This window comes from Rhodoferax sp. TS-BS-61-7, assembly GCF_002943465.1.
Classification (GTDB): Bacteria; Pseudomonadota; Gammaproteobacteria; order Burkholderiales; family Burkholderiaceae_C; genus Allorhodoferax.
In genome coordinates this window covers 282,276-338,544 of sequence record NZ_PTQY01000005.1, presented here as the reverse complement: position 1 = coordinate 338,544, position 56,269 = coordinate 282,276, and the positions used below count along the sequence as shown (strand labels likewise).

At 63.1% G+C, this 56,269-nt stretch carries 53 protein-coding genes (1 of these 53 running past the window's edge); 27 read left to right on the top strand and 26 right to left on the bottom strand.

The genetic code is table 11. From position 1 onward, the window contains the following. Positions 1–158 carry the end of a protocatechuate 3,4-dioxygenase gene (locus tag C5F53_RS15335; protein WP_105262239.1) on the top strand. It extends 481 nt beyond the left edge of the window, so only the last 158 of its 639 coding nucleotides appear in the window; its start codon lies off the left edge, out of view; the stop codon is at positions 156–158. 21 nt (positions 159–179) lie between these two features. Here C5F53_RS15335 and C5F53_RS15330 read toward each other — a convergent pair whose 3' ends face one another. Beyond that, the gene (locus tag C5F53_RS15330) at positions 180–1,532 is read right to left on the bottom strand and encodes a vanadium-dependent haloperoxidase (RefSeq protein ID WP_105262238.1); all 1,353 of its coding nucleotides are present in this window, start codon (positions 1,530–1,532) and stop codon (positions 180–182) included. Beyond that, positions 1,529–3,148, bottom strand: a complete 1,620-nt coding sequence (locus C5F53_RS15325) for a CRTAC1 family protein (RefSeq protein ID WP_236635390.1) — start codon at positions 3,146–3,148, stop codon at positions 1,529–1,531. The genes C5F53_RS15330 and C5F53_RS15325 overlap by 4 nt, the downstream gene beginning before the upstream one ends. A 221-nt stretch (positions 3,149–3,369) precedes the next feature. Here C5F53_RS15325 and xylF point away from each other — a divergent pair, with 221 nt between their 5' ends. The 6 genes from xylF (at position 3,370) to xylA (ending at position 10,585) form a co-directional block, all read left to right on the top strand. Continuing rightward, positions 3,370–4,389, top strand: a complete 1,020-nt coding sequence (gene xylF / locus C5F53_RS15320; protein ID WP_105262287.1) for a D-xylose ABC transporter substrate-binding protein — start codon at positions 3,370–3,372, stop codon at positions 4,387–4,389. 247 nt (positions 4,390–4,636) lie between these two features. Continuing rightward, complete coding sequence (locus C5F53_RS15315) at positions 4,637–5,773, top strand: sugar ABC transporter permease (RefSeq protein WP_105262286.1); 1,137 nt, start codon at positions 4,637–4,639, stop codon at positions 5,771–5,773. After that, positions 5,770–6,549 carry an ATP-binding cassette domain-containing protein gene (locus tag C5F53_RS15310; protein ID WP_105262237.1) on the top strand — a complete coding sequence of 260 codons (780 nt, stop codon included), beginning with the start codon at positions 5,770–5,772 and terminating at the stop codon, positions 6,547–6,549. The genes C5F53_RS15315 and C5F53_RS15310 overlap by 4 nt, the downstream gene beginning before the upstream one ends. A gap of 18 nt (positions 6,550–6,567) precedes the next feature. Next, positions 6,568–7,743 carry an ROK family transcriptional regulator gene (locus C5F53_RS15305; RefSeq protein ID WP_105262236.1) on the top strand — a complete coding sequence of 392 codons (1,176 nt, stop codon included), beginning with the start codon at positions 6,568–6,570 and terminating at the stop codon, positions 7,741–7,743. 5 nt (positions 7,744–7,748) lie between these two features. Beyond that, entirely contained in the window at positions 7,749–9,197 is a 1,449-nt protein-coding gene (gene xylB / locus C5F53_RS15300) for a xylulokinase (RefSeq protein ID WP_105262235.1), read from the top strand. Positions 9,198–9,271: 74 nt separating this feature from the next. Then, positions 9,272–10,585, top strand: a complete 1,314-nt coding sequence (gene xylA / locus C5F53_RS15295; RefSeq protein ID WP_105262234.1) for a xylose isomerase — start codon at positions 9,272–9,274, stop codon at positions 10,583–10,585. Between the two features lie 228 nt (positions 10,586–10,813). Here xylA and C5F53_RS15290 read toward each other — a convergent pair whose 3' ends face one another. From C5F53_RS15290 to C5F53_RS15275, 4 genes are all read right to left on the bottom strand, one after another. Continuing rightward, positions 10,814–11,536, bottom strand: a complete 723-nt coding sequence (locus C5F53_RS15290; RefSeq protein WP_105262233.1) for a DUF4019 domain-containing protein — start codon at positions 11,534–11,536, stop codon at positions 10,814–10,816. A 43-nt stretch (positions 11,537–11,579) separates the two neighbouring features. Further along, a complete protein-coding gene (locus C5F53_RS20160; RefSeq protein ID WP_146097372.1) occupies positions 11,580–12,023 on the bottom strand; it encodes a hypothetical protein in 444 nt (147 codons plus the stop codon). A 71-nt stretch (positions 12,024–12,094) separates the two neighbouring features. Further along, entirely contained in the window at positions 12,095–12,625 is a 531-nt protein-coding gene (locus C5F53_RS15280) for a hypothetical protein (protein WP_105262231.1), read from the bottom strand. Between the two features lie 593 nt (positions 12,626–13,218). Then, positions 13,219–14,376: an MFS transporter gene (locus C5F53_RS15275; protein WP_105262230.1), complete on the bottom strand. Its 1,158-nt coding sequence runs from the start codon at positions 14,374–14,376 to the stop codon at positions 13,219–13,221. Positions 14,377–14,554: 178 nt separating this feature from the next. Between C5F53_RS15275 and C5F53_RS15270 the strand changes: the two genes are divergently transcribed. The 4 genes from C5F53_RS15270 (at position 14,555) to C5F53_RS15255 (ending at position 19,393) form a co-directional block, all read left to right on the top strand. Next, the gene (locus C5F53_RS15270; protein ID WP_105262229.1) at positions 14,555–15,895 is read left to right on the top strand and encodes a glutamine synthetase family protein; all 1,341 of its coding nucleotides are present in this window, start codon (positions 14,555–14,557) and stop codon (positions 15,893–15,895) included. Between the two features lie 14 nt (positions 15,896–15,909). Continuing rightward, complete coding sequence (locus C5F53_RS15265; RefSeq protein ID WP_105262228.1) at positions 15,910–17,277, top strand: aspartate aminotransferase family protein; 1,368 nt, start codon at positions 15,910–15,912, stop codon at positions 17,275–17,277. Next, complete coding sequence (locus C5F53_RS15260) at positions 17,274–17,936, top strand: GntR family transcriptional regulator (protein WP_105262227.1); 663 nt, start codon at positions 17,274–17,276, stop codon at positions 17,934–17,936. The genes C5F53_RS15265 and C5F53_RS15260 overlap by 4 nt, the downstream gene beginning before the upstream one ends. Before the next feature lie 83 nt (positions 17,937–18,019). Then, positions 18,020–19,393 carry a PTS transporter subunit IIC gene (locus tag C5F53_RS15255; RefSeq protein ID WP_105262226.1) on the top strand — a complete coding sequence of 458 codons (1,374 nt, stop codon included), beginning with the start codon at positions 18,020–18,022 and terminating at the stop codon, positions 19,391–19,393. Positions 19,394–19,488: 95 nt separating this feature from the next. Here the strand turns inward: C5F53_RS15255 and C5F53_RS20720 are convergent, their stop codons facing one another. Continuing rightward, positions 19,489–20,175, bottom strand: a complete 687-nt coding sequence (locus tag C5F53_RS20720) for an OmpA family protein (RefSeq protein WP_105262225.1) — start codon at positions 20,173–20,175, stop codon at positions 19,489–19,491. 239 nt (positions 20,176–20,414) lie between these two features. On the opposite strand from C5F53_RS20720, the gene C5F53_RS15245 reads away from it, so the two are divergent. After that, the gene (locus tag C5F53_RS15245; protein WP_105262224.1) at positions 20,415–20,993 is read left to right on the top strand and encodes a BON domain-containing protein; all 579 of its coding nucleotides are present in this window, start codon (positions 20,415–20,417) and stop codon (positions 20,991–20,993) included. Between the two features lie 22 nt (positions 20,994–21,015). Here C5F53_RS15245 and C5F53_RS15240 read toward each other — a convergent pair whose 3' ends face one another. From C5F53_RS15240 to C5F53_RS15230, 3 genes are read right to left on the bottom strand one after another with little or no spacing between them, the layout of a single operon-like run. Next, positions 21,016–21,741 (bottom strand): Crp/Fnr family transcriptional regulator, encoded by a 726-nt coding sequence (locus tag C5F53_RS15240; protein WP_105262223.1) that lies wholly within the window; start codon positions 21,739–21,741, stop codon positions 21,016–21,018. Positions 21,742–21,747: 6 nt separating this feature from the next. After that, positions 21,748–22,593 carry a response regulator gene (locus tag C5F53_RS15235; protein WP_105262222.1) on the bottom strand — a complete coding sequence of 282 codons (846 nt, stop codon included), beginning with the start codon at positions 22,591–22,593 and terminating at the stop codon, positions 21,748–21,750. 10 nt (positions 22,594–22,603) lie between these two features. Next, complete coding sequence (locus C5F53_RS15230; RefSeq protein WP_236635388.1) at positions 22,604–24,463, bottom strand: ATP-binding protein; 1,860 nt, start codon at positions 24,461–24,463, stop codon at positions 22,604–22,606. A gap of 358 nt (positions 24,464–24,821) precedes the next feature. On the opposite strand from C5F53_RS15230, the gene C5F53_RS15225 reads away from it, so the two are divergent. Beyond that, complete coding sequence (locus C5F53_RS15225; RefSeq protein ID WP_105262221.1) at positions 24,822–25,043, top strand: osmotically-inducible lipoprotein B; 222 nt, start codon at positions 24,822–24,824, stop codon at positions 25,041–25,043. Between the two features lie 24 nt (positions 25,044–25,067). On the opposite strand, the gene C5F53_RS20715 is transcribed toward C5F53_RS15225, so the two are convergent. The 9 genes from C5F53_RS20715 to C5F53_RS15180 all read right to left on the bottom strand — a co-directional run bounded on the left by C5F53_RS20715 (position 25,068) and on the right by C5F53_RS15180 (position 34,370). Further along, on the bottom strand, positions 25,068–26,624 hold the full coding sequence (locus C5F53_RS20715) for a methyl-accepting chemotaxis protein (protein ID WP_105262220.1): 1,557 nt from the start codon (positions 26,622–26,624) through the stop codon (positions 25,068–25,070). 83 nt (positions 26,625–26,707) lie between these two features. Continuing rightward, positions 26,708–28,144 (bottom strand): NAD(P)(+) transhydrogenase (Re/Si-specific) subunit beta, encoded by a 1,437-nt coding sequence (locus tag C5F53_RS15215; RefSeq protein WP_105262219.1) that lies wholly within the window; start codon positions 28,142–28,144, stop codon positions 26,708–26,710. Beyond that, a complete protein-coding gene (locus tag C5F53_RS15210; RefSeq protein ID WP_105262284.1) occupies positions 28,141–28,461 on the bottom strand; it encodes an NAD(P) transhydrogenase subunit alpha in 321 nt (106 codons plus the stop codon). The genes C5F53_RS15215 and C5F53_RS15210 overlap by 4 nt, the downstream gene beginning before the upstream one ends. Before the next feature lie 25 nt (positions 28,462–28,486). Continuing rightward, a complete protein-coding gene (locus C5F53_RS15205; protein WP_105262218.1) occupies positions 28,487–29,629 on the bottom strand; it encodes a Re/Si-specific NAD(P)(+) transhydrogenase subunit alpha in 1,143 nt (380 codons plus the stop codon). A gap of 81 nt (positions 29,630–29,710) precedes the next feature. Next, complete coding sequence (locus tag C5F53_RS15200; RefSeq protein ID WP_105262217.1) at positions 29,711–31,216, bottom strand: CoA-acylating methylmalonate-semialdehyde dehydrogenase; 1,506 nt, start codon at positions 31,214–31,216, stop codon at positions 29,711–29,713. 46 nt (positions 31,217–31,262) lie between these two features. Beyond that, a complete protein-coding gene (locus C5F53_RS15195; RefSeq protein ID WP_105262216.1) occupies positions 31,263–31,883 on the bottom strand; it encodes an ATP-binding cassette domain-containing protein in 621 nt (206 codons plus the stop codon). 5 nt (positions 31,884–31,888) lie between these two features. Beyond that, positions 31,889–32,620 carry an ABC transporter ATP-binding protein gene (locus tag C5F53_RS15190; RefSeq protein WP_201740866.1) on the bottom strand — a complete coding sequence of 244 codons (732 nt, stop codon included), beginning with the start codon at positions 32,618–32,620 and terminating at the stop codon, positions 31,889–31,891. Next, positions 32,617–33,360, bottom strand: a complete 744-nt coding sequence (locus C5F53_RS15185) for an ABC transporter ATP-binding protein (protein WP_105262214.1) — start codon at positions 33,358–33,360, stop codon at positions 32,617–32,619. Before C5F53_RS15185 ends, C5F53_RS15190 begins: the two co-directional genes overlap by 4 nt. Next, positions 33,357–34,370: a branched-chain amino acid ABC transporter permease gene (locus tag C5F53_RS15180; RefSeq protein WP_105262213.1), complete on the bottom strand. Its 1,014-nt coding sequence runs from the start codon at positions 34,368–34,370 to the stop codon at positions 33,357–33,359. The genes C5F53_RS15185 and C5F53_RS15180 overlap by 4 nt, the downstream gene beginning before the upstream one ends. A gap of 174 nt (positions 34,371–34,544) precedes the next feature. On the opposite strand from C5F53_RS15180, the gene C5F53_RS15175 reads away from it, so the two are divergent. The 9 genes from C5F53_RS15175 (at position 34,545) to C5F53_RS15135 (ending at position 44,199) form a co-directional block, all read left to right on the top strand. Continuing rightward, the gene (locus C5F53_RS15175; RefSeq protein ID WP_105262212.1) at positions 34,545–35,417 is read left to right on the top strand and encodes a MurR/RpiR family transcriptional regulator; all 873 of its coding nucleotides are present in this window, start codon (positions 34,545–34,547) and stop codon (positions 35,415–35,417) included. Continuing rightward, a complete protein-coding gene (gene iolC / locus C5F53_RS15170) occupies positions 35,414–37,348 on the top strand; it encodes a 5-dehydro-2-deoxygluconokinase (RefSeq protein ID WP_105262211.1) in 1,935 nt (644 codons plus the stop codon). The genes C5F53_RS15175 and iolC overlap by 4 nt, the downstream gene beginning before the upstream one ends. Before the next feature lie 17 nt (positions 37,349–37,365). After that, positions 37,366–38,268: an NAD(P)-dependent oxidoreductase gene (locus tag C5F53_RS15165; RefSeq protein WP_105262210.1), complete on the top strand. Its 903-nt coding sequence runs from the start codon at positions 37,366–37,368 to the stop codon at positions 38,266–38,268. Between the two features lie 47 nt (positions 38,269–38,315). Next, positions 38,316–39,662, top strand: coding sequence for an ABC transporter substrate-binding protein (locus C5F53_RS15160; protein ID WP_105262209.1), 1,347 nt, complete (start codon positions 38,316–38,318; stop codon positions 39,660–39,662). Positions 39,663–39,673: 11 nt separating this feature from the next. Next, positions 39,674–40,966 (top strand): ABC transporter substrate-binding protein, encoded by a 1,293-nt coding sequence (locus C5F53_RS15155; protein WP_105262208.1) that lies wholly within the window; start codon positions 39,674–39,676, stop codon positions 40,964–40,966. Beyond that, complete coding sequence (locus tag C5F53_RS15150) at positions 40,921–41,934, top strand: branched-chain amino acid ABC transporter permease (RefSeq protein WP_236635387.1); 1,014 nt, start codon at positions 40,921–40,923, stop codon at positions 41,932–41,934. The genes C5F53_RS15155 and C5F53_RS15150 overlap by 46 nt, the downstream gene beginning before the upstream one ends. Beyond that, positions 41,927–42,682 (top strand): SDR family NAD(P)-dependent oxidoreductase, encoded by a 756-nt coding sequence (locus C5F53_RS15145; protein WP_105262206.1) that lies wholly within the window; start codon positions 41,927–41,929, stop codon positions 42,680–42,682. The genes C5F53_RS15150 and C5F53_RS15145 overlap by 8 nt, the downstream gene beginning before the upstream one ends. A gap of 29 nt (positions 42,683–42,711) precedes the next feature. Further along, positions 42,712–43,515 carry an SDR family NAD(P)-dependent oxidoreductase gene (locus C5F53_RS15140; protein ID WP_236635386.1) on the top strand — a complete coding sequence of 268 codons (804 nt, stop codon included), beginning with the start codon at positions 42,712–42,714 and terminating at the stop codon, positions 43,513–43,515. Between the two features lie 78 nt (positions 43,516–43,593). Then, a complete protein-coding gene (locus C5F53_RS15135) occupies positions 43,594–44,199 on the top strand; it encodes a hypothetical protein (protein WP_105262204.1) in 606 nt (201 codons plus the stop codon). A 4-nt stretch (positions 44,200–44,203) separates the two neighbouring features. On the opposite strand, the gene C5F53_RS15130 is transcribed toward C5F53_RS15135, so the two are convergent. Beyond that, the gene (locus C5F53_RS15130; RefSeq protein ID WP_105262203.1) at positions 44,204–47,458 is read right to left on the bottom strand and encodes an error-prone DNA polymerase; all 3,255 of its coding nucleotides are present in this window, start codon (positions 47,456–47,458) and stop codon (positions 44,204–44,206) included. 103 nt (positions 47,459–47,561) lie between these two features. On the opposite strand from C5F53_RS15130, the gene C5F53_RS15125 reads away from it, so the two are divergent. After that, entirely contained in the window at positions 47,562–48,131 is a 570-nt protein-coding gene (locus tag C5F53_RS15125) for a response regulator (RefSeq protein ID WP_161499949.1), read from the top strand. Positions 48,132–48,158: 27 nt separating this feature from the next. On the opposite strand, the gene C5F53_RS15120 is transcribed toward C5F53_RS15125, so the two are convergent. Beyond that, positions 48,159–49,046: a hypothetical protein gene (locus C5F53_RS15120; RefSeq protein WP_105262201.1), complete on the bottom strand. Its 888-nt coding sequence runs from the start codon at positions 49,044–49,046 to the stop codon at positions 48,159–48,161. A gap of 145 nt (positions 49,047–49,191) precedes the next feature. On the opposite strand from C5F53_RS15120, the gene C5F53_RS15115 reads away from it, so the two are divergent. Further along, entirely contained in the window at positions 49,192–49,953 is a 762-nt protein-coding gene (locus C5F53_RS15115; protein WP_105262200.1) for an SDR family oxidoreductase, read from the top strand. Between the two features lie 15 nt (positions 49,954–49,968). On the opposite strand, the gene C5F53_RS15110 is transcribed toward C5F53_RS15115, so the two are convergent. Beyond that, positions 49,969–50,913 carry an EamA family transporter gene (locus tag C5F53_RS15110; RefSeq protein ID WP_105262199.1) on the bottom strand — a complete coding sequence of 315 codons (945 nt, stop codon included), beginning with the start codon at positions 50,911–50,913 and terminating at the stop codon, positions 49,969–49,971. A 65-nt stretch (positions 50,914–50,978) separates the two neighbouring features. Here C5F53_RS15110 and C5F53_RS15105 point away from each other — a divergent pair, with 65 nt between their 5' ends. Next, on the top strand, positions 50,979–51,449 hold the full coding sequence (locus C5F53_RS15105; protein ID WP_236635385.1) for an Lrp/AsnC family transcriptional regulator: 471 nt from the start codon (positions 50,979–50,981) through the stop codon (positions 51,447–51,449). Between the two features lie 10 nt (positions 51,450–51,459). Here C5F53_RS15105 and C5F53_RS15100 read toward each other — a convergent pair whose 3' ends face one another. Then, positions 51,460–52,554, bottom strand: a complete 1,095-nt coding sequence (locus C5F53_RS15100) for a patatin-like phospholipase family protein (RefSeq protein WP_236635384.1) — start codon at positions 52,552–52,554, stop codon at positions 51,460–51,462. Positions 52,555–52,641: 87 nt separating this feature from the next. Continuing rightward, positions 52,642–53,130 (bottom strand): acyl-CoA thioesterase, encoded by a 489-nt coding sequence (locus C5F53_RS15095; RefSeq protein WP_105262197.1) that lies wholly within the window; start codon positions 53,128–53,130, stop codon positions 52,642–52,644. Between the two features lie 46 nt (positions 53,131–53,176). On the opposite strand from C5F53_RS15095, the gene C5F53_RS15090 reads away from it, so the two are divergent. Further along, positions 53,177–53,695 (top strand): DUF1993 family protein, encoded by a 519-nt coding sequence (locus tag C5F53_RS15090; RefSeq protein WP_161499948.1) that lies wholly within the window; start codon positions 53,177–53,179, stop codon positions 53,693–53,695. Then, positions 53,695–54,189 (top strand): hypothetical protein, encoded by a 495-nt coding sequence (locus tag C5F53_RS15085; protein WP_105262196.1) that lies wholly within the window; start codon positions 53,695–53,697, stop codon positions 54,187–54,189. Before C5F53_RS15090 ends, C5F53_RS15085 begins: the two co-directional genes overlap by 1 nt. A 6-nt stretch (positions 54,190–54,195) precedes the next feature. Here the strand turns inward: C5F53_RS15085 and C5F53_RS15080 are convergent, their stop codons facing one another. After that, entirely contained in the window at positions 54,196–55,566 is a 1,371-nt protein-coding gene (locus tag C5F53_RS15080; RefSeq protein ID WP_105262195.1) for a DNA polymerase Y family protein, read from the bottom strand. Continuing rightward, positions 55,535–56,254 (bottom strand): translesion DNA synthesis-associated protein ImuA, encoded by a 720-nt coding sequence (gene imuA, locus C5F53_RS15075; protein ID WP_105262194.1) that lies wholly within the window; start codon positions 56,252–56,254, stop codon positions 55,535–55,537. The genes C5F53_RS15080 and imuA overlap by 32 nt, the downstream gene beginning before the upstream one ends. Positions 56,255–56,269: the final 15 nt, after the last annotated feature.

Genomic DNA, 56,269 nt, shown 5'->3' with positions numbered 1-56,269 from the left:
TGCTGACAACGCAACTCTATGTGGCAGGTGATCCGGGCAACGACCGCGACTCCCTGTGGCGTGGCCTCGACGCGCAGGAGCGGGCCGCCCTGACCCGTGCATTTACCCCCTCCGCCAACGGTATGCGCGCCGAATTCCCCATCGTGGTGCAGGCCTAGCTAGCAGGCTCTGCGTCAGCCTCAACGCGCGAGCTTGAGCGCCAGCACCTGCTGGGCCACACAGCGCCCCTGCACCTTGCCACCCTCAATGCCACTGCGGAAATGGATGCCCGCGTACATGCGCGAGATTGCTGCCTCATCCGCCGCCACCTTGAAGCTGGCAAAGGTACGCGGGCCCCAGCCGCGGTCGTTGTGGGTGTTGTCGGTGAAGGGTTTGTTGGCGCCAAACACCTGCTCCAGCACCCCGGCCGCCGCGCTGGACTGCACCGAGTGGCCCGAGGGGTACTCCGGGAACGGTGGCGTGTGCATCAGCGTGGGCACCCAGTTGCTGTCGATGACCAGTTGCACATAGGTAACCGGGCGCAACAGGTTCACCGTATATTTTGTTTTCCAGCCTGCAATAAAGGCGTCGGCCATGGCCATGTTCAGGCGCACCATGGTTTGGGCAGCCTGGGCCAGGTCGGCTTTTTGCAGTTTGAGCAGGTCGTTGGCAATAAACACCCAGTGGCCCGCGGGTGTGGGGGTTTTGAGTGGGTCATCCGCCCAGTACAGCGATACCTGGCGCTGCTCTTGGGTGGCCTTGTTGCTCACCTGGTAGACCTCGTTGGCCTCTTTGTAGAAGGCAGAGCCGGGGCTCTCGGAATACGGTGGCGGCAATGGCGCTGCGCAGGTGCTGCTGGTCTTGAGCACAAAGGGGCGCACGTCGCCCCAGCGCGGCAGCAGCGTTGGGGCGAAAGCAGGCGGCGTGGCGACCCACTGGCCCTCACCACTGGGCGGCACGTAGTTTTGCTGGCTGCGGCGCAGTGGGCCCCAGGCCTCGTGGCCACCGTCGGTGCGGGCCCAGGTCATGAGGGCCATGGCCATGAGCTTGCCAAAGGTCTCCGAGCGGTTGGTGATCTCGGGCGTGACCGTGTTGGGGTCAAAGTCCTGGCTGTACTTGAGCGGCAGACTGCGCTCCAGCAGGTCGATGCGGGCCTTGTTCTCGGCACTGGCGGTGGGGAACATCATGCGTGTCATGGTGGCCATGGAGGCATTGGCCACCGTGGGCCAGTGCAGCACCTCGTCGGGCTGGGCCCAGGGCAAGGATTGCAGCTCGTTGAGCTGGCCCGCCAGGCTCTGGTGCTGCGGCATGCCGGGCACCACCGACTCATACAGCGTGAGCCCCAGGTACGCAAAGGCGCGTGAGGCCACCGGCGGGCTGAAACCCGGCGTCTGCTGCGTGAGCAACAAGGCCAGGCTGAACCATTCGTTGGCCACACCGGCACTGAAAGCGCTGGCCGGGCGGGCGGCAGGCGCCGCTGGTTGGGCGGGTGCGGGCGCGCTGGTCCAGGCGCAGGCCGCAGCCAGGCACAGGGAAAACAATCGAAATTTCATGGGGCTTTCCAGTTCACAAGGCCTTGGGGGCTGAGGGTGTAGAAGGCGTCCGCCTTGGCGGGCATCCAGTCGCTCCAGCCGCCATGCGGCCACTGGACACGCAGTTGCGTGGTGGTCGCACTGCCCAAGCCAAAGTGCATCCAGCCCAGGTGGCCGCTGGCGTGGCCACCGCCTACCGTGAGCTCCTGACGGATCACGCGGGCGGTATCGCCCTCTCCCAGCCTCACTTCCACCCAGGCACCCACGGCATCACGGTTGCCTGCGGGCTGCTGCAAACGCAGCTGCAGCCAATGGCCCGCAGGCGCCGCCGTGGTCTGCCGCCACAGCTGGGCCTTGTCCCAGCGGTTCACCACCAGCACGTCCAGCAGGCCGTCGCCATTCAGGTCCACCACCAAACCACCGCGCCCACGCTTGAAGCTGGCCAGACCGGCCTGGCTGCCCGCTTCCACAAAGTTGCCATCGGCTTTTTGCAGCAGCAGGTTGTTGGGGTCCAGGGTCGCAAAGTCGGGCATGGTGGACACATTGCCCTTGACCACAAACAGGTCGGCCAGGCCGTCGTTGTTCATATCGGCAAACTGGGCGTGCCAGGCGGTGCTGGGGTGCACATCGCCGCCCACATAGGGCCGGTGCGCCGTCACACCGCGTTTGAAGGCGATGTCGGTGAAACGCGGCTGGGCGGCACCGGCTTCCAGCGTCTGCAGCTTGTTGTCGGACATGCTGGTCAAAAACACCTCGGGGTAACCGTCGCCATTGAGGTCATGGCTGGCAATGCCCATGCCCCAGATCTGCAGCGGCTTCCAGCCCTGGGCCGCGGTGTACAGCGCAGGCGGCGCACCGGCAGGCAGCTGCCACAGCTGTTCTTCACCTCCCTTGTAATACTCGCGGTCATTACTCACCCGCAGCGCGGCCGTGCCCGAGCGGTTCCAGTCTGAAAACAACATGGACAAGGCGCAGTGGCCCGGCGCCAGCGGCGTGGCCGCTTGGTAGCCGCCGCCCTCCTTGGGGCGCAGCAGCAAGCCCGGCGTGCAGCTGCCCCAGGGGAACTCGGGCTTGCTGCGGTCGGTGTAGGTGCCAATGGCCAACGTAGGCCAGGTTTGGCCCTTCTCCCAGGTGGCCGCAAAGGCGGTGTGCCAGCCATTGCCGGTGCGAATCGTCCATGCGTCGTTGGCCTTCTCGAACTTGCACTGGCCCGCACCTTTGAACACCTGCACCTCGCCCACACGCAGTACCACCAGGTCGGTCTGGCCGTCCCCGTCGATGTCCAGCGGGTAGGCGCCCACGGCATTGGTCAGCTCCAGGCCCGAGCGCTCTTCTTGCAGCTTCAAGGCGGCGCCACGCGTACTGCGGTTGCGGTAGAACTTGGCTTTGTTCACGCCCGCGGTCACGTACACCTCGGGCAGGCCGTCGGCATCGCAATCGAAGGTGGCCACGCCGCCGCCCACCATGTATTCGCCCTCGCCTTCAAAGCGGCTTTGCAGGCCGGCAATGTCGGTTTCTTCCAGAAAACGAGGGGTAGCCGAGGCCGGCGCATCGGCTGCCCAGGCCCATGGGGCCAGGCACAGCCCCACCATGGCACCGCGCACCGCGGGCCGGGAAATCCAATCCAGAGGGTGCACGTGGCAATCCTTTGTGAAAAATGAAAGAACCCGGCGATCTTATTAAGTTCGATGATTAAACTATGTCGGGTTTATCCCTATTCGCGCCGAGATCGAAGTACCGAACAATTAGTTTGTCGTCCTTACTAAATGCACCGTGTTGCATTTACGGCAGCACGATGGCTCTGAAGAGTCCTTCCAAAACCATAGGCCTGACACAGGCCAAATCACCGGAGACATTGATGAAACTGAAGACAACACTGACCGCCCTGGCCCTGAGCCTGGCTGCCGCTGGCGCGTTTGCCCAAGTCGTGGGCGTGAGCTGGTCCAACTTCCAGGAAGAACGCTGGAAGACCGACGAAGCCGCCATCAAAGCCCAACTGGCCAAAGACGGCGCCAGCTACATCAGCGCTGACGCTGGTGGCTCCCCCGAGAAACAACTCGCCGACATCGACAGCCTGATCTCCAAGGGCGCAAAGGCCCTGATCATTCTGGCCATGGACAAAGACGCCATCCTGCCCGCCGTGAACAAGGCCAACCAGCAAAAGATCCCCGTGGTGGCCTATGACCGCCTGATCGAAGCGCCCGGCGTGTTCTACATCACCTTCGACAACGTGGAAGTGGGCCGCATGCAGGCCCGCGCCATTCTGGAAGCCAAGCCCAAGGGCAACTACGTGATGATCAAGGGCTCGCCTACCGACCCCAACGCCAACTTCCTGCGCGGTGGCCAGCAAGAGATCATTGACGCTGCGGTGAAAAAAGGCGACATCAAGATCGTGGGCGAGGAATACACCGACGGCTGGAAGCCCGAAGTCGCCCAGAAGAACATGGAACAAATCATCACCAAGACCGGCGGCAAGATTGACGCCGTGGTCGCCTCCAACGACGGTACCGCCGGTGGTGTGGTCGCTGCGTTGACTGCCAAGGGCATCAAGGGCATTCCAGTCTCCGGCCAAGACGGTGACCACGCTGCGCTGAACCGCGTGGCGCTGGGCAGCCAGACCGTGTCGGTATGGAAAGACGCCCGCGACCTGGGCCGTGACGCTGCTGCTGCAGCCGTAGTGCTGGCCAAGGGCCAAAAAGTGGCTGCTGCCCAAACCTGGAACGGTGGCGAGAAGAAAGTGTCCCTGCAAGCCCAATTCTTGAAGCCTGTGCCCGTGACCGCCAAGAACCTGGACTTGGTAGTTAAGGCTGGCTGGATCAAGAAGGCCGACCTTTGCAAAGGTGTGGACGCTGCCAAAGGCCCAGCCGCTTGCAAATAAGTAAGCACCCCCTGAGCCGCTGCGCAGCGCCCCCCTCAAGGGGGGCGCACCCAGCGGCCTGGCAAAGCCAGTTCCACGGGTGCCCTGAGTGGATACCCATCGCGCCGACTACGGCACGTTAGAGAACTGAAAAGCCCTCCAACCGCGGGCTGGCATCAGCCCGCGGTTTTTTTATGTCTTGCGGAGAACGCATGTGAATCCCGTTTTGAATTCCCTGAAGCAGGCCGCCATCGACTGGCGCCTGGTGATGATGGGCGCGGTGCTGGCAGCCATTGCCATCGTGTTCAACATCCTGTCCGGCGGGCTGTTTTTGTCCCCCGAGAATTTGTACAACATTGCCCAGCAAACGGCCGTGGTCGGCGTGGTCGCCACCGTGGTGGTGCTGGTCATCGTGGCGCGCCATATCGACCTGTCCGTGGGCTCGGTCATGGGTTTTGTGGGCGTGCTGATTGCCACCCTGATGTACACCGCCGGTTGGCACTGGGTCGAGGCCTCGTTGGCTGGCCTGGCCGTGGCCATTGCCGTGTCGCTGTACCAGGGCGCGCTGACCGCCATGCTGGGTGTGCCCTCCTTCGTCGTGACCCTGGGTGGCCTGATGTCTTTCCGCGGTGCTGCCTTTTTGGTGGCCGACGGCAAGACCCAACCCGTCAACGACCAGTTCTTCCAGCGCTTGGGCGGTGGTTTTGACGGTGCCATTGGCGTCACCGCCAGCTGGGTGCTGGCCGGTTTGATTGTGCTGGCCCTGGTGGCCCAGATGTGGGCCAAGCGCCGCGCCAAGGCCTCGTATGACGTGCCCAACAACCCGCTGTGGCTGGACGCCGCCATCGTGCTGGTGCCGGTAGCCATCGTGCTGGCCTTTGTGACGGCCATGAACAACTACCAGATCATGAACAAGGACGCCCCGCAGGGCATCCCGATTCCGGTGCTGATCTGGGCCGCCGTGGCCCTGGTGCTGTCCTTCATCGTGCACCGCACCCGTTTTGGCCGCTACGTGTTTGCCATGGGTGGCAACCCCGAGGCGGCCGCACTGGTGGGTATTCCGGTGCGCAAGGTCACCCTCATGCTGTTTGCGCTGATGGGCGTGCTCATCACCATCGCCGCCATGGTGTCCATTGCCCGCCTGAACGCCGGCACCAATTCGCTGGGTAGCAGCATGGAGCTGTATGTGATTGCGGCCGCCGTGATTGGTGGCACCGCACTGGCCGGTGGCAGTGGGTCGATTCTGGGGTCGGTGCTGGGCGCACTGATCATGCAAAGCATTGACAGCGGCATGTTGCTGCTCGATGTGTCGATTGGGGTGCGCTACGTGATCATTGGCCAGGTGCTGATTGCTGCGGTGGTGTTTGATGTGGTTTACCGCCGTGTGACAGGAGACACCGTATGAGCGCAGGCAATACAAAGCAGGCGCTGGTGGAAATGCGCAACATCGGCAAGTCCTTTGGCGGCGTGCACGCGGTGGACGACGTGAGCCTCACGCTCTACCCCGGCGAAGTGGTGGCCCTGCTGGGCCACAACGGGGCGGGCAAGTCCACACTCATGAAAATGCTGGCCGGGGCCTACCCCATCGACAGTGGCGAGGTGCTAATCAACGGCGAGAAGGCCAACATCCGCACCCCCGTGGACGCGCAGCGCTGTGGCATCGAATCCATCTACCAAACGCTGGCCCTGGCCGACAACCTGGACGCGGTGGCCAACCTGTTTTTGGGCCGCGAACTGCTGACCCGCTGGAACACGCTGGACGACCACCGCATGGACGCGGACGCCCGCAAGGTGTTCCACCGCCTAAACAAAAACTTTAAAAACGTGCGCACGCCGGTGCGCCGCCTTTCGGGCGGGCAGCGCCAGGTGGTGGCGATTTCACGCGCCATTTACTTCAACGCCAAGATCCTCATCATGGACGAGCCCACGGCCGCTCTGGGCCCTGAGGAAACCGCGATGGTGGGCAACCTGGTGAAGCAGCTCAAGGCGGAAGGCGTGGGGATTTTCCTGATCACGCACGACATGCCGGACGTGTTTGGCCTCAGCGACCGGCTGGCGGTCATGAAAAATGGAAAATTGGTGGGTGCATACCGCACAAGCGATGTCACCGAGGACGAAGTTCTTGGCATGATCATCGCAGGCAAACAACCTGAAGGAAAACCGCAAACCCACAGCCTGTGAGTGCGGCCCCTCCCCCCCATGAAAACGACCGGCGACCAACAATTAGTCAAACGCATCAACCGCAGCGTGCTGCTGCGGCTGCTGCGCAGCCAAAGCGGGCTGTCCCGCGCCCAACTGGCCCAGGAGAGTGGACTGACCAAGTCCACCGTGAGCCTGCTGGTGCGCGAGCTGATTGACGAAGGTTGGCTCACCGAGACCGATGTGACCGCAGCCCAGGGCCTGGGCCGCCCGTCCACACCCCTGCAGATCGACAGCCGCAGCCGCGGCATGATTGGTGTGGAAGTGGCGGTGGAGGCGCTGCGCGTGGTGGGTGTGTCACTCACCGGCCAAGTGTTGTGCGCGCTGGAAGAACCCCTGATGGGCACCCAACCCGACGAGGTGTGCCGCCAGACGGCCCGCTTGGTGGCGCGCACCCATGCGCAGCTGGTGCAGCGCAGTGTGCAGCTGGCGGGCGTGGGCGTGGGCCTGCCCGGTGCCTTTGACGAAGCCACCGGCATGCTGCGTTTTGCGCCCAACCTGGGCTGGCGCAATGTGGACTTTGTGCCCCTGATTACCCACGCGCTGGCCCAAGCCGGTGTGCCCCCGGTGGCGGTGCATGTACAAAACGAAGCCGACACCGCTGCCCTGAGCGAATACGAATTCTCCGAGGGCGATGCCAAAGACTCGCTGATCTTTGTGACCTGCGGCGCCGGTGTGGGCGCGGGCATTGTGCTCAACGACCGCCTGTTTACCGGCATGCAGGGCATGGCCGGTGAAATTGGCCACAGCATTTTGCAGATCGACGGGCCGCTGTGCTCGTGCGGCCGCAAGGGCTGTGCCGAAACCTTTTTTGGCGCCCGCACCCTGGCCAAACTACCCGACCCGGCACAGGGCGGCCACTACCTGGGTGTGGTGCTGCAAAACCTGTGGACCACCTTCAACCCCAGCATGCTGGTGGTGGGCGGCCCCTCGTGCGACCGCTACCCCGCCATCGTGCAGGTGGCGCAGGCCACGCTGCAAAGCTACGCCGCCAGCGCCGGCATGACCGCCCCCACGGTGCGTGCCGCCCGCTACGGACTGCTGGCCTCTGCCGTAGGCGCCGCAGCCCTGGTGCTGCACCACGACCTGCGCCCCATGCATGCCAAAACCCCTGTTGCGGCGACCCGCCCTGCGGATGCCGCAGAGATTTCTTCCTCCTCCACCATCACCGCATAAGACACATGTTTATTGGCATTGACATTGGTACCTCCGAAGTAAAGGTGCTGCTTTTGGCCCCCGACCACCGCGTGCTCGGCTCGGCCGGCACCGCACTCACCGTGCAGCGCCCGCACCCTGGCCACAGCGAACAAAACCCGCACGACTGGTGGGCCGCCACGCAGTCGGCCCTGGCGCAACTGCGCGCCGCGCACCCGCAAGAATTTGCAGCCGTGCAGGCCATTGGCTTGTCGGGCCAGATGCACGGTGCCGTGCTGCTGGACGCGCAAGACCAGGTGCTGCGCCCCGCCATTTTGTGGAACGACACCCGCTGCGCCTTGGAGTGCACCGAGATGATGGCCGAGCTGCCGAGCCTGACCGATCTGGCCGGCAGCCTGGCCATGCCCGGCTTTACCGCGCCCAAGCTGCGCTGGGTGGCCAAACACGAGCCCGCCATCTTCAAACAAGTGGCCAAGGTGCTGCTGCCCAAGGACTATGTGCGCCTGAAGCTGACCGGCGAATACGTGAGTGATATGTCCGACGCCAGCGGCACGCTGTGGCTGGATGTGCAACAACGCGCCTGGTCGGACGCCCTGCTCGCGCTGACCGGCCTGACGCAGGCGCACATGCCGCGCCTGGTGGAAGGCAGCGCGCCCGGCGGTTATTTGAAAGCCGATGTGGCCCAGGCCCTGGGCCTGCCCAAGGGCATCGTGGTGGCCGGTGGCGCCGGTGACAACGCGGCCAGCGCCGTGGGCATGGGCGCGGTGGACGCAGGCCAGGGCTTCTTGTCGCTGGGTACCAGCGGCGTGTTGTTTGTTGTCACCCCTAGCTACCAGCCCAATGCCGCCAGTGCTACGCACGCGTTTTGCCACGCCGTGCCGGGCCGCTGGCACCAGATGAGCGTGATGCTGTCTGCCGCCAGCAGCCTGCAATGGGTGACCGACCTGCTGGGCGCGCCCAACGCCGGTGTGGTGGCGGGCAAGGCAGCAGACCTGTCGCTGGCCGACCGCGCCACATCGCCCTTGTTCTTGCCCTACCTGGGCGGTGAGCGCACCCCGCACAACGACGCCAATGTGCGCGGCAGCTTTCACCAACTGAGCTTTGACACCGATGCCGCCCGCCTGGGCTACGCGGTGATCGAAGGCGTGACCTTTGGCCTGAAAGATGGCCTGGCCGCGCTCAACGCCGCTGGCAGCCGCGTAACACGCCTGTCCCTGGTGGGCGGTGGTGCACGCAGTGCCTTCTGGGCGCAGCAACTGGCCAGCGCGCTGGATGCCGAAGTGGTGACGCATGGCAGCTCTGCCGTGGGTGGCGCCCTGGGTGCTGCGCGCCTGGGCTGGCTGGCCACCGGTGCCACGCAAGCCAACGTGTGCCTGAGCCCCGAGGTGGAAGCCAGCTACCGCCCCAATGCCGCCGAACAAGACCTGCTGGCGGCGCGCTATGCGCAGTTCCGCAGCCTGTACCGCCCCACCTGAAATACGCACGCCCTTCGGGGCATTGAACCCCTTATTTAATTCGACCACACAACTAAGCAACCCAAGGAAGCACCATGAGCCACTACTTTTCCACCGTCTCTCCCATCGCCTATGAAGGCCCTACTTCCGACAACCCACTGTCCTTCAAGTGGTACGACAAAGACCGCATCGTGCTGGGCAAACGCATGGAAGAGCAGCTGCGTTTTGCCGTGTGTTACTGGCACAGCTTCTGCTGGAATGGCCTGGACCCGTTTGGTGGCGACACCTTCCAGCGCCCCTGGCAGCACATGGCCGACCCCATGGCTGCGGCCAAGGCCAAGGCCGATGTGGCGTTTGAATTCTTCAGCAAGCTGGGCGCGCCCTACTACTGCTTCCACGACCGCGACATCGCCCCCGAAGGCGCCACCCCGCGTGAGAGCGTGAACAACCTGCGCGAGATGGTGGACATCTTGGGTGCCAAGCAGCAAGCCACCGGTATGAAACTGCTGTGGGGCACCGCCAACCTGTTCAGCCACCGCCGTTTCATGTCGGGTGCGGCCACCAACCCCAACCCCGAAATTTTTGCCCTGGGCGCGCTGCAAGTGAAAGAAGCCATGGACGCCACGCTGAAGCTGGGCGGCGCCAACTACGTGTTGTGGGGCGGCCGCGAAGGTTACGAGACCCTGCTCAACACCCGCATCGGCCACGAGCTGGACCAGATGGGCCGCTTCTTGAACATGGTGGTGGAGTACAAACACAAGATCGGTTTCAAGGGCACCATCCTGCTCGAACCCAAGCCACGCGAACCGTCCAAGCACCAGTACGACTTTGACAGCGCCACGGTGTATGGCTTCTTGTGCCGCTACGGCCTGGAGAAAGAAATCAAGGTCAACATCGAAGCCAACCACGCCACCCTGGCCGGCCACAGCTTCGAGCATGAAATCGCCACCGCAGTGGACTTAGGGATCTTCGGCTCCATCGACATGAACCGCGGCGACATGCAGTGCGCGTGGGACACCGACCAGTTCCCCAACAGCATTCCCGAGACCGCGCTAGCCATGTACACCATCATGCAAGGCGGCGGCTTCGTCAACGGCGGTGTGAACTTTGATTCCAAAGTGCGCCGCCAGTCCATCGACCCCGAAGACATGTTCCACGGCCACATTGGTGGCATGGACGTGACCGCCCGCGCGCTGCTGATCGCAGAAAAGATGATCACCGACGGCAAACTGGCCAAGCTGGTGGAAGACCGCTACGCAGGCTGGAAAGCCCCATTAGGCCAAAGCATGCTGGACGGCAAGATGAGCCTGGAAGCCGTGGCCGCCCACGTGGTGGACCGCAACACCGACACCATGCCAATGTCGGGCCGCCAAGAGCATCTGGAGAACTTGCTGAATAGCTACATCTGAGTTAACTCGCTAAGCTGCTGAAAGACGAAGGCCCCGCAGGTGAATGCCTGCGGGGCCTTTTTGTTTCGACCGTATGACTAGCCAGTGGTGGTTCGATAAGTGCTTTGGGCCAGGCACGGTTCTTTCAGATGTCTTCTTTCACCGCGTAGCTGAGGCGTCTACAGACTGAAACCAGTCATACGTCGAGCTCTATAGCGGTCTTTCAATTTGGGTTTTACATAGCAGGAACTAACAGCGAAAGTGCGCTCGAACTTTCTCAAAGTCGCCAGGTTTTAGTTTCGCCATTGTGGCCTTGTCAACGACATTGACCTCCTCTCGTACTTGCAGAAACTGTCCGTCGGGCTGTTCATGCCAGACAACATAGCCGCAGTGAAGTGCGAGATTGGTGAATTCGCTGGAATAGTCAACCGCAACGTAGAGCCCTGGCCCAGCTTGCGGTGTGTCTTTGTACCAAGTGACTGAGCGCAAGTGCCTAGACTGAACCGGGCCAGACTTGGCGTTGAAATCTTCCAAAAGTCCTTGGAATGTACTTTGCTGAACGTACTGCTTCTGCCGCGGCGAGAGAAATGCATAAGCGTCATCGACTCTATTGGAATCGCGCGCCGCAAAATAGGCCCTTGTCGCAGCGAGTACAAAAGCCTGTTGCTCAGGAGAGGGCCTCCACGTAGGATCTGCGTTCGTAGAAGCAATATGCTGCTGGGTAGACTGGCTCACATCCTCCGCAGCAAGCTGCGGCTCAAGTCCATATGCGGCAAGGACTGGAAGGAAGATCAAGCCAACGATGACGATTCGAATGGTGCGGAGAGCGTGCATGCGATGCGAATGAATGTGTAGATGGACTGAGTCGCAGGTTACTTTACATCGAGTATCAATTTCCGCCGCAGAGCCGAGTCGTCTAATGACTGATTGCACACATTCGGTCGCTTCGAAGCGGTCGTAAATGTCTGACATGAGTTGTAATGTCCCCGCAGGCCATTATTCGCTCGATTGGGGGTTAGGCCATTTGGTCATCAATGAGCTCCAGCAAGTCTGCTGCACTCTTGGCGCGTGCTTCGTTCCCTTCGGTCAGTGATGCGACGTGGTGGCGGATTGAGTGAATGAACGCGTTGAGTGTTTCTTGGACTGAGGCTCCCAGGTAGTTCTCGTAACCTTCTGCCGGGACGAATGAGCCTCCAAGATCAATTAGTGATTCCATCACTGCTCGCTGAGCCCATGGGTTTCCATGAATAAGGATATGTTCAATCTCAGGAAGAACGCCCAATATGACTGGATAGAACGTTCCGGCGTGGTTGTTGCCCATTGCCCAAAGAAAAGCATCGTAGGCTTCAGCCGCCGTCGATTCATCTTTCGCCTGGCGAAGAGCATCGAGTGCGGCCTCTACGCCATCTGATTCATTTGATTCCGGCTGCGGAAATTGACTGAGGTTAAGTGGTCTCATAGCAACTACAGACTGATAGCAGACTTCACCTGCGCTCCGAAGCAGCCATACAGCGGCAAAGCTCACTATTGTTAGTTGCGGACATTCACCGCACTCAACAATGTCTCTTTGGGAAATGCTCCTTCTACGATGAACGATTGAATCAGCGCAATGGCCGAATCGTGCAGCTTTTGCCACTGCGGCAAGTCCGCTCGATTGAAAATTAGGTCAATCTCAAAGCCATTGGGCCAAGTGAGTTGTGCCACACAACCACCGCTTAGGACCACCGGCGATGTGACCAACTTCTTACCGCTGCAAAATATGTATGCGGGCATACCGTCAGCGAAGCGCGCTGAGCCAGTTATTTGACGGTACGCCGCCTCTCGTGGATTTTCACCATACTCCTGAAAGTTTGAAATTGCTTCAATCTTTCTCGGCGTCCCATACCGTGTGACTATTACAGCCTCGAGCTCAGCCGCACTTATTGGAACTGGCTTTTTTTTGTGGTCGCGAATACGGATTTCCAGTAAATCACCCAAAAATCCGCCCGTTTCCCGGCTTCGTCCGGTTTTGTCCCATTCTTTGAAGAGGGCGTCTATTTCATCCATGGTGAATGCAGACATGGACGGCCACCTTACGTTGAGTCGCGTTTCAAATTCGTTGGGTTCGGGGTCCCAATGTGACTGGTCAAAGTGTTTGACATATGGCTTGGGAAACTCAAAAGTGATGCCAGCTTTAATGGTCCGAATGCTAGTTGCGTTCACTACAGTGCAGTCGGAAGGGCATGGATGAAAGACATATCCTGGCCCTGTCTTCACTGGTCGCTGAACTATGAAAACCAAAAGAGCTAGAGCAACTATCAACAAAGCGACAACTACAAAGTTTTTAGACAGGCGTCGTAGTAGGTTTTTCTTCATTGTGAGCGTGTTAGGCGCCCCTGAAATGTTTAATACTGGATAGCGCTTCGCCAGGATTTTGGAGGCGGCGGCGGAGCTTGCATATCCCCCATTCGGGTGATTTCTTTGATGTCGGCTTCCGCCGCATGCCGGCTGTTGATCGTACCTGCCTAGCAAACCGGTTCTGAATGTCTGTAGTCGAGCAATGGATTGGGTACCGTCAAAGACCGCTCTGTGTCGCTTGCCATCACTGGGTCGCAAGCAACACGCCATTTATGCATCAAATGTTCCTCTAGGACCCATGGGATATGCGCAAACAGCTATCTTTTTAATAGCAAAATTACCATCACCCCGGCCACCACCGCAGTAAACCCCATCAATGCGGCACTGCCCGTCGCCGTCATAGCGCCCCCCGCCACCACGGGCCCCACCACTGCGCTGAGCGAGTAGGCGATGGACAGCGAGCTCACGTTCCAGGCCATGTCGGGCGTGGGGGTTTTGGTAGCGGCAATGAGCGCCAGGGTGAGGAAGGCGGTGATCAACCCGCCCAGCACAAACATGGTGGCGTAGGCCACGGGCACGCCTGGCAGCAGGGCCAGCACCGCAGCGGCCAGCACCGTGCCAGCGGCGGCCAGAGCACCGGCCGTGCGCATGCCCCAGTGGTCGGCCATCCAGCCCACCGGGTACTGCAAGAGCAGGCCACCCAGGCCAAAGCTGGTCAGCAGGTGCGCAATGTTTTGCGCGTCAAAACCGCGGTCGCCCGCGAAGACGGCGAACAGGCCGACCACGGCAGACTCCAGCATGCCGCCGCACAGGGCAATCAACAGCCCCTGGCGAAAGATGCGGTGCGGCCACGCCGCAGCACCCGACTGGCGCCAGCCGCCCGACGCGAGCGCGGCGGCATCGTGCGGCGGTCTGCGAGCGAATGCCAAGGGCAGCAGCGCAGACACCGTGAAGCCGATGCCCACCCACAGAATGGTGTGGCCCTGCACGCCCACCAGCGCGGCAATGGCCGGGGCCACCACGGGTGCTGCCGCAATCAGCGTTTCATGAAAACCCACCAGGCGCCCGCGTGCGTGGGCGGGGGCAATGCGATACAGCCAAGGCTCCAGCCCCACCCAGCGCAGGCCCATGCCCAGGCCGGCCAGCAGGCCACACAACAAATACAAAGGCCAGCCCACATAGGCGATGCCCAGCAGCGCCACCACGGAACAGGCCAAGCCCGCCACCACCACGCGGCGCGCCCCCCAGCGGTGGCACAACCACGGCGCCAGCGCCAGCCCCGGCATTTGCCCCAGCCAGAGCGAGGCGGCAAAAAAACCCAGCTGCGCCGCACTCAAGCCCTGCAGCGCCAGCCACACCGGCACCATGACGTAGACGATGCCGAACTGCCCGATTTGCGAGAGGGTGGACACCGCGTTCAGGGCGGTGATGGTGCGCCAGTCGTAGGCGTGGTTGGGTGGGGTGGAGCTGGACATGGCACAAAACAGGAAGCGGGGGTGGGAGTCTATCCGGCCGCCCAACCCGCGCCTGGCCTCCAATTATTCGATCACAAATAAGCCATTAATTAGAAATTTATGGAGTATTCATACATTTGTGATCACAAATAGAAGGCCGCGCACTAGAATTTGGCCATCTCCACCACCGGCCCTCCCCATGTCCACCCCCAGCTCCATAGAAGCTTTTTTGACCCAACACCGCATCCACGAAGTCGAATGTGTGATCCCCGACATGACGGGTATTGCGCGCGGCAAGATCCTGCCGCGTGACCTGTTTTTGGCGGCGGGGGAAATGCGCATTCCCAAAAGCGTGTTGCTCAACACGGTGAATGGCCAGCAGCCGGACAACGGCCCCTATGTGGGTGACACCGACCCCGACATGGTGTGCATTCCCGATGTGAGCACCGTGCGTGTGGTGCCCTGGGCGGCCGAGCCGGTGGCGGTGGTGATTCACGATTGCCAGGAGTGGGATGGCAGCCCGGTGCAGATTTCGCCACGCGGTGTGTTGCGCCGGGTGCTCAAGCTGTATGAAGAACGCGGCTGGACACCCGTGGTGGCGCCCGAGATGGAGTTCTACTTGGTGGCCCGCCAGCAAAACCCGCACGAGCCGCTGCAGCCCCCGCTGGGCCGCACCGGCAAACCCGAGGCCGGACGGCAGAGTTACTCCATCGACGCGGTCAATGACTTCGACCCCTTCTTTATGGAGCTGTCCAGCTTTTGCCAGCAGCACAACCTGGGCGTGGAGACGCTGATCCACGAAGCGGGCCCCGGCCAAATGGAGATCAACTTCAGCCACGGCAATGCGCTGGACCTGGCGGACCGCGTGTTCCTCTTCAAACGCACGGTGCGCGAGACGGCGCTGCGCCACGGCATTTTTGCCACCTTCATGGCCAAGCCCATGGAGCAGGAGCCCGGCAGCGCCATGCACATCCACCAGAGCATTCTGGATGCCGATGGCAACAACATCTTCAGCCTGCCCGATGGCTCGGCCAGCCCGTTGTTCAGCCAGTGCATTGCGGGGCTGCAGGCCTACATTCCGCAGCTGATGCCGATGTTTGCACCGTATGTGAACTCATACCGGCGCTTGTCTCCCTTTATGTCGGCGCCCATCAACGTGCGCTGGGGACATGACAACCGCACCTGCGGCATTCGTATCCCCCAGTCCAACCCCGCCAACCGCCGGGTGGAGAACCGGGTGCCCGGCGTGGACGTGAACCCCTACCTCGCCATGGCCGCCACGCTTGCCTGTTGTTACCTGGGCATGACCGAGGGCCTGACACCCAGCGCCCCCACCACCGACAGCGCCTGGAATGTGAACCACGAACTGCCCCGCCACCTGGAAGACGCCATTGCCTCCATGCGCAGCTGCACGGCCATGCGCGAGGTGCTGGGCTCGGGGTTTGTGGACGCCTTCTGCGCCGTGAAAGAGCTGGAGTACGCCACCTACAACCGCGTGATCAGCTCCTGGGAGCGCGAACACCTGTTGTTGCTGGTGTAAGCCGGGGCCGTGCCATGACCCAGACTTTTCGCAACCTCGACCCCCAACGCCTGGCGACCGTGCGCGAGCGCGAGCGCGCCGCTTACGCCGCAGCCAACCCCACGTCCCACGCCCTGTCTGCGCGGGCCGCCAAACACCTGATGTTTGGTGTGCCCCTGCACTGGATGAGCGACTGGTCCACGCCTTTCCCCCTGCACATCGCCCACGCCCAGGGCGCACGCCTGACCGACGCCGACGGCCACACCTACGTGGACTATTGCCTGGGCGACACCGGCGCCATGTTTGGCCACAGCCCGCCCGCCGTGGCCCGCGCCCTTGCGGCGCAGGCGGCACAAGGCATTACCACCATGCTGCCCGGTGAAGACGGCGTGTGGGTGGCGGAGGAGCTGGCCCGCCGCTTCGGGCTGCCGGTGTGGCAGTTTGCGTTGTCGGCGTCTGACGCGAACCGCTTCGCCATCCGCTGGGCGCGCGCACTCACAGGGCGCACGCAGGTGCTGATTTTTAATGGCTGTTACCACGGCACGGTGGACGATGTGTTTGTGGACCTGGTGGACGGCCAGCCCCGCACGCGCGACAGCCTGCTGGGCCAGGTGGTGGACATCACCCGCACCACACGCAGTGTGGAATTCAACGACCTGGCCGCGCTGGAAGCCGTGTTGGCCGATGGCCAGGTGGCCTGCCTGCTGGCCGAGCCGGCCATGACCAACATCGGCATGGTGCTGCCCGAGCCCGGCTTTTGGGAAGCGGCGCAGGCCCTGTGCCGCCGCTACGGCACCCTGCTGCTGATGGACGAGACGCACACCATCAGCTCCGGCCCCGGCGGCTACGCGCGCGCGCATGGGCTGCAGCCCGACCTGCTGGTGCTGGGCAAGCCCGTGGCAGGTGGTGTGCCGTGTGCGGTGTATGGCTTCAGCGCCGAGGCCGCCGCCCGCGCCGAGGCCGCCAAGCGCAAGGCCCCGCCCGGCCACAGCGGCATAGGCACCACCCTCACCGCCAACCTGCTGACCATGGCCGCCATGCGCGCCAACTTGGCGGAGGTGATGACAGACGCGGCCTACTCCCACATGTTCACGCTGGCCACCCGGCTGGCCGACGGGCTGCGCGCCGTGATCGCGCGGCACAGCCTGGGCTGGTGTGTCACACAAATCGGCGCACGCACCGAGTTCCAGTTCACCCCCGTGCCTCCGCGCAACGGCAGCGAGGCCGATCGCATCTTGAACCCGGCGCTGGAGCAGAACATCCACCTCTACCTGCTGAACCGGGGCCTGGTGATCACGCCGTTTCACAACATGATGCTGGTGTGCCCCGACACCACGGCCGACGATGTGGACCGCTTGGTCGCTGCCATGGGCGGCTTTGTGCAGGACACCATCGCACGATGACGACACCGACCACCAGCACCGACCAGGACCGCGTCTACACCACGCTGCGGCAGTGGATCACCGTGGGGCGTTTTCTACCCGGCGAACGGCTCAAAATCCGCACCGTGGCGGCGGACATGGGGGTGGGCCAGATGCCGGTGCGCGCAGCCCTGCAGCGCCTGGCCGCCGAGGGCGCCCTGGTCAATGTGCCCAACGCCGGGGTCACGGTGCCCCGCCTCTCGCTGCCCGAGTTTGACGACCTGCTACAGATGCGCATGCTGTTGGAAGGCGAAGCCGCCGAGCGCGGCAGCCTGCGGCTGGACGCCACGCAGATCACCACCCTGCAGGGCTGGAGCGCCGACATGGCCGCGGCACTACACGCCTTTGATGCCAAACGTTACCTGGACATCAACGAAGACTTTCACGTGCTGCTCTACAAGGCTGCGGGCTCGCCCCTGCTCTTCCAGCTGATTGACACCCTTTGGCTGCGCGCCGGACCCATTTCCAACCGCCTGTTCGACACCCCCGCCGCCAACGCTGTGCTGAACGACGCGCACGACGACCTGGTGCAGGCCCTGGTGCAACGCGACAGTGCGGCTGCGCGCCGCGCGGTGGAGCGCGACATCTTTGTGGCGGGCCAATTCCTGCGGGCCGCCTGTGGGGATAAGAAACGCAAGTGAACCGGCTGGCTCCGCCTCGCTAAGATGGGAGACGCCACCGCGCCTGTGCCGGTGGCGCTTTTTTTTGACCACCACGGAACACCATGGGCACCCTGCAAGATTTCCTCACCGCGTTTTTCAGCTACAAGGCCTACGTGATGTTGCCCATCATCATGTTCGCCATCGCCCTGGTGGCCCGGGTGCCGCTGCGCCAAGCGGTGCTGAGCACCGTGGCGCTGGCGGCCGGTTTTGCCGGGGTGTTCATCGCCTTCAACTTCTTTGTCGCCAACATCAGCCCGGCGGTGCAGCAGCTGTCCGCGGCACGTGGGCTGGACTTTCCGGTGCTGGACGTGGGCTGGCTGCCGCTGGCGGCCATCACCTGGGCGTCGCCATTGGCCGCCATTTCCATTCCGCTGGTGCTGGTGCTCAATCTGGTGATGCTGGCCACGGGCCTTACACGCGCCATCTACATCGACATCTGGAACTACTGGCACTTTGCCCTGATGGGCGCGCTGGCCATGACGGTGTTTGACAGCTGGTGGGCCGGCATTTCGGCCACACTGTTGCTGGCCGTTTACTGCTTCAAGATGACCGAATGGAACGCGCCCGACGTGGAGCGCGAAATGGGACTCAAGGGCATTGCGGTGTCGCCCGTGTCGGTCAACGGCATCCTGCCCTATGTGGTGTGTATGGACTGGCTGATGGACCGCATTCCCGGCCTCAAGCGCGTGGTTTACAACCCCGAGCACGACTACGCCAAGGCGCAGGATGGCGAAGGCAACGGCCTGCTGGCCCTGGTGGGTGAACCCATGATGATTGGCCTGGCCATGGGCCTGCTGCTGGCCTGGGCCGCTGGCTATGGCCTGAAGGAAACGCTGGAAATGGGCGTGCACATTGCCGCGGTGATGTTTTTGCTGCCCAAGAGTGCGGGGGTGATTGGCGAAGCCATGATCCCCATCACCAACGCCCTGCGCAGCCGGGTGGAACAGCGTTTTCCGCAACGCAAGAACCTGGTGGTGGCCATGGACACGGGGTTTTTGATGCACCACAAGTCGGTCATCATCACCGGCCTGCTGCTGATGGCGCTGGCCATTGGCATTGCGCTGGTGCTGCCCGGCAACAGGGTGCTGCCGCTGGGCGATCTGTCCAACCTCATCTCCGTCATGTCGCTCACGGTGCTGGTGTTTCGCGGCAATGTGTTCCGAGCCGTGCTGGCGGGCATTCCGGTGGTCATCACCTTCTTGCTCATCGCCTCCAACATGGCGCCGCTGTACACCGAGCTGGCCCAACACGCCCCCTCGTTTAATGCCGAGGGCCTGGGCCAGATCACCTCCTTCACCGACGGCGGCAACCAGCCGCGGTATGTGTTGTACGCGCTGTACCAGGGCAAGCTGTGGGCGGTGGTCGCGCTGTTGGCGGTGCTGGGCGGCATGCTGGTGGCCAAGCGGCGTTACACCGCGGCCACCCAGCATTTATAAGAAATAGGGCTCTAGCCCAATGGGAATATGCGCAAGCAGTTACTAAATCAGTAGCATGCAGTGCGCATTTCAGCCCCCGTCAGGAGCAGTTCGGTTTACTGCGCAGCGGCCGATTTGGTGCCCTTCATCTCCACGTCCACGCGGCGGTCGGGCTGCAAGCAGGCAATGAGCTTGGCACTCTTGGGGCCCACGCAATCGCCCGATTGGGTCACCGGCTGCGACTCTCCCATGCCGCTGGCGCTGATGTTGCCTGCGGGTACGTTCTGTGTGACGAGGTAACTCTTCACTTCATTGGCGCGGCGTTCCGACAGCTTCTGGTTGTACGCCGCACTGCCGATACGATCTGCATACCCGGTCACCGCCACCGTGTCGTACTGCACACCCTTGAGCTGCTGAGCCAAGCCATCCAGCATGGTTTTGCCTTCGGGCTTGAGCACAGATTTGTCAAACGCAAACAATGCGTCTGCCGAGAAACTCATCTTCTGCGCAACCGGTACCACCATGGGCAGCGGTGCAGCCAGGGGGGTCACGGTGGCTGGGGCCATTTCCACGGCCGGGACCACGGTGGCTACGCGCTGAATGACCGGGTCACACGGCGCAACCGCCAGTGCCGGCGTCCACTCGCTGGTGCGCCAGCACAGGCCGGAGGTGGAGCTGGTAATGATTTTTCCAGAGCCGTCCACCCAGTAGCCCTGGTTGGGATAGCTCTGTGCCATGGCGGCCAATGGCAGCAGGGTGGCCACGGCCAGTGCGGAGAAGATCAGTTTTTTGGTGGTTTGCATGGTGTGTATTCCTTGATGTGTGACTGAAAAAGTGACGCGATGGCTTTCTCTGCTCCACGTCAACAGCTGGAGAATAGGCAGTCCCCTGCAGCAGGTCTGTACGCTGGGCAACACAGCTGTGCAAAGGGCCGTGCCCACACCAGACCGAAGCGTGCGTCAGCGAACAGACCTGTGGGAGCAACCGGAAGACAGTCACCTCCACAGCCACACACCCGTGGTTGCCCACAGGAGACATTCACATGAACACCCGTATCGGAACCCTTGTCGTCAGCACGGCCCTGGCTGGCGCCACTCTTCTCACCCTTGTGGGCTGTGACAATGGCCTGCAGGCCATCGCCGCCCCCGTAGCGGGTACCAGCGTCGGTACCGAAATCGACGACACGGTGATCACTAGCAGCGTCAAATCCGCCCTGCTGGCCGATGCCGATATCCGCAGCTTTGACTTCAAGGTGGAAACACGCAAAGGCGAAGTGTTGCTGAGCGGTTTTGTCGACAACCAGGCCCAGCTGGATCGGGCCACGGCAACCGCCCAGACCGTCTCAGGGGTGAAGAAGGTGCAGAACAATGTGAGCTTGCGCGCCACACCGACCACGGTGGGTAACAAGATCGATGCCAGCCTGATCACCGGCAAGGTCAAGGCCGCGCTGCTGGCCGACACGCGGATCAAGAGCTTTGACATTGCCGTGGTCACCCGCAAGGACGAAGTGCAGCTCAGCGGCTTTGTGAACAACCAGGACCAGATTGACCGGGCCATAGAAGTGGCCCGCTCGGTGGAGGGTGTGCGCACCGTCACCAACGAAATGCGCATCAAGCAATAAGCCCGATACGCCGGCGCCAGCCCTAGGTCGGGCGGTGGCGCACGTCGCTGAGCAGGCGGGTCAGTTCCTTCTTGACCACGCCATAACATTCGCAGGCGCGGGCTTCCAGGCCCTTGCGGTCCAGCACGCCAATGTGGCCACGCCGGTAGCGGATGTAGCCGGCATCCTGCAAATGGCCTGCGGCTTCGGTCACACTCTCGCGGCGCACCCCCAGCATGCTGGCCACCAGTTCCTGGGTCATCACCAGTTCACGCAACGGTACCCGGTCCATGGTCAGCAACAGCCAGCGGCACAGCTGCTGCTCCACGGCATGGTGGCGGTTGCACACGGCAGACTGTGCCATCTGCGTCATCAGGGCCTGGGTATAGCGCAGCAGCAATTGCTGCAGGGCGCCAGCCCGGTTGAACTCCCGCATCAACAGGCCACGCTCCAGCCGGTAGGCGTGGCCCGCGGTCTGCACCACGGCCGAACTGGACGTGGTGTCCCCCCCCATGTAGAGTGATACACCGAGCACCCCCTCGTTACCCACCCCTGCGGTTTCCGCCGAGGCACCAGACTCGGTGACGTAATGCAGCGACACGATGGACGTGGTGGGAAAGTAGACGTGGCGCAACTGGGTACCGGGCTCATACAACATCTGCCCCAGTGGCAGGGGCACCAGCTCCAGGTCGGCAGCAAACGCGGCGAGGTCGGCCGGCGGCAGCGCGGCCAGAAGAAAATTGTTTTCAGGGCTATACAGTGCGGGCATGGCGGGCTACTCCACGCGGGGCGCTGCAGGCCCCACAACACCTTCCACCCCAATGCCGCGGTAGCCCAGAAAGCGGCTGTTCGGGCTGAACATGGGCTCTCCGCTCACCCGAAACTGCTGTTGTGAGCCATCCGCGTTGACCCGGTGCAGCAGGAAATCCAGAAACGGCTCGCGCGCCGCAATGGTGGCCCGCAAGGCATCGCGTTCCGCCGCGTTCCAGCCCCCCGTCAGGGCGCTGCGTTGTCCGCCGCCGCTGTCTGCGACCGGCACGCCCAGCATCTCCAGGACCGGGCCGGACACCTTGGTGAAACCACCGGCTTCGTCCTGCTCCCAGTACCAGTCCGACGCCAGCTCCGTCAGGCTGCGGTAGCGCGCCTCGCTCTCGCGCAGTTCGGCGGTGCGTTCCTGCACGGTCTGCTCCAGCACTTTGTTGAACCCAGCCAGCTTTTTGTAAAGCAGGCGCACTTCCAGCATGTTGTGGATGCGGGTTTTCACCTCCACCAGGTCAAAGGGCTTGCTGATGAAATCCTTGGCACCAGCCTGCAGCGCACGCAGCTTGTGCCCGGGCTGGGCCGTGAGCACGATGACCGACAGGTAGTCGTCGCCCGCATGTTCTGTGAGTGCCTCCATGACCCCAAACCCGTCCAACACCGGCATGTGCAGGTCCAGCAGGATCAGGTCGTACCGGTGCTGCAGGTGCAGGGCCAGCACGTCCTGTGGGCGCGTGGTGGCCGACACGGCGGTGTACCCGGCCACACGCAGCAGTTGCTGCAGCAACTGCACATTGGACTCCTGGTCGTCCACGATCAGGATGCTGGCATCAAGGATGTCCAGGGCGGAGGCAGCGTGCATGGGGTGTCCTTCAGTCATGGGGCGTAGCGTTGTGCTGGGCTGCGAGTTCCAGCGTCTGGTCCAGCGCCTCCATGAACTCGGCAATCTTGATGGGCTTGGTGAGGTAGCGGAAGAAGCCGGCCTCCGTGCCTTTTTCAATATCACGCGGCATGGCATTGGCACTGAGTGCCAACACCGGGATGTGCTGGGTGGACGGGTCTTCCTGCAGGATCTTGAGCGCCTGTGTGCCACTGATGCCCGGCAGGTTGATGTCCATCAAAATCACATCCGGCAGGTGGGTGCGCGCCAGCGCCACACCCCGCGTGCCGTCCCGCGCACTCAGCAGGCGCATGTCCGGGCGGCGCGCAATCAGCTGCGCCACCAGTTCCATATTGGCCTGGTTGTCCTCTACATACAGCAAGGTGCGCACCGGCGCGCCGTCATGCACCCGGGCCACGGGCTGGTCCGGCGCCGCCTCGTAGTCAAAGACCAGCTGGGGCGGTTCGGCGGTATTCAGTTCGACCCAGAACACGCTGCCCACCCCCAGGATGCTGCGTGCACCGATGGCACCGCCCATTAACTCCACCAGCCGCTTGCTGACCACCAGCCCGATGCCGGTGCCCTCTTCCACGCTGGCTTCCTGGCCCAGGCGGTTGAAGGGCTGGAACAGCTGCGCCATCTTGGCGGTGGACAAACCTTCCCCGGTATCCCGCACACTGATGCGCATGTGGCCGTGGGTGTCAACATCGCTGGTGACCTCCACCGATCCGTTCAGGCGGTTGTATTTGATGGCATTGGTCAACAGGTTGACCACCACCTGTTTGATGCGGGTGCGGTCCGCCTCCACAAAACAAGGCGCATGGAACTGCGGAAAGATCATGTTGATGCCCCGCTTGTGCGCCTGGGGTTCGATCATGGTTTGGCAGTCCCGCAGCACGTCGGGCAGCGAGATAGGTTCCATGGACATGGACAGCTTGCCCGATTCGATCAGGGCCAGATCCAGGATTTCATTGATCAGCTCCAGCAAATACCAGCCGGCGCGCAGGATCTGGTCAATGTTGGCCTGCTGCGCGGGCGTGGGCGCCGGTGTTTCCGACTCCATCAACTGGGCAAACCCCAGGATCGCATTGAGCGGGGAACGCAGTTCATGGCTCATGCTGGACAGGAAGTCGGACTTGGCCAGATTGGCCTTGTCCGCCGTTTTGCGGGCCGCCTCCAGCTCGATGTTTTTGTCCTGCAACACCTGGTCCAACCGGGCCCGCTCGGCTTCTATGCGCATGCGTGCGGTGTTGTCGGTGCCTATCAGCAGATAGCCGATGATGCTGTTGCCATCGTCGCGCAGTGCCGTCACCGACACCACCGCCGGGAAACGGCTGCCGTCCTTGCGGATGTAGGTCAGCTCGTAAATGTCCTCAATGCCACGCGAAGCCTTGAACACCAGGGCCTCGAAGCCGGGCGTGATGTCGGTTTCCAGCTCCACGCTCAGGCCCTTGGCCCGCGCAACAACTTCCTGCGGATCGGAAATCTCGGCCGGTGTGATTTTGTTGATCACTTCGGCGGCGGTGTAGCCCAGCATGCGCTCGGCACCGACATTAAAAATCTGGATCACCCCACGGGCATCCGTGGCAATGCTGGAGAAATTGGCGCTGTTGAAAATGGCGCTCTGCAATGCCCCGGCCTGATTCAGCGCGTCGGCACGTTGCACGTAGTGGGCATTGCGCTGCGCCAAATTGCGGCTGCGGCCAAAGGCATACAGCGCCAGCCCGGAAGCCAACAAGCCCCAGCACAGCAGTGCCGCTGGCAGAAAGGGCAACCAGACGAACGCCAGCGCTCCCGCCATCAGGGTCAGCACCGCAGCCAGCTGGGCAACGGTCGTTGGGGAGGTTTTCAAGGGAACCTTACCGTGGCGTGGGCCACTGTGGGGGAGACGACGGGCAAGGCTTTGCAGGAACGCGGAACCTCTTATACGCGCATCTGCTGCATGGCGCCCGTGCAGGGTACGCCTTTGCCCAACCCGGCTTATGTGCGCCAGCCCACATACAAAGAGAATAAACAGAAAAAGTGTCCCTATGGCCCATGAAATATGCGCAAGCAGCTACACATTTCATAGCAAAATGAATTATCAGACTTGCGTGTGCCGGCGCACAGATAGCGAAAGACTGCAGGAAAACAATGGTCACTCAGCCGTGAAGACACCCCCCGTGTGCTTCACACCTTGTGTTCCACCTTTCGCTTTGGAGTCATTCACCATGAACTTATCCCAACGTATTTCCGGCGCCCTCCCCACCACCATGCTCGCCTTCGCCCTGTCCCTTGGGGGCTGCGCCGGCATGACCCAGCAAGAAAAAGGCACGGCCACAGGTGCCGTGATTGGGGGCGTGGTTGGCAACGTCCTGTGCGGTGGCGTGTTGTGCACGGGCGCTGGCGCCGCGGTAGGTGGTGTCATCGGCCATGAAGCCACCAAGCGCTAAACCCGCCTCAGCCGCACTGCACGCTTAGGTTGGCATCACCTGGAACACCCGCACCGTGGTGGACAGGCGGGCCGACAGGTGTTGCAGCGTCTCGGTCGTCGCCGCGGACTCTTCGGTCAGCGCAGCGTTCTGCTGGGTCAGGTCGCTCATCTGGGTGACGCTCTCGTTCACCTTGGCAATGCCATCGCTCTGCTCGCCCGACGCCTGCGCAATGCTGGAGATGATGTCGGACACGGCCCGGATGCTGCTCACAATCTCCTGCATCGTGGCGCCGGTCGCGTTGACGTACTGCGAGCCCATGGCCACACGCGCCACCGAGTCCCCAATCAGCGCCTTGATCTCCTTGGCGGCAGCGGCGCTGCGCTGGGCTAACACCCGCACTTCGGTGGCCACCACCGCAAACCCACGGCCCTGCTCACCCGCACGCGCGGCTTCCACGGCCGCATTCAGCGCCAGGATGTTGGTCTGAAACGCAATGCTGTCGATCACGCTGGTGATGTCCACAATCTTGCTGGAGCTTTGGTCCACCAGGTTCATGGTGGCAATGGCCTGCTCCACCACGCTGCCACCTTTGACAGCCACCTCGGTCGCCTTCTGGGCCAACTGGTTGGCGGTCAGCGCGTTCAGGGCGTTGTCTTTGGCGGTGCTGGTGAAACGCATCAACATGGACGAGGTTTCTTCCAGCGCGCTGGCTTGGCTTTCGGTGCGGTTCGACAGGTCCAGATTGCCCGATGCCAGGCTGCTGGCATGGGTGGCAATGGCGTCCGAACCCTCGCGCACCTCGCCCACGATGTGCGAAAGGCTTTCGTTCATCTGCCGCAGCGCCCCCATGAGCTTGCCGATTTCGTTGGTGGAGGTGACTTCGATGTCGCTGGACAAATCCCCGGCCGCCACACGCTCGGCAATCTGCACCGAGCGTTTGAGTGAACGGGTGATGGTGCGCCCCAGCGTGATGGACACCACCACGCCCACGACCGCTGCGATGGCCACAAACACCAGCAGCAGCTTGGAGGCCGAGTCCACCAGCGACTGGATGCCGTAGGTGCGCGTGATGTTGCTGGAGGCCGAATACTCCAGCAACCTGGACAGTGCCTGGGCCAGCGGCTTGTCGCCGTCGTAGCCAATGTCATCCACATCCTCGATCTTGTCGCCCTTCTTCTTGGCGGCGGCCACCTGGGTCAGGGTGCTCTTGTATTTCTCGATACTGGCCGTCACGGCCTGCAGCAGCTGGTCTTCTTCGGGGCTGACTTCTTCCAACGCCCGGTAGCTGACCACCAGCTTTTCAATGGCCTCCACGTTGGTGGCGAACTCCTGGTCGTAGTTCTCGCCGCGGATGATCACGTTTTTGAAGTTGCGGATCGCATCGCCCAGGTGCACATAACTCTTGTTGACCGCGTCCTTCTTCGCCATGGCCACCAGCTGGTAGGTCTCCCACTGGGTTTTGAAGCGGACCATCACCGCGGCAGAAAACGCGCCGATGGACACGATGGCGATGGTGAGCACCGACAACCCCACCACCAGTTTGGTGCGCAGCTTGACGTTGTTGAACCAGGCACGGATAGCGATGCGTTTTGTCTTCATATTTTTTATCCATTCTTCTGTTCACGTTCCAATCGACGTCCGCTTACCAAAGCCAACACACCGCGCAGGCGGGCTGGCCCTGATTACTCAATAGCCTTACCCATGTCCTCCACCACCTTCTTGGCGTCGCCAAACACCATCATGGTTTTGTCCATGTAGAAGAGTTCGTTGTCCAGCCCGGCATAACCTGCCGCCATGGAGCGCTTGTTCACGATGATGGTTTTGGCCTTGTAGGCCTCCAGAATCGGCATGCCGTAAATCGGGCTGCCTTTGGTATGCGCGGCAGGGTTCACCACATCGTTGGCGCCCAGGATGATGGCCACATCGGCTTGGCCAAACTCGCCATTGATGTCTTCCATCTCGAACACCTGGTCGTAAGGTACTTCGGCCTCGGCCAGCAGCACGTTCATGTGGCCCGGCATGCGCCCGGCCACGGGGTGGATGGCGTATTTGACGGTGATGCCCTTCTCGGTCAGCTTGGCGGCCAGCTCTTTCACCGCATGCTGGGCGCGCGCCACGGCTAGGCCGTAGCCCGGCACGATCACCACGGTCTCGGCATTGCCCAGCACAAAGGCGGCGTCATCGGCACTGCCGGTTTTGACGGACCTTTGCACGGCTGTGCCGATAGCAGCGGCAGTGGCGTCACCCCCAAAGCCACCGAGGATCACGTTGAAGAACGAGCGGTTCATGGCCTTGCACATGATGTAGCTCAGGATGGCGCCACTGGAGCCCACCAGTGAGCCGGCAATGATCAGCATGCTGTTGTTCAGACTGAAACCAATGCCCGCCGCCGCCCAGCCCGAGTAGCTGTTGAGCATGGACACCACCACCGGCATGTCAGCCCCGCCAATGGGGATGATGATGAGCACGCCCATCGCAAACCCCAGGGCCAAGACCAGGCCAAAGTCCATGGCGCTTTGCGAGTGCCAGAAGCCGAAGATGAAGAAGACCGAGGCCAGGCCCAGCACCAGGTTCAGCTTGTGCTGGCCGGCGAACTGCACGGGTGCGCCCTGGAACAGGCGGAACTTGTACTTGCCAGACAGCTTGCCAAACGCGATGACCGAGCCGCTGAAGGTGATGGCGCCAATGAAAGCCCCCAGCGCCAGTTCGATGCGGTTGCCACCCGGAATCTCCGCGCCCTTGGCCGCAATGCTGAAGGCCCAGGGCTCAGCCACGGCGGCCACGGCGATGAAGACGGCGGCCAGACCGATCATGCTGTGCATAAAGGCCACCAGCTCGGGCATCTTGGTCATCTCCACACGCTGGGCCATCAGCGTGCCGGCCGTGCCGCCCACCAGCAAGGCGCCCAGCACCCAGCCCATGCCGGTGAAGCCGTCCTGACCCAACTGGCCGGCCAGCTTGAAGATCAGCGCCGCGGTGGTGAGCACGGCCACGGCCATGCCGACCATGCCAAACAGGTTGCCACGGATAGAGGTGGTGGGATGCGACAGGCCCTTGAGCGCCTGGATGAAGCAGACACTGGCGAACAGATACAGCAGGGTGACGAGGTTCAAGCTCATTCTTTGGCTCCTGCGGGGGCGGATTTTTTGTCCTTCTTTCTAAACATCTCCAGCATGCGCCGCGTGACCATGAAGCCACCGAAGACGTTAACCGCTGCCAGCGCCACGGCCAGCACGCCCATGGACTTGCCCAAGGTCGTTTCGGTCAAGGCGGCCGCCAGCATGGCGCCCACGATGACGATGGCAGAGATCGCATTGGTCACCGCCATCAGCGGGGTGTGCAGCGCGGGGGTGACGGTCCACACCACGTGGTAACCCACATAGATGGCCAGCACAAAGATGATGAGGTTGAGGATGGTGGGGGATACCAGTTCCATGGTGTTCTTCTTGTTGTAGAGGTTGTTATTTGCGACGAACTTCACCACCGTGCGCAACCAGGCAGGCGGCCACGATGTCGTCTTCCAGGTCCACATGCAGGGCGCCTTCCTTGTTGATCACCAGCTTCAGGAAGTCCAGCACATTGCGGGCGTACAGCGACGACGCATCCGCCGCCACCAGGGCCGGCAGGTTGGTTTCACCGATGAGGGTGACACCGTGTTTAACCACCGTCTTGTCTGCCTCCGACAGCGGACAGTTGCCGCCGCCCGAGCCATGCGGGCCTATCGCGCCCTTGCCTGCGGCAATGTCCACGATGACCGAGCCGGGCTTCATGGACTGGACCATGTCCTCGGTGATCAAGGTGGGCGCGGGGCGGCCGGGGATGAGCGCCGTGCTGATGACGATGTCTGCCTGGGCCACACGCTTGGCCACCTCGACTTTCTGGCGTTCCAGCCAGCTTGCCGGCATGGGTTTCGCATAACCACCTACACCCACAGCGGCGTCTCGCTCTTCATCGGTCTCGTAGGGCACGTCAATGAACTTGCCGCCCAAGGATTCGACCTGTTCCTTCACGCTGGGGCGCACATCCGACGCCTCGATGACGGCGCCCAAGCGCTTGGCCGTGGCAATGGCTTGCAGGCCCGCCACACCGACTCCGAGGATGACCACGCGTGCGGCCTTCACCGTACCGGCCGCCGTCATCAGCATGGGGAAGAAGCGCTGGTAGGTGTCAGCCGCCAACATCACCGCCTTGTAGCCGGCGATGTTGGCCTGGCTGGACAACACATCCATGCTTTGCGCCCGCGTGGTGCGCGGCGCGGCTTCCAAAGCGTAGGCAGTGAGCCCGGCCGTGGCCAAGCGCTGCAGGCCTTCGGTATCAAACGGATTGAGCATGCCCACCAGGGTGGTACCCGGCTTCATCTGGGTGGCCTCAGCGTCTGACGGGGTGCGCACTTTGAGGACCAGCTCGCTCCCCAACGCACCCGCCGCATCGGTGATGCCAGCGCCGGCCGCCACATAGCCCTCATCCGTCACGCTGGCCGCCACCCCCGCACCCGATTGCACACGCACCACGTGCCCCTGGGCTACGAGTTTTTTCACCGTCTCCGGGGTCACCGCGACCCGGGTCTCGCCCACCGCAGTCTCGGTGGGTACGCCTATTTGCATTTGGTATTCCTTGAACAATAAAAAGCCCCGCCGATGGGCGACGGGTGTCCCACCTCCGTACCAGGCCGCATCGACAACGGCTTAACGGTTGCTGGGGAAACTGAAGGCAACCCCCTCGCGCACCCCGGCCGACGGCCAACGTTGCGAGATGGTTTTGCGCTTGGTGTAGAAACGCACCGCGTCCGGGCCATAAGCACCCAGGTCACCAAACAGCGAACGTTTCCAGCCGCCAAACGAGTGGTAGGCCACGGGCACGGGCAGGGGCACGTTCACACCTACCATTCCGACCAGGATGTTGTCGGTGAAGTAACGCGCCGCTTCACCGTCGCGGGTGAAGATGCAGGTACCGTTGCCATATTCGTGGGCGTCGATCAAGTCCATCGCTTCTTGCAAGGTTTTGACGCGCACCACACCCAGCACCGGGCCAAAAATTTCTTCCTGGTAAATCACCATACCGGGCTTGACGTTGTCGAACAGGCAGGGGCCCAGAAAGTAACCCTCTTCATAGCCCTGCACCACGGCGTTGCGGCCATCCACCACCAGGGTGGTGCCCTCTTGCACGCCCTGGTCCACATAGGCCTTCACCTTGTCCCGGTGTGCTTTGGTCACCAACGGCCCCATGTCACTGCGGGCATGGGTGCCAGGGCCCACGCGCATCTTGGCGATCTCCACCTTCAGGCCGGCCACCACCGCATCGGCCGTGGCATCGCCCACCGCCACCACGAGTGGGATGGCCATGCAGCGTTCGCCACACGAACCGTAGGCCGCGCCCATGAGCGCGGTCACGGCATTGGTTATGTCCGCATCGGGCATGACCACGGCGTGGTTTTTGGCGCCGCCCAGGGCTTGCACGCGTTTGCCGTTGGCACAGCCGGTGGCGTAGATGCTCTCGGCAATCGGGGTAGAGCCCACAAAACTCACCGCATGTACCCGCTTGTCGGCCAACAAGGCGTCCACCGCCTCCTTGTCGCCATGGACCACATTGAGCACCCCGGGTGGCAGACCGGCCTGCAAAGCCAGCTGGGCCACCAGCAGGGCACTGCTGGGGTCGCGCTCCGAAGGTTTGAGGATGAAGGTGTTGCCACACACCACGGCCATGGGCCACATCCACAAAGGCACCATCACGGGAAAGTTGAACGGTGTGATGCCGGCCGTCACACCCAGCGGCTGGAACTCGCTCCACGAGTCAATGCCGGGGCCGGCATTTTTGCTGTGTTCACCCTTGAGCAGCTCGGGTGCGTAGCTGGCGTACTCCACATTCTCTATGCCGCGCTGCAACTCGCCCATGGCGTCTGCCAGCACCTTGCCGTGTTCGGCGGTCACCAGCGCACAGATGCCGGCTGCATTTTCTTCGAGCAGGTTTTTGAGTTTGCTCATCACCCGCGCGCGCTTGAGCGGCGGCGTGGCGCGCCATGCCGGGTAGGCCGACTGTGCGCTGGCAATGGCCTGCTCCACGGTGGCGGTGTCGGCCAGCAGCAAGGTTTTTTGCACCTGGCCGGTGGCGGGGTTGTAGACCGGCTGGGTGCGGCTGCCGCCGTCCACGAGGTCGCCGTGGATCAGGTGCTGGATAACGGGAAGGGTTGACATCAGTGGGGATTCGCTGGTGGTGAGGTGGAGGGGAAGACGTGGTGCTCTAACGCTGGGGCGCCAGGGCGCCCAGGTAGGTGCGCACACGCTCGTCGTTGGTCAACGTGGTGAAGTCCGGCGCCTGGGTGACCACACCTTTTTGCACAAACACAAAGCTGTCGCATTGCTCGCGCAGGATGTCGATGTGGAAGGGCTCGTTGGGGTGCATGCACAGGAACACGAGCTTTCCGCTTTGCTTGAGGCGCGTGAAAAAATCCAGCATGAAGCCGATGTAGCCGTCCTGGGTGTTGAACTGGGGTTCGTCAAACAGGTGGATCAGCGGCGATTTTTCGGTCGCGTTCGAGAGTAGAAAGTCGGGCTTCTTCTTCTGGAACGACCGCACCTGGTACGACTGGTGGTAGTGCACCGCCATGCGGTCACGCTGCAGGGTTTTCACCTCGTGGATGTCCTGCCCGTTGACGATGACGCGGCCGCTGGTGGGCAGGTTGCTGCCGGTGATCAGCTCAAACAGCGTGGTCTTGCCGGAGCCATTGGGCCCCATGACGCCGACCACGCAGGGCTTGGCAATTTCGAAGTTCGCATTCAGCGAAAAGGTGGTGGTCTTCTTGAAAACGCCGCGCTGGTATTGCTTGGCCAGGTTTTCCACACGCAAGATTGGTTGGTTCATGCTGACTAGACTCCCAAAAGCTGTTGGCGCAACGCAGGGTCGTTGCGTACATCGGCCGCAGGGCCTTCGTGAATGACTTTGCCCAGGTTCATGACGTACACGCGGTCGGCCACGGCCAGCGCGCTCTGCACGTTTTGCTCCACCACCAGCACCGCAATGCCCTCGGCCTTGAGCCGGGTGATGGTTTTCATCACGTCTTGCACCACCTTGGGCGCCAGGCCCTGGCTGGGTTCGTCAAACAGCACCAGACCGGGCGAGCCCAGCAGCGCACGCGAGATGGCCACCATCTGCATCTCGCCACCCGAGAGGTTTTCGCACTCGCGCTCCATCAAGTACTCCATGGCGCTGAAGATCTCGAAACACTCTTTCTCGTTCCACTTGCGAAAACGGGTCTGCTTTCGCGCAATAGCCAGGTTGCGGGCCACCGTCAGCGTGGGGAAAATGCGCCGGTCGTCCGGCACCCAGCCCAGGCCGGCCTTGGCAATCTCGTGTGTGGGCGTGCGTATGATGTCTTTGCCATCGAATGCAATGGCGCCCTTGCGCGGTGGTGTGAGCCCCAGGATGGAACGCAGCGTGGTGGTCTTGCCGGCACCGTTGGGGCCCAGCAGGGCCACCACTTCGCCGGGGCCTACCTGCAGCGACACATCGAACAAAACCTGGGTCTCGCCATAGAAGGTGTCGATGTGGTCAATGGACAACATCGATGCCGCCGCAGCGGGTTTTAATACGGCGCTCATGCCAGTGCTCCCAGGTTGGAGCGGCGAACCCACTCGTTTTGACGCAGCGCATCGGGTGTGCCCTGGGCGATCACCTGGCCCCAATGGATGACGGAGATCTGGTCCGCCAGGCTGAAAAGAAAGTTCATGTCGTGTTCGATGATCACAATGGTCAATTGGCGTTTGAGGGTTTTCACCAGCTCGGCCAGACGGGCCGTGCCCTCGGCACCCAGGCCGGCGGTGGGTTCGTCCAGAAACAGCATGCGGGGTTCGGCCGCCAGGGCCACACCAATCTCCAGCGCACGGCGCTCGCCATACGAGAGGCTGCTGGCCAACACACGTTCCTTGCCCTTCAGGCCCACGCGCTCCAGCACGGCCGCGGCCAGGTCTTGCGCGGTACGGTCTGCACCCAGGTCGCGCCAGGGGTTGAAGCCTTGTTTGCGCACATGGGGGGTTGCCATCAGCACGTTGTCCAGCGCGGTGTAGCTGTCAAACAGGTTCATGATCTGGAACGAGCGGGAGATGCCCTTGCAGGCGATCTCGCGGGGGGACAAACCGGTGATGTCTTCCCCCGCAAACGTGACGCTGCCGCGGTCAGGTTTGTAGCGGCCCGTGAGCACGTTGAAACAGGTGGTTTTGCCGGCGCCGTTGGGGCCCATGATGCCGTTGAGGTGGCCCTCTTCGAACCCCAGCGTGATGTCTTGCAACACCACCTGGGCACCAAAACGTTTGGACAGGCCGGTCGCTTCGAATAACTTCACAGGGCACCTCCTGTCGCAGCGGCGGAGGTGGCCACCGTCTTGCGGGGGCGGTTGCGCCAGGCTTGCCAGGCACCGGCAATGCCTTCCGGCTTGAACAGCACCATGACCATGAAAACCAGGCCGTACCAGAGCAGCCAGGTCTCGGTGTAGGCACCCAACAAATCACGTGCCAGGATAAAGAAGGTGGCACCAATCAGTGCCCCCCAGAAGCTCACCAGACCACCGCCAATCAACACCATCATCACCACAAACCCCGAGGTTTGCAGGCTCATCACATTGGGGTAGGCCGACTGCTGTGCCATGGCAAACATGGCACCAGCCAGACCTGCCACGGCGGTAGAAATGGTGAACGCCAACCACTTGTAGAGCCACACGTTGTAGCCCACAAACGAGGCGCGGGTTTCGTTCTGCTTGATGGCGCTGAAGATGCGCCCCAGCGGCGAATGGATGAGGCGCCACAGACCCACCAGCACCAGTGCAAACAGGATGAGGCAGAAGAAAAACAGCGCGTTGTTGCTGGCCAGGTCGAAGGAGACGAAACCCAGGTCGGCGGGCAGGCGCTTGATGCTCAAGAGGCCGTCTTCCCCACCGGTCACGCTGCTCCATTTGTTGGCGATGAACCAGAACACCTGGCCAAACGCAATGGTGAGCAGGGAGTAATAAATTCCGCGCCGGTGCGAGATGAACAGGGCTACCAGTCCGCCCAGCACGGCGGTCACCACCACGGCACCCACCAGGTCGAACCACAGGTTGGGCCAGATCTTGTGCTGCAACAAGCCAAACGCATAGGCACCGATGCCAAAAAAAGCCCCATGGCCAAACGACGGCAGCCCGGTGAAGCCCAGCAACAGGTTGTAGCCCATGGCAAACAACACCCAGATCATGATTTCAAGCGCCAGGTATTGGTATAGGCCCGCCTGGGTAATCCAGAGCGGGGTGGATAAGAAGACTGCCACTGCTAACAGCATGGGCAGGGGGAACAGTGGCGCACGGCCTGAAGCAAGTTGCATGGGGAAGGTGTCTCTGTTTTAGGTTTGAAATAAATGTTCCGAAAAGATCTGGACAAAACAGAATATACGTTCTATTATTCAAACATGCAAGAACATTTGTTCTAAATTTAAGAACTAAATGCAGAGCTTGAAGAGACAACCCCTACACATTCCCTGAATGGCAACGAGCAGCTTATGGACCCAGTAACGACCTACGACGAATTGAAGGACCTGATTGGCCGGATCTACCCGGACATGTCCAAACAATTGCAGCGCATTGCACGTTTTGCCCTGGAGCAACCCAACGACCTGGCACTGGGTACCGTGGCCACCGTGGCCGAGGCCACCGAAGTGCAGCCCTCGGCCATGATCCGTTTTGCCAACGCGCTGGGCTACAAGGGCTTCTCGGAAATGCAGCAGGTGTTCCGCGGCCATTTGCTGGAACGCTCTGACAGCTACCGTGAACGCATCGACCAGATGCGCAGCAAAAAAAACCGGGGTGCCCGTGCCCCCGCTGGGGTGCTGCACGAACTGGTGAGTGAATCGGTCGCCGAGTTGGGGCAATTGGAAGAAACCATCCTGCAGTCAGACCTCAAGGCCGCGGTCAAACTCCTCTCCAATGCGCCGCGCATTTTTGTGCTGGCACAGCGCCGCGCGTTTCCGGTGGCGGGTTACCTGGCCTATGCACTGGGCCAGCTGGAGCTGCGTACCCACCTGCTGGACGGCAGCGGTGGCATGTTGCGTGAAAGCCTGCGCGCCATGTCCAAAGGCGACGTACTACTGGCCTCCAGCTTTCGCAACTATTCGCCCGATGTGATTGACATGGCCGCCAAGGCCCGCGCCCTGGGCGTGCAGGTGATCGCCATCACCGATGGACCACTCTCCCCGCTCAAACCGTCTGCCCACGTCTGCCTGGAGCTGGCAGACGACTCGTCCAAACCTTTCCGCTCGCTGGTGGCGCCGCTGTGCCTGGCCCAGGCCTTGGTCGTCAGCGTGGGACATCAGCTTGCCGAAAAACCAACCACACCACCGGGGCGCAGTACGCCTCGCAAAAAGGGAACCCTATGAGTCGAAAACTGGATGTGATCTGCATGGGCCGCGCCGCGGTTGATCTGTATGGAGAACAGATTGGAGGCCGCCTGGAAGACATGCACACCTTCACCAAATACATGGGAGGTTCGCCGGCCAACACCGCCGTGGGAACCGCGCGTCTGGGCCTGAAGTCATCCATGCTGACCCGGGTAGGTGATGAGCACAACGGCCGCTTTGTACGTGAAACGCTGCAGGCCGAGGGCGTGGATGTGAGCCATGTCACCACCGACCCCAAGCGCCTGACCGCGCTGGTGTTTTTGGGCATCCAGGACCGCGACACCTTCCCGCTGATCTTCTACCGCGACAACTGTGCCGACATGGCCATCAGTGAAAGCGACTTCGATGCGGCTTACATCGCCTCTAGCAAGGCCCTGCTGCTGTCCGGCACCCATCTGTCGCAGCCCTATACCTACACCAGCTGCCGCAAGGCGATTGCCCTGGCCAAGGAAGCCGGCACCCGCGTGGTACTGGACATTGACTACCGCCCCGTGTTGTGGGGACTGACCAGCCCCGGTCTGGGCGAACAGCGGTTTGTGCCATCGGCCGAAGTCAGTGCCCATGTGCAAACCGTCATCAGCGCCTGCGACCTGGTGGTGGGCACCGAGGAAGAAATCCACATCGCCGGTGGCAGTACCGACACCCTGGTGGCCCTGCGCCGCCTGCGCGAACTCAGCGACGCCACCTTGGTGGTCAAGCGCGGCCCCATGGGATGTGTGGTGTTTGAAGGTGCAATTCCCGACAGCTTGGACAAGGGCCTCAAAGGTCCGGGCTTTCCGGTCGATGTGTACAACGTGTTGGGTGCGGGTGACGCTTTCATGGCGGGTTTCCTGCGCGGCTGGATTCGCGACGAGCCGCTGACCCGCTGCTGCGCCTATGCCAATGCCTGTGGTGCGCTGGTGGTGTCCCGCCACGGTTGCGCGCCGGCCATGGCCAGCTGGGAAGAGTTGCAGTTTTTCCTGGACCACGGCTCCAACACCCGCCGTCTGCGCGAAGACCTGCAGCTGGAGCACCTGCACCGCGTCAGCACCCGCACGCGCCGCTGGGACAACGATCTGGTCATTCTCGCGTTTGACCACCGCATGCAGCTCGAAGAGCTGGCCGACCGCCATGGCGCGAACCACGCGCGCATCCCCGCACTCAAGCTGCTGATTGCCGAAGGCGCACGCCAGGGCGCTGGCAAGCGCGCGGGCGTGGGCATCATCGTCGACGGCCGTTTTGGCGAAGACGTGTTCCCCCCCATGACCGGCACCGGCTGGTGGGTCGCACGCCCCGTGGAACTGCCGGGCTCGCGCCCTCTGCAGTTCGAGGCTGGCTCACACCTGGCCTCGGCCATGCGCGCCTGGCCCGGCGAGCATGTGGCCAAGTGCCTGGTCTACTACCACCCGCACGATGCAGTGCCCCTGCGCGAAGCCCAGCTCGCGCGTCTGGCCGAGCTACAAAAAGCCAGCGTGGACACCTTCCATGAATTTCTGGTCGAGGTGATTCCGCCGCGCGAGATGGCTTCGGACGAGACCACCCTGCCCGAGGCGATGGAACAGATCTACCGCGCCGGCATTTACCCCGACTGGTGGAAGCTGCCACCTGCGGCCTCGGCCGCCGAGTGGGAAGCCATTGCCCGGGTGATTGCACGCCATGACCCGCACTGCCGCGGCGTGCTCGTGCTGGGCCTGGAAGCCAGCGAAGACAAGCTGGAACGCAGCTTCCAGGTGGCAGCACCCCACCCCATCTGCCGCGGCTTTGCCGTGGGCCGCTCCATCTTCGCCGACGCCGCCAACAGCTGGTTCGCCGACCAGATGGGTGACGCCGATGTCGTCAAGGACATTGCGGCGCGTTATGCCCGCCTGATCACGCTGTGGGACGCAGCCCGGGCCACCCAGCCCGTGGAAGCCACCGCAGCCACCATTTGAATGACCCAAGGAAAACCATGACACAGAAAATCGGATTTATCGGCATCGGCATGATGGGCCACGGCATGACCAAGAACCTGCTGGCCAAAGGCTTCCCGCTGACCTTCAAGGTCAACCGCAACCGCGACAACCTGGCCGACCTGATCGCCGCAGGCGCCAAAGAGGCCAGCACCAATGCCGAGTGCGCGCAGGCGTCGGACATTCTGTTCATTTGCGTGACCGGCTCGCCGCAGGTGGAGCAAATTGTCTATGGCCCCCAGGGCCTGATGGAGTGCGGCCGCACCGGCCTGATCGTGGTGGATACCTCCACGGCAGAACCCTCGTCCAGCACCCGCATCCGCAACGACCTGGCCACCAAAGGCATCAAGCTGGTGGACGCCCCGCTGGCCCGCACCCCCAAGGAAGCCGAAGAAGGCCGCCTGAACACCATGGTGGGCGCTGACGCCGAAGACTTCAAGGTGCTGGAGCCTGTGCTCAAGGCCTTCTGCGAAAACATTTTCCACGTGGGCCCGCCCGGACACGGCCATGTGCTCAAGCTGGTCAACAACATGATGGCCATGACCTTTGCCGCCGCGATTGCCGAAGCCTTTGCCGTGGCCGCCAAAAGCGGGCTGGACCTGAACCGCCTGTATGACGTGATCACCGCCGGCGGCGTGAACTGCGGCATCTTCCAGATGATGGCCACCAAGACCCTGAAAGAAGGCGACGTGACCGGCTTCAAGTTCGGCATCTCCAACGCCCAAAAAGACTTGCGTTACTACACCCACCTGGCGGAAATGCTGCCTGTGGCCAGCCTGATGGGTGAGGCCACCCACCAGAGCCTGATCCAGGCCAGCAACGCCGGTTTTGGCGACAAGCTGATCGCCTCCCTTTTCGAAGCCCAAGAAAAATTAAACGACGTGAAGATCGTTCCCCGTTAAGCGTTCTCGTACCTGTTCTATTTCCCAAAACCACCGAGGAGACAACCATGAGCGAATCTGACAACACCACCACCAAAACCCAACCCGAGAGTGTTTCGGCATCGCGCCGTTCGCTGCTCAAACACACCAGCCTGGCCGTGGCAGGCGTGGGCCTGTATGGCGCGGCACCTTTCATGGGCCCCTGGAAACACAACACCGTGTGGGCCCAGGCCGCACAAAAGAAACCGCTGACCATTGGCCTGACCATGGACGCCTCGGGTCTGTACGCCGCCTCCGGTGGCATGGAGCGCCTGGGCGCCATGATGGCCATCAAGGAGTTCAACGACAAGGGCGGTGTGCTGGGCCGCCGCATCGAGGCGATTCACATCGACACCGAAACCACACCGGCCACCGGTTCGCGTGTGGCCGAGCGCATGATCACCCGCAACGAGGCAGCCTTCCTGATCGGTGCGGTGCACTCCGGCGTGTCCAACGCCATCTCGCAAGTCGCCCAGAAGTACGGCACGATCTTTTTGAACACCAACTCCAGCTCGCCCACCGAGGCCGGCAAGGACTGCCACCGCACCAAATTTGTCTGGGACGGCAATGGCACCAACTTCTCCAATGCCACGGTGCGCAACGCCATCAAAAACAATGGCAAAAACTGGGTGCTGCTGACCAACGACTACGTGTGGGGCCACACTACCTCCAAGGCCACGCGCGCCATTGTGGAAGCCAACGGCGGCAAGATTGTGGAAGAACTGCTGGTGCCACAAAACACCCGTGATTTCTCGGCCTACCTGCTCAAGCTGCAACAGCTCAAGCCCAACGTGGTGGCCACGGCCGTGGGCGGCGATGACATCAAGGCGCTGCGCCAGCAAGTGGTGCAGCTCAAGATGAACCAGACCATGGCCTGGATCAACAACCAGCAAGACTGGCCAGATGTCTACGGCCTGGGACCCGAGCAGATCTTCGGCGTGTTTGGCACCACCTGGTACTGGCGCCTGCAACTGCCCGGCGTGAAAGAGTTCGTCGCGGCTTACCAGAAACAGTACCCCGGCATGGCCATTCGCGTGCCCGGCAACGTGTACCACAACGGCTACATGGCCACACGTGAACTGCTGCGCTGCGTGGAAGAAGCCGGCACGACCAACAACATCGCCGTGATCAAGAAGCTCGAAGGCCGCAAGATGGCTGCCGCTGACCGCCTGCAGCACTTTGATGCGTGGATCGACCCGGTCACCCACCAGTGCCAGCAGACCATCTACATGGCGACCTACAACGACCAGCCGGCCGAGAAGGACGACATCTACAAGATCCTGACCCAGTCCGACCCCAAGGACGTGCAAGACAAGGATTCGCAAGGCGCGTGCAAGCTGGAGAGCTACGAAGCTACGCCCACCTACGAAGTCTGAGCACCACGACCATGACATCCCCCACCACCTCCGTGCAGCGGCGGCGGCTGATCCAGGGCGCCGGTGCCACCGCACTGGGCTTTCTGGGCCCCTGGAATGTGCACCGCGCCTGGGCGCAGACCGGTGCCAAAAAGCCTTTGCTGATCGGCTTGTCCACAGACGACACGGGACCGTATGCGTCCAGTGGGCAAGACGAGCAGCGCGGCATTCTGATGGCGATCAGCGAGGTGAATGCACGGGGTGGGGTGTTGGGCCGGCGTATTGAAACCGTGCATGCGGACACCGGGGGGGATGCGGTGCAGGCAGCAGAGGTGGCGAAAACCATGCTCGCCAAAAATGAGGTCGCGTTCTTGCTCGGTGGTGTGCATTCAGGCGCAGCCAACGCCATTTCCCAGGTGGCGCAAAAGTACGGTTGCATCTACTTCAACACCAACTCCAGCTCACCGACCGAGGCCGGCAAGGACTGCCACCGCACCAAGTTTGTCTGGGACGGCAACGGCACCAACTTTTCCACCTCGGTGGTCAAAGGGGCCATGACAGGTTTCGGCCACGACTGGCTGCTGCTGACCAGTGACTACCAGTGGGGGCACAACACGGCACGCGGTATCCGCACACTGGTGGAGGGCAACGGTGGGCGGATTGTGGAAGAACTGTTGGTGCCACAGAACACCCGCGACTTCTCCAGCCTGCTGCAAAAAATTCAGCACATCAAACCCGGCGTGATTGCCACGGCGGTGGGGGGCGAGGACCTGAAGGCCCTGCGCGACCAGGTGCGCAAGGCTGGCATGGACCGCAGCTTTGGCTGGATCAACAACCAGCAAGACTGGCCCGATGTGTACGGCCTGGGGCGCGAAGCCATGTTTGGCATTTTTGGCACCACCTGGTACTGGGGCATGCGACTGCCCGGTATCAAGGAGTTTGTGGAGCGTTACCAGCGCACCAACCCGAACTACCGCATCAAGGTGCCGGGCAATGTGTTTTACAACGGCTACATGGCCACCCATGAGCTGTTCAACGCGATTGAACGCGTGGGCAGCACCCACAACCTCAAGGTCATCAAGGAGCTGGAAAACCTGCGCATTCCTGCAATCAGACGCATGCAGCATGAAGACGCCTACATGAACCCGCTGACCCACCAGCTGCAACAGAATATTTACATCGCCTCTTACAACTCGTTCCCCCGGGGGAGCGACGACATTTTTCACATCCTCGCGCGCCTGCGGCCCGATGAAGTGGAAGACAGCAGCAGCGTGCAGCAATGCAAGCTGGAGTCGTACGCCGCCACCCCGAGCTACGAGCCCTGACCCGCCCTTTCATCGCTTACCACTACCAAGACATCCTTATGGACTTTCTTCTTTCACTACTGCCCCATCTGGCCAACGGCATTTCGCTGGGCCTGCTTTTTGCGCTGATTGCCCTGGGCTTCATGCTGATCGTGGGGGTGATGGAAACCATCAACCTCGCGCACGGTTCGTTGTTTGCGTTGGGCATGTATTTCGCCCTCTTCATCGTGGCGCCGCAGCTCGGCATGTTTCCCGAGTTGCAAGCCTGGTACATGGCACTGAGCATAGAAACGCGTTATGTGCTGGCACTGCTGTTGGCCCCCATTTTTGTCGGCCTGTTTGGCATGCTGCTGGAGCTGTGTATGCGCCGCACCTATGGGCGCGACCCGCTGTATGGCCTGCTGCTGACCTTTGGTGCCGCACTGGTGATTGAAGAAGGCATCCGCCTGTTGTGGGGCTCTTCCGAGAAACAGCTGCTGCTGCCGCCCGCCATCTCGGGGGCCTTTATGGTGGGTGACATCCTGTATTCCAACTACCGGCTGTTTGCCAGCGGTTTTGCCATCGTGATGATTCTGCTGCTGTGGGTGTTTTTGCAGAAAACCCCGTTCGGCGCCATCATCAAGGCGGGCGCCCATGACAGCGAAATGGTGCGTGCCCTGGGCATCAACCTGTCACGCCTGCGCCTGTTTGTGTTTGGCCTGGGTGTGGCACTGGCCGCGATTGCCGGGGTGGTCATGGCGCCCATCTGGGGCATCCGGCCCCACGTGGGGGTGGACGCTGTCGTGCCCGCCTTCCTGATCATCGTGCTGGGCGGTGTGGGCTCGCTCTGGGGTGCGGTGATTGCCGGGCTCATGGTGGGCATGGTGGTGGGCATCACCGGGGCCTATGCCTCGGAGTGGTCGCTGATGTCCATGTATTTGTTGTTCATTGCCGTGGTGACCTTCCGCTCCCGCGGCCTGTTTGGAAAGAAGAGTGTTCTCGATGTCTGATACCGCGAAAGTTCTCCTGGGCAAAGTGGCCCTGGTCACCGGTGCCGCTGGCACCATGGGCCTGGCCGCCGTGCGTGTGCTGCTCGAAGACGGCTGCAAAGTCGCACTGGTGGACTTCAACCACGCCCGCAACAAGGCCCTGGCCGACGAGCTGGGCCCCAATGCTGCGGCCTTTTCGTTCGACATCAGCGACGCCGAGGCGGTGCAGGAGGGCCATGCACGCATCGTGCAGACGCTGGGCACGGTGGATATTCTGGTCAACAACGCCGGCATCCTCTCCAACAACAAGGTAGAAGCCACCGACGCGCAGGAATGGCGCCGCGTGATGGGCGCCAACCTGGACGGCGCCTTCTACCTGTCGCAGCAGGTGGTACCGGCCATGAAGGCCCAGCGCTTTGGCCGCATCATCAACACCAGCTCGCTGGCCGCCAAGACGGGCGGATTGACGGCGGGCACGGCCTACTCGGTGTCCAAGGGCGCTATGAGCGCGCTGACCTTCTCGTTGGCGCGTGAACTGGCCAGCTTTGGCGTGACTGCCAACGCGATTGCCCCCGCCTATGTGAAGACCCCCATGATCACCGAACAGCTCAACGAAGAGCAGCGCCAGAAGTTGCTCAAAGACATTCCCGTGGGGCGCTTCTGCGAACCCGAAGAGTTTGCCCATGTGGTGCGCTTTCTGGCCTCGCCGCTGGCGGGTTTCATCACCGGTGAGATCATCGACATCAACGGCGGCCTGCTGATGGACTAGGCCACGGGCCAGCACACAATTCCATAGACATGACACCCAAGATTGATTTCACCCAGGCCCTGAGTGGCCTGTTCGACCTGCGCGGCAAAACCGCCTATGTACCCGGCGGTTACGGCGGCATTGGCGAAGCCATTGCCTGGGGCTTGGCCCTGGCCGGGGCCCGTGTGGCCGTGTCGGGCCGCGACGAAGGCAAGGCCGTGGCGGTGGCCGCAGCCCTGCAGGCTGCAGGGCACGACGCCGTGGGCCTGGCCATGGACGCACACTCGGTGCCGCACATGCAGGCCTCGGTAGACACAGTGGCCCAGCACTTTGGCGGGCTGGACATTCTGGTGAACTGCGTGGGCCTGCAGCGCGAGGAAGCACTGCTGGAGGTGACCGAAGAAGCGTTTGACGAGGTCATCCAGGTCAACCTGAAGGCGGCCATGTTCCTAGCCCAGGCCACGGCCAAAAAGCAGATTGCCGGTGGACGCGGTGGCGCCCAGGTGCACCTGCTGTCGGTGCGGGCGCAGCTGGGCCTGCGCGGGCGCGGCTACTCGGCCTACTGCAGCAGCAAGGGTGGCCTGGTCATGCTGATCCGCCAGCACGCGAGTGAGTTGGCGCCGCACGGCATCACCGTCAACGGCATTGCCCCCACGGTGGTGAAGACCGAAATGGCGCGCCACTGGCTGGAAAACCCCGAGACGCGCAAACAGGTGCTGGACCGCATTCCCCTGGGCCGCGTGGCGGACCCGCAGGACGTGGCCGGGGCGGCGGTATTTTTTGCCTCGCCCGGCGCGGCCTTTGTGACCGGGCAGGTGCTGTACCTGGATGGCGGCATCACCGCCTCGCAATAGGCGCCAAAACACCTGCCCAAACACCTGTTTTTTGCAGGGTTGATTGCGCAGCGCAGTGGGGATGGGTAGATTCTCCCCATGCGCGCACCATTCAGTACCCTGAAAACCAGATGGGCCACGGGCTGGCTGGCGGTCCTCATCGCCATGCCGCTGGGCGCATGGGCCCACGAGTCCGACTGGAGCATCGGCGTCTACACCGGGCAGTACCACGATGCCGAACCGGCCGGCGCCATTGCGGGCCGGGCCAATTACCTCAACCAGTACCTGCTGGCGGTCACCGCCAGCAAGACGCTGTGGCGCTCCAGCACCCTGCCCCTGTCGATTGAGCTGGACGGCATGCTGGGCCAGCAGTGGGGTCAGGCCAGCCTGACCGAGGTGGCGGTGGCGCCCGTATTGCGATGGAGCGGTTTTCCGTGGCGCGACGTGCTGCGCACCGACCTGCGGCTGGCGCCCCTGGGTATTTCGTACACCAGCAGCGTGAGCCCGCTGGAGCTGGGCGCCAACGGCCAGGGCAGCCGCACGCTGAACTACCTGTTTGTGGAAGCAGCGTTCTCCCGGCCGCAGGCCAAGGAGCACGAGGTTTTTGTGCGCCTGCACCACCGCTGCGCCATTTATGACCTGCTCAACAACTACGGTGCCAACGGCGAAGACTTTTTGACCATTGGTTACCGGCACAAGTTTTGAGCGATTAATGGAAGTCCCGGCTGGTGGTGGCCAGGTCACCCAGCAGGTGGGTGAGGTCCACCACCCGCTTGGCCACCACGTGGCGCACCTGGCCGCCGCTTTCGTCGTCGCGCTGCCACACGCCATACACCGCCATCAGCCGCGCGCGGTAGACCACGTCGCGAAATTGTTCGTGCACGCTCTTCCACACAATCACATTCACACTGCCGGTCTCGTCCTCCAGCGTCACAAAGATCACGCCCTTGGCCGTCTGCGGCCGCTGGCGTGCAGTAACGATGCCGCAGGCCCGCACCAGCCGGCCGCTGGGGTAGTCGCGCATCTGCGCGGCCGTCAGCAGCTTCTGTTTTGATAGCGGCTCACGCAATAACAGCAAGGGGTGGGAGCGTAAAGTGAGCCCAACTGCGGCGTAGTCAAAGCTCACCTCTTCGCCCTCACCCGCGGCGGGCAACATCAGTTCATCTTCGTCAATCGGCACGCCCTGCAGCAGCGCGGGTGCGGGCAGCAGGGCCGAGGCGTCCCACACCTGCTGGCGGCGGTGGCCGCTGAGCGACTGCAGCCCATCCGCACTGGCCAGGGCCTTGAGGTCGCCCGCGTCAAGCTGGCAGCGCAGAGCCAGGTCTTGGGTGCTGGTGAAGGGAGCCAACCGACGTTGATCGGTGATGCGCTCTGCCACTGGCTTCGTGAAACCGCTAACCAGACGCAGCCCCAAGCGAACGTCATCCCCCTCCAGCGTACAGTCCCAATCGCTGTGCGCCACATCCAACGCGCGCACCGTCACGCCGTGGCGCTGCGCGTCTTGCACCAACTGCGCCGGGCCGTAAAAACCCAGCGGCTGGCTGTTGAGCAGCGCGGCCAGAAAACAGGCCGGTTCGTGCCACTTGAGGTAGCTGCTGATGTAGACCAGCAGCGCAAAGCTGGCCGCGTGGCTTTCGGGGAAACCGTATTCACCAAAACCCTCCATCTGCTTGAAGATGGCCTCGGCAAAGTCCAGCGGGTAGCCCCGCTCCACCATGCCGCCCACCAACCGGTCGTGGTACTGGCTCACATTGCCATGGCGCTTCCACGCGGCCATGGAGCGGCGCAGGCCATCGGCCTCGCCCGGCGTGAAGCCGGCCGCCAGCACGGCGATCTGCATCACCTGCTCCTGAAAAATCGGCACGCCGTGCGTGCGGTGCAAGGCTTTTTCCAGCGCGGGATAGGGTGACTTGGCGGCTTCCGGGTCTTTGCGCGCCTTCAGATACGGGTGCACCATGCCGCCCTGGATGGGCCCTGGCCGCACGATGGCCACCTCCACCACCAGGTCGTAATAACAGCGGGGCTGCAGGCGCGGCAGCATGCTCATCTGTGCGCGGCTCTCGATCTGGAACACGCCCACCGTGTCGGCCGCACAAATCATGTCGTAGGTGGCTTCGTCGCCGCGCGGAATGTCCTGCATGCGCAACGGTTCTGCCAGGCCACGTCGCTGCGTCACCATCTCCAGGCAACGGCGGATGGCGCTGAGCATGCCCAGGGCCAACACGTCCACCTTCATCAGGCCCACGGCGCTCAGGTCGTCCTTGTCCCACTGGATGATGGAGCGGTCTGGCATGGCCGCGTTCTCCACCGGCACCAGCCGGGTGAGTGGTCCCTGCGTCAGCACAAAACCGCCCACATGCTGGCTCAGGTGGCGCGGAAAGCCCTGCAGCGTGGTGCTCAGCTCCAGCCAGAGTTGCAGGCGGCGCGAGAGATGAGGTGCAAGACCACCCTGCCCCCCGGGAGTCTGGGCGGCAGGGCGTTCAGCGTAGGTCAAGGAGGAGCCCGCACCGCGGGCGGGGGACACGGAGCTGGGCGCTCTGCCGCCCAGGCTCCCGGCACCCGCCACACCTGCGCCACCAGCTACTTTTTCTATAGCAAATTGCAGTCGCTCTGCCAGCACCTCCCGGCCGTACATGCCGGGGTGCTCCTTGGCCATGGCGGTGATCAGGTCCTCAGGAATCTCCAACGCATGGCCCACATCTCGCAGAGCGCTGCGCGGGCGGTAGCTGATGACGGTGGCCGCAATGGCCGCACGCTCGCGGCCGTATTTGGCGTAGATGTACTGGATCACTTCCTCACGGCGCTGGTGCTCAAAGTCCACGTCGATGTCGGGCGGTTCGTTGCGTTCGCGGCTGATGAAACGTTCGAACAGCAGCGAACTCTCATGTGGGTTGGCCTCGGTGATGTGCAGGCAGTAACAGACCACCGAGTTGGCCGCCGAGCCGCGCCCCTGGCACAGGATGTGTTCGCGCCGCGCAAACTTCACGATGTCGTGCACCGTGAGGAAATACATCTCGAAGCGCAGTTCCTCGATCAGCGCCAGCTCGTGCTCCACCCGCGGGCGGATGTCCTCGGGCATGCCCGCCGGGTAACGCTCACGTGCGCCCTCCTCCACGTAATGGCGCAGGGTCTGCGCCGCCGTCTGGCCCGGCAGCACGGCCTCCAGCGGGTAGTGGTAACGCAATGCGTCCAGACTGAACGTGCAGCGCTGCGCCACGGCCAGCGTATTGGCCAACCACTCCGGCGGGAACAACGCCGCCAACCGCACACGCGAACGCAGGTGCCCCTCCGCATTGGCCTGCAGTGCAAAGCCGCAGGCCGACACCGGCTGGCCCAGGCGCACGGCGGTCAGCACATCGTGCAGCGGCTTGCGCGAGCGCACATGCATGCACACCTGGCCCGTGGCCAGCACCGGCAGACCACTGAGCACAGAAAGTTGCTGCACGCGCACACGCTGCAGCGCATCCCCCGCCACCAGCCCCACACTGGCCGCCAGCCAACAATTTGAACCAAATAAGCCTCTGGCCCTTATGGATATTGCGCAAGCAGCTTCTGTATTGATAGCAGATGGAAAGGCCAGCAGCACTTCACAGTCCGCCAGCAGCGCCCAGGGCGACGCTGCCCAGGTGGTGCGGTACTCGCCCTTGGGTGCCGCCATGCGGGCCTGGGTAATGAACTCGCAGAGGTTGCCCCAGCCCGACAACGTGTGCGGCAGCGCCACCAGCGTGAACTGCGCGCCACCCGGCAGCGCCACTGCAAATTCCGCCCCCGGCAGCAGCTGCAGGCCCAGGCGCTTGGCCTCCACGTGCGCACGCACCACACCGGCCACCGAACATTCGTCGGTGATGGCCAACGCGCGGTAGCCCAGCGCGTGGGCGCGCTGCACCAATTCTTCGGGCTGCGAGGCGCCGCGCTGGAAACTGAAGGACGAGAGGCTGTACAGTTCTGCGTAGTCTGGAAGCATATTGGCGTGCCCCAGTGCATCAGGGAATGTAATTATGACCAATAACTGTAGTTATATACAGGTCATATCTGTAAAGACATTAACATTCCCTTACACTTCGACCATGCAACTGTCTTCGCTGCCTGCCATCCCCATCACTGCCGCCCTGCGTGCGGACATTGAGTCTCTGCTCGACTCGCAAGAATCGCTGTCCGAGTTCGTGTTGACCTCCGTGCTGGAAAGCCTGGAGCGCCGCCGCCACATGGCCGCCATGCGTGCCGAAGCAGCCAGCCAGCAGCAAGAGGCCCACACCGGCCCGCTGCGCGTGCTGGTGGTGGACGATGACGATTTCAGCCACACCGTGCTGCGCGAAATGCTGCTGAGCCTGGGCGTGGCCGAGGTGCACACCGCACGCGACGGCAGCAGCGGCGCCGAGGTGCTGGCCCAGATGCCCGCACCGCCCGACTTTCTGATTTGTGACATGGTCATGCCACACACCGATGGCATCGACTTTTTGGGCCACTTGGCCAAGGCGCAGTACCGCGGCGGGGTGATTTTGCTCAGCGGCGGCGACAGCCTGATGCTGTCGATTGCCGCCGAAGTGGCCGTGTCCGACGGTCTGCGCGTGCTGGGCTCGTTTGCCAAACCGCTGCAGCGCGGCGACCTGGCCGACGTGATGGGCCTGGAGCACTAGGCTCCGGCTCCCCGCCATCCCCGTGACTCAGTTTGCGGGGGATGGAAAAAACGGCTCCCCCTGCACGCTGGACAGCGGCAGCACCTTGCTCCCCAGTGGCACCAAAGCCGGCGTGCGCTCGCGCGGGGCCTCGTCATCGTCAGGGCCCATTACCGGCCGGCCCTTGCCGGGTGCCAGCACCGGGGCCACGCAGGCCGCACGGATCTCGGCCACTTGCTCCGGCTTTAAAACATCCCGCTTGCCAAAAGGCTGGCCATCCACCTGCAGGCGCTCTCCTTTGAGCAATGCCACCAGGTTCAGCGGGGGCCGGGCCTGCTGGGTGTCAAAACCCAGGCGCACCGTGCCGCCCCGCAGCGCGGCTGGCAGCTGGTACTGGGTCACCCGCAGCTGTTGCGGCTGGCCGCGGGCGTCCATCTCCACCTGGCCGATATAAAAGTAGCGGGCCGTGGCAACGGGCATGGCAGGCAGTGGGTAGCTCTCGGCCCAGCTGTGCCGGTCGTTGCTAAACAGGGGGCGCAGGCTGCTGGGCCAGGCAGCGGTGGCCGAGGTGGCAAACACCGGGGCCAAGGCCTCGCTCAAGGTGTAACCATGGAAGTCAAACACCAAGTCGCTGCCCGGCCCCGCCTTGGCAAAGGCCGGAAACAGCGTCTGCGCCTTGCGCACCTCCTGCAGGCGCACACCGGCGTCTTTGCCGGGCAGGGCCTTCCAGTGGCCAGCCACCAGCATGTCCAGTGACCCGCCCATGAAGCGGAAGCAAAAGGTGTTGTCGTCCAGCAGCATGATCTGGCTCACCGTGTCCACAGAGCCGCTGGTGTAGCCGCCCGGGTAAGGGCGCTCTTCAGGCGTCAAAGCGCCTGCGCTGCCGTGCAGCGCAGCCAGCAAGGCCAGGGCCCAGGTGTGGCGGGGTGGTGTCATCGTGTTCTCCCTGTCATTAGCTGGCCACTATAGGGCACGGCATGGGGCACGGCACCGCACTGTCGCGCGGGTTACGCCAAACGCGCCAGCGCCAGCCACGGCCTCCTAAGATGGCTTTTTGCACGGCTTTTGCTGAGGGGATTCCATGGACTTGCGTTTTGACAACAAAGTGGTGCTGGTCACCGGCGGTGGCGGTGGCATTGGGCGGGCCAGTGCGCTGGCCTTTGCCCGTGCGGGCGCCAAAGTGGCGGTAACGGACCGCGATGTGCCGGCCGGCGAAGAGACGGCCGCCCAGGTGCGCGCGTTGGGTGCCGAGGCGCTGTTTGTGGCCGCCGACGTGGTGCAGGCTGCGCAGGTGCAGGCCATGGTGGCGCATGTCGTGGCGCACTTTGGCCGACTGGACTGCGCCTTCAACAACGCGGGCATCGAGGAAGAACACATGCGCCTGGCCGACTGCGAAGAGGCCACCTTCGACCGCATCCTGGGCGTCAACGTCAAAGGCGTGTGGCTGTGCATGAAGTACCAGATCCAGCAGATGCTGGCCCAGGGCGGGGGCAGCATTGTCAACACCGCCTCGGTGGCGGGCCTCATTGGCGCGCCCAAGATGTCGGCCTATAGCGCCAGCAAACACGCGGTCATCGGCCTCACCAAATCAGCGGCGGTGGAGTACGGCCGCAAAGGCATCCGAGTGAATGCGGTATGCCCTGGCGTGATCCGCACCCAGATGTTTGACCGCGCCGTGGCCGCTGATCCCAAAGTAGGGCCGGCAGTGGCCAGTGCGCACCCGATTGGCCGCATTGGCGAGGCCGACGAGGTGGCCGCCGCTGTGTTGTGGCTTAGTTCGGACGCGGCCAGTTTTGTGACCGGCCTGGCCCACACGGTGGACGGCGGGATGACCTCGGTCTGACCTGCCAGAGGTGCTTTACGCCCCGCCCGATGGGCGACTTTGGCGGCGCAACCACGCCACGATGGCCGGGCCGTACATGATCATGGCCAGTGCGCCGCCAATCAACGGCAGCGCCAGGAACACCCAACCGGTCAACACTTCCTTGCCAATCAATACGCCCACCACCAGCGCTACGGCGGGGTTCACAAACGAGTAACTGCCGGCCACGGCGGCCGTGGTGTTTTGCAGCAGCCACAGGTAGGCGTTGAGCGCGATCAACGTGCCAAACACCAGCAGGTACCACCAGGCCAGCCAGGCTTCATGCGTCACGTTGCTCAAGGCGTTCTGTGGCTCGATCAAGGACGCAGCCACCACCCCCATCAGCCCGCCGGCCAGCCACTCGGTGGCGGACGCCATGGCCGGGCCTGGCAGGTCCAGCTTGCGGGACGCATACGAGCCCACGCTCCAGCACAGCGGGGCACCAAAGGCGGCCAGCGCGCCCAGCCAACTGGCCGAGAAGTCGCCTTCCATGGCCAGCAGCAGCGCACCGCCCACACCCAGCACCAAGCCAATCCAGCTCGTCATGGGTACACGCTCGCCGCCCAGGCGCGTCCACAGCGCCAGCCACATGGGCATGGTGGTCACCACGGTAGCCATCAGGCCCGAGCCAATGCCGTGCTGCTGCGCAAACACCACCAGGTTCATGGCACCAAACACCATGAGCCCGCCCACCACGGCCGCGTTGCGCCACTGGCGCCAGCTCGGCAGCTTCTCGCCGCGCCACAGCGCCCAGGCCAGCATGATCACGCCGGCCAGCGTGAAACGTGTGGCGTTCATCCACAGCGGGGGGAAGCTTTGCACCGCAATGCCAATGGCAAAGTAGGTGGTGCCCCAGACGATGTAGACCAACCACAGCGCCACCATGAGGCGCCAAAAAGGAGACAAACGCCAGCCGTGCTGAATATTGAGTGCCGAAATCATGAATAGTCCGTAAAATTTACGGCAACAAGCGCCGATAGGCGTGATATTACTAAAAAATACGCCCAATGCAAGTAATTATTCAGACAGACGCCATCGACGCCAAAATTCTTACGGCCTTGGGGGAAGATGGCCGTCGTTCTTACGCCGAGGTGGGGGCCGAGGTGGGCCTGTCCACCGCCGCCGTGCACGAGCGGGTGAAGAAGATGCTGGAGCGCGGTGTGATCCGCCGCTTCTCCATCAGCGTGGACCCACTCACGGTGGGGCTGAACTTCACGGCCTTTGTGGCGATTCGCAACGACGGCGGTGCGCACTGCCGCGACATTGCGGCGCGCCTGCGTGAGGTGAGTGCAGTGCAAGAGCTGCACAGCGTGGCGGGTGAGTACGATTTGCTGGCCAAGGTGCGCACGGCGCACGCACGCGACCTGGAAGCGGTGCTGCTGCAGATCAAGGCGATTCCCGGCGTGGCCCGCACCACCAGCACCGTGGTGCTGAACACCGAGTTTGAAGACCAGCCGCTGCGCTTGGGCGAAGCCTAAACCGCCACCCTCACACCAGCCATTGCTGCATATCCACCGTGGTGCGTTGGCCCACGGCGCTGGCGTGCTCGGCCAGCCACTGCTGGCCGCGGTGCAGGCCCTGGTCGTGCAGCAGGTTCAAAAAACGCGCATGCGCCAGCATCTTGGTCTCGCTGCGCTGCAGGCTCTCCAGGTTGCTGGAGTCAATCATGTGGAAACGCACGCTTTGCAGGCGTTGCTCCAGCGGGCCCTGGTGCTGGGTGACGTGGGCCGCGTCCTGCACGCGGGCAAACATTTGCATCTCGCGCATGAAGTGGGCCTTAAAGCCCAGCTCCTCCATACGCGCCTCAATCTCATCCATGGTGTGCGGCGTGCCTTCGTGCTTGAGCGGCGCCAACAGCACCAGCAGCACATCGCCCGCTGCGCAGTCGTAAAACAGCGGGAACACGGCGGGATTGGCCGCAAAACCACCGTCCCAATACGGTTCACCCTCAATCTCTACCGTGTGGTGAATCTTGGGCAGACAGGCCGAGGCCAGCAGCATGTCCAACGTCAGCTCATGTTCGCGGAACAGGCGCAGCTTGCCGGTGTTGACCTGGGTGGCACCGACAAACAGCTTGAATGGACTCTCGGCGCGCAGGCGTTCAAAGTCGATCTGGCGTTTGAGCAGGCTGCGCAGCGGGTTGATGGCCAGCGGGTTCAGCTCGGTGGGAGAAAAGAAGCCAGCCCATTGCGCCAACATCTTGGTGGCAGGCGAGAGGCTGATCGCATCGCCCCCGCCCGTGGTCAGCATGCCCCAGGGCAGCTGCTGGCTCACCTCGGTCCAGAACTGGGCCAGCGCTTCGCGTGCGCCTTCGCGCCCACCCGTCATCCAGCCCTGCGCCATCACCACCGCATTCATGGCGCCGGCGCTGCTGCCGCTGATGCCCTCGATGTGCATGCGCGGGTCTTGCAACAGCGCGTCCAGCACGCCCCAGGTAAAGGCGCCATGCGCACCGCCGCCCTGCAGGGCCAGGTTGATCCGGGCGGGAGCTGGGGTGCCCAGCCGCGTGCGCCACAGACGCTTGAACAGGCGGCTGCCAGCAGACGGCAAAAGACGCCGGGCGGAGGTGGGAAGGTCGATCACAGGAAGTCCTTTCGTTGCACACGAGGACATGCAGCTGCGGACCAGTATAGGGTTTTCCCTTAATTCCCCCACCCCAGGGGGCAAAGGCTAGACCGTGCCGCTCTGGCGCGTCTGGCGGAACTTCTGCTCCAGCTCGTGGCGCAGTTGTTTGCGCATTTGCGCAGCCTCAAAGCGGCGCACCTCGTCGGGTGTCTCGGGCTGCAGGGGGGGTACGGGCGCGGCCTTGCCGGCATCGTCCACCGCCACCATGGTGAAGAAGCAGCTGTTCACATGGCGCACTTCCTGGCTGCGGATGTTTTCGGCAATCACCTTGATGCCCACCTCCATGGACGACTTGCCGGTGTAGTTGACGCTGGCCAGAAAGGTGACCAGCTCGCCCACATGGATGGCCTGCAGAAACAGCACCCGGTCCACACTGAGCGTGACCACGTAGCGCGAGGCATAACGGCTGGCGCAGGCGTAGGCCACCTGGTCCAGCAGTTTCAAAATAGCGCCGCCGTGCACATTGCCAGAGAAGTTGGCCATGTCGGGCGACATGAGCACGGTCATGCTGAGTTGGTGGGTGGGGAGGTTCATGGCCCCGAGTGTAAAAGAGCGGCCCCGCCGGGCTATATTGCGGCCCATGCACGCCCCCTTGTTTGACGCCAGTGTTCCCGTGTTCCGCCGCTACCTGTTGCAGTTGCACGCGCTGCTGGTGCGGGCCGCACAGCACGACCGGCCCACGCCCCCCCTGCTGCAGGCGCGGCTGGCGCCCGACATGCTGCCGCTGGCCGTGCAGGTAGAGGTGGCGGTGAACTTTGTGTTTCGCGCCTGCGCGCCGCTGGCTGGCCAGGCGCTGCCGCCCTTTGGTGAACCCCGCCAAAATTTCGCCACGTTGCAGGCGCGTGTGGCCGAGGGCTTGGCCTTTCTTGACACACTGGCTCCGGCTGACTTTGCCGATGCCGCGCAGCGCCAGATCAGCGACCCGGCGGGCGAGACCACAGTCACACTCGATGGCAGCACGTTTTTGCAGCAGTACGCACTGCCCAACTTCTTCTTCCACACCAGCATGGTCTACGCCATCCTGCGCCAACAGGGCCTGCCCTTGAGCAAGGGCGACTTTGATGGCTGGCATGTCTACACCGCTGGGCAGGCTCGCTGATGCACCGCCCCCGCCTGCCCCACAGCCACCTGTACGCCTGGGCTGTTGCACTGGTCTGCACCGTACCCGCCGCATGGGCCCAAGAGCCCCCCGAGGAAGCGCCCCCAAACGCGCTCTGGGTCAACGTGGGGGCATTGACCTACCACTCCAACCAGAGCAAGGGCTACAACGAGAACAACCATGGCCTGGGCGTGGAGTACCAGTTTCGCCCCGACACCTCGGTCATGGTGGGCAGCTTCTACAACAGCGTGCGCCGTGACACCCACTACGCCGCCGTGAACTGGCAACCCATCGCCCTGAACGACTGGAAGCTGGGCTTGGCCGTGGGGGTGATGAATGGCTACCCCGCCGTCAAAAACGGCAACTACTTTGTTGCGGTCTTGCCCATGGTCAGCTACGAAGGCAAGCGTTTCGGCGTCAACCTCAGCCTGATCCCCAACGTGGCCAAGATCGACGGTGCCCTGGTGGTGCAAGTGAAGTTCCGCCTGTTCTAAACCTCTTCACGCATACAGCCCGTGCAGGTACCAGGGCGCGTCCTGCGCGGTGGCGGCTTCGCTACCCAGCTTTTCGCGGTACACCCACACCAGCCCCGCCTGCGGGCTGCGGGCGATGAAGTAATCGCGCAGCACCGGCGTGCCGTCCAGCCAGCCCGCCTCCAGCCGCTGCGGCCCCACCAGCAGGGCCAGCGCGCCCTGGTACTGCGGGCAGTGCCCACGCACCGGCAGACGCTGCGGGCTGGGCAAGAGCCAGGTAGGCCAGACGCTGGCCTGGGGGTGCAATTCATAGTCTTTTAGGCCTCTAGCCCTTATAAATATTGCGCCAGCAGCTCCTGATTTCATAGCATTTTGTGCTGGCGTATCGGCCTGCCACGGCGCCCAACGCTGCATCTGCTCGGGCCGGTGGTCGGTCAGCGGGGTGGCGCACTGCACCTGCGCGGCGCCCAGGCGCGCGGCCAGGCGCTCCAGCGTCTGGTGCAGGCTGTCACCCTTGCGCACCTCGTCGGGCAGCAGGCTGTGGCTCTCGCCCGCCAGCGGCTGGGTTTGCAGGCTGCGCAGGCGCAGATAGAGCACGGGTGCGGGTAGCGTGACCCGCGCCAGTTGCTCGCCCAGAATGCGCTGCAAATGCGCCATGTCTTGCGTGGCCTGGGCGGTGCGCAGCTCCAGTCGGCCCTGCTGGCCACCCGTGTGGTGGGCGTCCACGTGGCGGGTGTTGGCACGGCGTGCGTCCAGGTCCCACAGCAGCTCCAGCGCCAGCACGCCGTGCTGGCGTGCGCGCAGCCACACCAGCAGCTGCGCCAGCAGGCGGCGTGCGCCAAACAGCAGTGCCGGGGCCGACTCCACGCTGGCCGCCAGCTCCAGCGGCGCGTCAAACACCTCGGGCAGCGTGAGCCAGGGGTAGACCTCGGGGCGCTGGCCCCAGGCGCGGTCCAGCGCATCCACCAGCTCCGCGCCAAAACGCCGCACCAGCCCGCCACGCGGCAGCGCCCGCAGCTGGCCCCAGGTGCGCACGCCCAAGCGCGCCAGCGTGGGCAGGTGCGGCCGGGCGGCGGCCAGCACATGCGCCGACAGCGCTTCGGGCGCCACCTCGCGCCCATTCCACAGGCGCCCCAACGCTATCAAAGACGTAGCACCTTGCGCATATTCCACGGGCGCCAGAGGCTGATTTGGCTCAAAAATCTGCTGCAGCAAGGCGCTGCGCCCGCCAAACAAGCGCTCGCTACCTGACACCTCCAGCACCAGCGCGTCCTCCACCCGCGCCACCAGCGGCGTGAAGCGCAGTGCCCACCAGGCCAGCGCGGTGTGCACATCGGCCAGGGTGGGCTCGGGCGAGGCGGCGGCATCAGGCGTGGGCCGCAGTGCGATCCAGTGCATAGGCACCCTCCGCCGCCAACAGCACGGCCAGGCGGGCCGCGCGCGCCTGCAGCTGCAGCGGCTGGGCCAATGGCGGGCCGCGGCGTTTGACGATGTGCACCGCCAGCGCATCCAGCCCTGGGCTCTGCGCTGGCGGCTGGGGCTGCAGCACCAGCCGCAGGGCCGCGGGCGAGGCGTCGGCCTGCAGTGAAGCCGGGCGCATCACAAACAGCAGCTTGTGGTGCTCGGCCGCGGCCATTTGCAGGCGGCGCAGCTGGTCGCTGCGCGCCTGCGGTAGCCAAGCCAGCACCGCGTCCACCTCGGCACAACGCAGCAGCTGTTCGGTGGCCCAGAGCCTTCCGTCTTGAACTGCACCCACCGCCAGCAGGCGGCTGGCGCGCAAGCCCAGCGCCGCCAGGGCCGGCACAAACGGCAGGTAAGGCGCCCCCACCAGCACCACCGGCCCCTGGCCACAGCGCGCCAGTGCGGGCAGCAACAGCCGCCATTCGCTGTGCACACCAGCGGGCTGCAGCAGCTCCACCAGCGCGCCTACGGGCCAGCCACCGCCGGGCAACTGCGCGTCCAGCAGCGCATCGCCCGTAGGCTGCACCACCTGCGGGCTGCCTGCCAGCGCGTGCGCATGCCAGACATCGGCGTGGATGTCTTGCGGGTCCGGCGAACCGGTGCTGATGCGCGCAAGGCTAGTCATGGCGAGGGTTTTGGC

Bases quoted from the DNA above. Each gene is read 5' to 3' on its own strand.
- C5F53_RS15330 (WP_105262238.1), bottom strand. From the start codon at position 1,532: ATGAAATTTCGATTGTTTTCCCTGTGCCTGGCTGCGGCCTGCGCCTGG.
- xylF (WP_105262287.1), top strand. From the start codon at position 3,370: ATGAAACTGAAGACAACACTGACCGCCCTGGCCCTGAGCCTGGCTGCC.
- C5F53_RS15315 (WP_105262286.1), top strand. From the start codon at position 4,637: ATGATGGGCGCGGTGCTGGCAGCCATTGCCATCGTGTTCAACATCCTG.
- C5F53_RS15310 (WP_105262237.1), top strand. From the start codon at position 5,770: ATGAGCGCAGGCAATACAAAGCAGGCGCTGGTGGAAATGCGCAACATC.
- C5F53_RS15305 (WP_105262236.1), top strand. From the start codon at position 6,568: ATGAAAACGACCGGCGACCAACAATTAGTCAAACGCATCAACCGCAGC.
- xylB (WP_105262235.1), top strand. From the start codon at position 7,749: ATGTTTATTGGCATTGACATTGGTACCTCCGAAGTAAAGGTGCTGCTT.
- xylA (WP_105262234.1), top strand. From the start codon at position 9,272: ATGAGCCACTACTTTTCCACCGTCTCTCCCATCGCCTATGAAGGCCCT.
- C5F53_RS15290 (WP_105262233.1), bottom strand. From the start codon at position 11,536: ATGTCAGACATTTACGACCGCTTCGAAGCGACCGAATGTGTGCAATCA.
- C5F53_RS20160 (WP_146097372.1), bottom strand. From the start codon at position 12,023: ATGAGACCACTTAACCTCAGTCAATTTCCGCAGCCGGAATCAAATGAA.
- C5F53_RS15280 (WP_105262231.1), bottom strand. From the start codon at position 12,625: ATGTCTGCATTCACCATGGATGAAATAGACGCCCTCTTCAAAGAATGG.
- C5F53_RS15275 (WP_105262230.1), bottom strand. From the start codon at position 14,376: ATGTCCAGCTCCACCCCACCCAACCACGCCTACGACTGGCGCACCATC.
- C5F53_RS15270 (WP_105262229.1), top strand. From the start codon at position 14,555: ATGTCCACCCCCAGCTCCATAGAAGCTTTTTTGACCCAACACCGCATC.
- C5F53_RS15265 (WP_105262228.1), top strand. From the start codon at position 15,910: ATGACCCAGACTTTTCGCAACCTCGACCCCCAACGCCTGGCGACCGTG.
- C5F53_RS15260 (WP_105262227.1), top strand. From the start codon at position 17,274: ATGACGACACCGACCACCAGCACCGACCAGGACCGCGTCTACACCACG.
- C5F53_RS15255 (WP_105262226.1), top strand. From the start codon at position 18,020: ATGGGCACCCTGCAAGATTTCCTCACCGCGTTTTTCAGCTACAAGGCC.
- C5F53_RS20720 (WP_105262225.1), bottom strand. From the start codon at position 20,175: ATGCAAACCACCAAAAAACTGATCTTCTCCGCACTGGCCGTGGCCACC.
- C5F53_RS15245 (WP_105262224.1), top strand. From the start codon at position 20,415: ATGAACACCCGTATCGGAACCCTTGTCGTCAGCACGGCCCTGGCTGGC.
- C5F53_RS15240 (WP_105262223.1), bottom strand. From the start codon at position 21,741: ATGCCCGCACTGTATAGCCCTGAAAACAATTTTCTTCTGGCCGCGCTG.
- C5F53_RS15235 (WP_105262222.1), bottom strand. From the start codon at position 22,593: ATGCACGCTGCCTCCGCCCTGGACATCCTTGATGCCAGCATCCTGATC.
- C5F53_RS15225 (WP_105262221.1), top strand. From the start codon at position 24,822: ATGAACTTATCCCAACGTATTTCCGGCGCCCTCCCCACCACCATGCTC.
- C5F53_RS20715 (WP_105262220.1), bottom strand. From the start codon at position 26,624: ATGAAGACAAAACGCATCGCTATCCGTGCCTGGTTCAACAACGTCAAG.
- C5F53_RS15215 (WP_105262219.1), bottom strand. From the start codon at position 28,144: ATGAGCTTGAACCTCGTCACCCTGCTGTATCTGTTCGCCAGTGTCTGC.
- C5F53_RS15210 (WP_105262284.1), bottom strand. From the start codon at position 28,461: ATGGAACTGGTATCCCCCACCATCCTCAACCTCATCATCTTTGTGCTG.
- C5F53_RS15205 (WP_105262218.1), bottom strand. From the start codon at position 29,629: ATGCAAATAGGCGTACCCACCGAGACTGCGGTGGGCGAGACCCGGGTC.
- C5F53_RS15200 (WP_105262217.1), bottom strand. From the start codon at position 31,216: ATGTCAACCCTTCCCGTTATCCAGCACCTGATCCACGGCGACCTCGTG.
- C5F53_RS15195 (WP_105262216.1), bottom strand. From the start codon at position 31,883: ATGAACCAACCAATCTTGCGTGTGGAAAACCTGGCCAAGCAATACCAG.
- C5F53_RS15190 (WP_201740866.1), bottom strand. From the start codon at position 32,620: ATGAGCGCCGTATTAAAACCCGCTGCGGCGGCATCGATGTTGTCCATT.
- C5F53_RS15180 (WP_105262213.1), bottom strand. From the start codon at position 34,370: ATGCAACTTGCTTCAGGCCGTGCGCCACTGTTCCCCCTGCCCATGCTG.
- C5F53_RS15175 (WP_105262212.1), top strand. From the start codon at position 34,545: ATGGACCCAGTAACGACCTACGACGAATTGAAGGACCTGATTGGCCGG.
- iolC (WP_105262211.1), top strand. From the start codon at position 35,414: ATGAGTCGAAAACTGGATGTGATCTGCATGGGCCGCGCCGCGGTTGAT.
- C5F53_RS15165 (WP_105262210.1), top strand. From the start codon at position 37,366: ATGACACAGAAAATCGGATTTATCGGCATCGGCATGATGGGCCACGGC.
- C5F53_RS15160 (WP_105262209.1), top strand. From the start codon at position 38,316: ATGAGCGAATCTGACAACACCACCACCAAAACCCAACCCGAGAGTGTT.
- C5F53_RS15155 (WP_105262208.1), top strand. From the start codon at position 39,674: ATGACATCCCCCACCACCTCCGTGCAGCGGCGGCGGCTGATCCAGGGC.
- C5F53_RS15150 (WP_236635387.1), top strand. From the start codon at position 40,921: ATGCAAGCTGGAGTCGTACGCCGCCACCCCGAGCTACGAGCCCTGACC.
- C5F53_RS15145 (WP_105262206.1), top strand. From the start codon at position 41,927: ATGTCTGATACCGCGAAAGTTCTCCTGGGCAAAGTGGCCCTGGTCACC.
- C5F53_RS15140 (WP_236635386.1), top strand. From the start codon at position 42,712: ATGACACCCAAGATTGATTTCACCCAGGCCCTGAGTGGCCTGTTCGAC.
- C5F53_RS15135 (WP_105262204.1), top strand. From the start codon at position 43,594: ATGCGCGCACCATTCAGTACCCTGAAAACCAGATGGGCCACGGGCTGG.
- C5F53_RS15130 (WP_105262203.1), bottom strand. From the start codon at position 47,458: ATGCTTCCAGACTACGCAGAACTGTACAGCCTCTCGTCCTTCAGTTTC.
- C5F53_RS15125 (WP_161499949.1), top strand. From the start codon at position 47,562: ATGCAACTGTCTTCGCTGCCTGCCATCCCCATCACTGCCGCCCTGCGT.
- C5F53_RS15120 (WP_105262201.1), bottom strand. From the start codon at position 49,046: ATGACACCACCCCGCCACACCTGGGCCCTGGCCTTGCTGGCTGCGCTG.
- C5F53_RS15115 (WP_105262200.1), top strand. From the start codon at position 49,192: ATGGACTTGCGTTTTGACAACAAAGTGGTGCTGGTCACCGGCGGTGGC.
- C5F53_RS15110 (WP_105262199.1), bottom strand. From the start codon at position 50,913: ATGATTTCGGCACTCAATATTCAGCACGGCTGGCGTTTGTCTCCTTTT.
- C5F53_RS15105 (WP_236635385.1), top strand. From the start codon at position 50,979: ATGCAAGTAATTATTCAGACAGACGCCATCGACGCCAAAATTCTTACG.
- C5F53_RS15095 (WP_105262197.1), bottom strand. From the start codon at position 53,130: ATGAACCTCCCCACCCACCAACTCAGCATGACCGTGCTCATGTCGCCC.
- C5F53_RS15090 (WP_161499948.1), top strand. From the start codon at position 53,177: ATGCACGCCCCCTTGTTTGACGCCAGTGTTCCCGTGTTCCGCCGCTAC.
- C5F53_RS15085 (WP_105262196.1), top strand. From the start codon at position 53,695: ATGCACCGCCCCCGCCTGCCCCACAGCCACCTGTACGCCTGGGCTGTT.
- C5F53_RS15080 (WP_105262195.1), bottom strand. From the start codon at position 55,566: ATGCACTGGATCGCACTGCGGCCCACGCCTGATGCCGCCGCCTCGCCC.
- imuA (WP_105262194.1), bottom strand. From the start codon at position 56,254: ATGACTAGCCTTGCGCGCATCAGCACCGGTTCGCCGGACCCGCAAGAC.